The sequence below is a fragment of the Nonomuraea sp. NPDC050394 genome (assembly GCF_044459065.1).
Classification (GTDB): domain Bacteria; phylum Actinomycetota; class Actinomycetes; order Streptosporangiales; family Streptosporangiaceae; genus Nonomuraea.
The window spans coordinates 57672-113224 of the sequence record NZ_JBITIO010000016.1; the positions used below are offsets into that span (position 1 = coordinate 57672).

Sequence of the window (55553 nt, forward strand, 5' to 3'; positions counted from 1 at the left end):
TAAGTTAAGTCACACAAGAAAGTGGGGTCGGGATGCCCAGGACCGGAGCGCGAGGCGGACCACAGACGCGCGCGAGGATCTCGGAGGTCGCGACCCGGCTGTTCCTGGACCGCGGGTTCGACACGGTCACGGTCACGGAGGTCGCGCGGGAGGCCGGGGTCTCGGCCGTGACGGTCTTCAAGCACTTTCCGCGCAAGGAGGACCTCCTGCTGGACCGCGAGGTCGACGCCGTCGAGTTCCTGCGCTCGGCGGTACGCGAGCGTGACCCGGGCACCGAGGTGCTCCACTCCCTGCGCGACATGACGTTCCGTCTCCTGGAAGAGCGGCACGCCCTGTCCGGCCTCAAGGACGGATCCGTTCCCTTCTTCCGGACCGTCGTGGCCTCGCCGGCCTTGGTCGCCCGCGCCAGGGAGATCGGTTTCGATCTCCAGCAGACTCTCGCCGGCGAGCTCGAACGGGACCCGGCCTTCGATGGCGACGCTCCGCTGCTCGCCGCCTTCTTCGTCGCCGGCTACGCCACGGTGCTGACGGAGACCGCCCGGCGCCTGATCGCCGGAGAAGCGGCCGGCGCCGTCGCGGACGGCCACCGCGCCCGGCTGGAGCGCCTGTTCGACGCCCTCGGCGGCGGAGTCGCGCCCCGGCCCTGACGCTCACCGCCGCGCGAGGCGGGGACCGGGCCCGTCAGGGATCTAGCCTTGCCGATGTGGATGAGCATCTGTTGCTGGAACGGGCCCGCGCCGGTGACGAGAAGGCCTTCGAACGGCTGGTCCTGGCCTATCGGGGCGAGCTGGCCGCGCACTGCTACCGGATGCTCGGCTCGCCGCACGACGCCGAGGACGCGGTGCAGGAGTCGCTGCTCAGCGCCTGGCGTGGGCTGGCCGGGTTCGAGGGGCGGAGCTCGCTGCGTACCTGGCTGTATCGGATCAGCACCAACACCTGTCTGCGGCTGAACGGCAGGCGGGCGCCGAGGGTCATGTCACCGGACCGGGAGGCGGCGCGCGGCCGTACCGACGATCTCGGGGAGTTCGTGGGCGGGCCGGTGTGGATGGAGCCGTGGCCGGACGACCTGGCGGCGGACGAGCCCGGACCGGCGGGCAGCTATCTGCGGCGGGAGGGCGTCGAGCTGGCGTTCGTGGCGGCGCTGCAGCAGTTGCCCGGTACGCAGCGTGCGGTGCTGATTTTGCGGGAGGTGCTGGGGTTTTCCGCCGCCGAGGTGGCCGGTCTTCTGGACACCTCGGTGGCCTCGGTGAACAGCGCGCTGCAGCGGGCGGGCAAGACCATGCGCAAGCGGGTGCCCCCGGTCAGCCAGCGCGACGAACTGGCCGCGCTCGGTGCGGATGGACGGCGTGAGCTGGTGGCGTCGTTCGTGAACGCGTGGGAGCGAGCGGACGTGGACGGGCTCGTGGCGCTGCTCGCGCGCGAGGCCCGGTTCACCATGCCGCCGCTTCCCGCCTGGTTCGACGGGCGGGAGAACGTCCGCCGCTTCCTGGTGGAGCGTGTGTTCGCGTTCGACTGGCTGCTGCGCCCGATCGCGGCGAACGGCCAGCTCGGCTTCGCCTGCTACCAGCGGACTCCCGGCCACCCGCGGTTCGTCCTGGCCGCGCTCCTGGTGCTGAGCGTGCGGGGCGGGAAGATCGTCGAGCTCACTGGGTTCCTGGACCCGCAGCTTCATCAAGTTTTCAGACTTTCTCAGGAAATATCGCCCGAGGAGCGATGAGTTCACGGCGGCCTTTGTCTCTGCACTCCTGACAACCCCGAAAAAGGAGAGCAGTATGCGCAAGGTCGTCGTGACCAACATCGTCACCCCGGACGGCTACTTCGAAGGGCCCGGCAAGGACTTCATGGCGATGCCGGAAGAGGATGCCTTCGACGAGTACAACGCCGAACGGCTGCGTGCCGCCGACACCCTTGTGCTGGGACGCCTGACCTACGAAGGGGCAAGGGCCTACTGGCCGGGAGTCGCCGGCGACCCCGGGGCCCGTCCCGTTCTGCGGGAGATGTCACGACTCATCAACGCCATGGACAAGACGGTCGTCTCCGACAGCCTGCCGCCGGAGCGGACCGCGCCCTGGCGCGGCACGCGAATCGTCAACCGCGGCGCCGCCCATGAGGCGGTGGCCGGGCTCAAGCGCTCGCCCGGCCGGGACATCCTGATCTTCGGCAGCCACGTGCTCTGGAACGACCTGCTCACGCACGGCCTCGTCGACGAGTTGCACCTGATGGTCGGCCCCAGGATCCTCGGCGGCGGCACCCCGGCCTTCGAGTTGCCCGCCCCGCTGTCCCTGCAGCTCCTGGAGGCCCGCCAGCTGCCGTCCTCCCAGCTCGTCCTGATCCGGTACGGCGTCTGAGACCGGATCGGCCGGGGAGATCGCCGCGCACGCTCAGGAGGGGCGCCTCGGCGAGTGCGCCGGATCCGCCTCTGCACCTGTCTCCAGGACAAGCCCGGAGCCGAAGCGGAAGAGGGCCTTCTAGGGGTCCGGCTCCGCGGACGCCGTGCGCGAGGGCTTCCGGGCTGTCCGTCTCAGCCGTAGCGACAGGGGCAGCACGATCGCGGCGACAGCGGTGAGCAGCAGAGCCAGCGAAACCGGGCGTTCCACCAGGATGGACAGGCTGCCCTGGGACATCTGCAGCGACTGCCGCAACGACCGTTCGGCCAGCGGTCCGAGGACGAGGGCGAGCACCAGCGGGGCGGCCGGGTAGCCGAACCGCCGGAGCAGATAGCCCACGGCGCCGATGATGATCACCAGCGCGACGTCGAACAGGCTGTTGCGGATGCTGTAGGTGCCGGCCAGCGCGATGCCCACCACGATCGGCACCAGCGTCGCCGGCCGTACCTGCACGACCTTCACGAACAGCGGCAGAGCCGGCAGGTTGATCAGCAGAAGGAGCACGTTGCCGATGTACATGCTGGCCACCAGGCCCCAGAAGATGTCCGGGTGGTCGTTGATCAGCAGGGGGCCGGGCTGGATGCCGTAGAGCAGCAGGCCACCCAGCATGACCGCGGTGGTACCCGATCCGGGGATTCCGAGCGTCAGCATCGGGACCATCGCCCCGGTGGCGGATGCGTTGTTGGCGGACTCAGGAGCGGCGACGCCCTCGATGATGCCGGTGCCGAGTCTGTCCCGGCGCTTTCCGACGCGGGCCTCCAGAGAGTAGGACAGCAGCGAGGCCAGCGTGCCCCCGGACCCGGGCAGTATCCCGGCGATGAAGCCGACCACGCTGCCGCGCGCGATCGGTGCCCCGGCGTGGCGCCAGTCCTCCCGGTCAGGGAGGAGACCGCCGAGCTTCTCCTTGATCGGCGGGGTGTGCAACCGGTGGGCGAGCAGGTCGGCGACCTCGGCCAGGCCGAACAAGCCGATGATCACCACCAGGAAGTCGATGCCGTTGAGCAGGTTGATGTCGCCGAAGGCGAATCGCGGCAGGCCCACGATCGGATCGATCCCGACGCTGCCGATCAGCAGGCCGAGCACGCCCATGAACGCGGCCTTGACCTGCGACCCGCCGCTGAGCGCGGTGAGCAACGTCAGCCCGAGCAGGGTGAGCGCGAAGAACTCCGGTGGCCCGAAGCGGACGGCCCAGTCGGCCAGCGGCGGTCCGGCGATCATCAGCGCCACCACCGACGTGGTGCCGGCGATGAACGAGCCGATCGCCGCGATCCCCAGTGCCTTGCCCGCCTGACCTCTGCGGGCCATCGCGTGGCCGTCCAGGGTGGTGACCACGTTGGCGGAGTCGCCGGGAATGTTCACCATCACCGCGGTCAGCGTGCCGCCGTACATCGCGCCGTAGTACGTGGCGGCGAGCATGATGATCGCGGTCGCGGGTTCCAGCGCGGCGCCGATCGGCAGCAGTAGGGCGACCCCGCCGGAGGGATTGATTCCGGGCAAGGCGCCGACGACCATGCCGAGCATGACGCCGATGAGGGCGAACAGCAGGTTGGTCCACGTGAACGCGATGGCGAATCCGTGTGCCAGGTTTCCGATCAGGTCCATGTCAGATCCCCAGCAGGCCGGTGGGGAAGGGCACCCCGAGAAGCACGGCGAAGACGAGATGAATCGTGGCCGCGGTGCCCAGACTGATCGCGATGGCGCCGATCACCCGCATCCGTATGATCACCACGCACAGATAGGCCAGGTAGACGGCGAGCCCCGTGACGAAGCCGAGCAGCGGCATCAGCACCAGCAGGGCGACGCCGCCCAGCAGGGCGCCTCCCAGCCGTACGGCTCCCGCCCGGCCGGACTCCGGTCCCACGCCGTCCGGTTCCGCGCCATGCTGCCCGGGGTCCGGTTCCAGGCTGGCCCGCTCGCGCGGCGCCCGGATGCCGGCCACCTGAATGGCGACCCCCAGCACCAGCCCGATCGCCGAGAGCCAGACGGGGAAGAAGCCCGGGCCCGGCCGGCCGTCCACGGTGTAGGGCAGCAGCCACGCCTGCCAGAGCCAGAGCAACATCAGGACGTTGAGGATGCCGGTCACCAGGTGCCCGGCGAGGCGGTTGCTCGTCATGACATTTCTCCCGTCCCGGCCTACTTCGGCCGGAGCCCTAACTCTTGGAAGAGCGAGACGTACTTCTGCCACTCCCGATCCAGATAGCGTTGGGCGTCGGCCCCGATGTGAACGGCCGGCTGCAGGAAGTTGGCGCGGAGGTAGGCCCGCCACTGCTCGGTCTTGGTCATCTGGGTGAGGGCGGCCTCCCAGTACGCGCGTTGCGCCGCCGTCACCTGCGGCGGGCCGATGAAGCCCCGCGCCTGTGTGCTCACGAGGTCGACGCCCTGTGCCCGGAACGTGGGGATGTCGAGGCCGGCGATCCGGTCCGCGCTGGACACCGCCAGGGGGCGGATCCGGCCGCCGTCGATCAGGCTTTTGATCTCGCTGGGGTTGGAGCTGATCACATCCACGTTGTCGCCCAACAGCGCCGCGCTCGCCTCGCTGCCGCCGTCGAACGGGACGTAGGCCAGCTTCGTCCCGGTCTTCAGCTGCAGGAGGTGGTGGACGATGGAGTCGGCGCCGCCGGTCTGGGTGCCGCCGTAGCGGATCGCGCCGGGCCGCGCCTTCGCCGCCCGTACCAGCTCCTGAAGGGTCCGGTACGGCGAGGCCGCGGACACCACGAGCACGCTCGCGTCTTCGGCGACAACCGAGTAGTTCGAGTAGCTGGTGTAGTGGTAGTCGGCCTGCCGGCCGGCCGGGGTGGACATGTAGGTGCCGGAGTAGGCGGCGATGTAGTGGGCGTTGCCGGACTGGCCTCGCAGGTAGGTGTAGGCCACGGCGCCGCTGCCGCCCTCCCGGTTCTCGGCGAGGATCGAGCGGGCGACGATCTTCTGTTCCGTGAGGGCCTTCGCGGCGGTCCGTGCCATCAGGTCGGTGGCGCCGCCGGCCGAGGCGTGGATGATCAGGTGGACGTCCTGGCGGGGTTGCCATGAGCCGCCCTGGTCGGATGCCGGCCGGCTCGCGCAGGCCGCGGTCGTGACGACGAGGGCTGTGATGATCATGCAGAGCCGGATGGCGGGCATCGGCTTCGGGGGGTGGGTGCCCATGAGAGTGCCTCAGAACTCGGCGAGTGGCTGGAGGACGGTGCGGTACAGTTCCGACTTCGTCTCCAGGGCCAGTCCGGGCTCGTCGGGAAGCTTGACGAGCGAAGACTCGACGGGAATGTGGTCGGCGAAGCCGTTGAAGGGTTCGAACACGTCGGGATAGGACTCGTTGCCGCCGAGACCGAGCCCGGCGGCGATGTTCAGCGCGAACTGGTGGCCGCCATGCGGGATGCAGCGGCGCCGGGACCAGCCGTGCATGTCGAGCATGTCGAGCGTGCGCAGATATTCGGTCAGGCCGTACGACAGGGCCGGGTCGAACTGCAGGACATCGCGGTCGCCGCGCATGCCGCCATGGCGGATGAGATTGCGCGCGTCGAGGTGGCTGAAGAGGTTCTCTCCGGTCGCGAGCGATCCCCGGTACCGCTCGGAGAGAACGCTGTGGAGCCGGAAGTCCAGGGGGTCGCCGGGTTCCTCGTACCATCGCACGCCCAGCGGCGCCAGCGCGTCCGCGTACGCGAGGGCCGATCGCAGGTCGAAGCGGCCGTTGGCATCGACCGCGAGCCGGTCGGCCTCGCCGTTCAGCACGCCGTCGACCACGGTCTCGATGCGGCGCAGGTCCTCGTCCAGGTCGGCGCCGCCGATCTTCATCTTGACCACGGAGTAGCCGCGGTCGAGGTAGGAGCGCATCTCGTCCCGCAACCCGGCCATTCCCTTGTCCGGGTCGTAGTAGCCGCCCGCGGCGTAGACGAACACCTGGGAGTCCGCCGCACCGCTGTTGAAGCGATCAGCGAGCAGCCGCCACAGCGGAACCCCGGCGATCTTGGCGGTCGCGTCCCAGAGCGCCATGTCCAGGACGCCGACGGCGACCGATCGCTCGCCGTGCCCGCCCGGCTTCTCGTTGCGCATGAGGATCGCCCAGATCTCCCGGGGGTCCAGGTTCGTGCCGGACGGGTCCAGCAGCGCGGCGGGCTCCTCGCGGGCCGCTCGCAGCAGCCTGGGAATGAAACGGTTCCTGAGCAGGCCCTGGGCGTCGTAGCGGCCGTTGGAGTTGAAGCCGAAGCCGACCACTGGCCGGCCGTCGCGGATCACGTCGGTGAGCACCGCGACCACCGAGACGGTCATGGTCTGGAAGTCGATGTAGGCATTGCGGATGCGCGACCGGATCGGCACGACCGTGTCGCGGACGCCGACGATGTTCATCATGATTGTCCCTTCGCCCGGTCATCCGGAGACTTTGGTGTCTCTTAAGGCGTCCCGGTCGACGTCGAGCCCGAGGCCGGGCCGTTCGGGGATGGTGATCGTGCCGTTCTCCGCCTGGGGAGAGCCGGGGAACAACTGCTGACCGACCTGGACCATGCCGATGTGCCATTCGAGGATCCAGCCGTTCATCAGGCCGGCCAGGGCGTGCATCGCGAACAGCGGCCATCCGCCGCCGTGCGCGATCGGCAGATTGTAGACCTGGGCCAGATGGGCGGCCTTGCGGACTTCGGTGAAGCCGCCGCAGTAGCAGGGGTTGGGGTGCAGGATGTCCACGGCCTGGTGCTCGACCAGTTCCCGCAGCCGCCAGCGGTGACCTTCCATCTGCCCGGCCGCCAGCGGGATGCGGGTGGTGCGTCGCAGGTCGGCCAGGGCGCGGGCGTCGTTCTGGTGCAGCGGCTCCTCGAACCAGGTGAGCCCGCAGTCCTCCACCGCGCGGCAGAGGTACTTGGCGTCGGTCGGCGTGAAGAGATAGTTGGCGTCGATCATCAGGTCGATGTCATCGCCCACGGCCTGGCGTACGGCGCGGATGCGGCGCGCGTCCTCGCGCCAGCCGCCCTTGTCCACCCCGACGACCATCTTCAGCGCGGTGAAGCCCGCGGCGACCTGCAGTTTGGCGGCCTCGGCCAGTTGGTCGACGTCGTACTGGGGCACGCCGAAGGTCACGTACACGGGCAACTTGGTACGGGCACCGCCGAGCAGGCTGGCCACGGTGCGGCCCTCATGCTTTCCGGCGATGTCCCACAGGGCGATGTCCAGCAGCGACAGCGCGCTGGAGACGACACCGGTCATCGTGCGCGGGTTGAGCGCCTGCCAGACCCGCTGATGGATGGCCTCGATCTCGCGGGCGTCCATGCCGGAGACGACCGGCAAGAAGTGCTGTTCCAGGGCGGTGACGACGGAGCGCGCCAGGAAGTGTCCCGTGATGGCCACTCCGGTGAGCCCTTCGTCGGTCTCGACCTCACAGAAGACGAACTCCTTCTGCTCGGCCCTGCCGTACCCCTCGACGCGTCCTTCCAGGAGGGGGACCTTGATCGACGTGGTGTGAACGCTGGCGCGGATGTCCCTGATCTTCATTGCGCTCCTTGAGGTGGATTGGGTTGAGAATGAGCCCAGAATTGCAAACTGTCAACGATTTGCAATTTCTGGATCGCTCGCGTATGAAGGGCGGGTGGCTGATCACACCCAGGCGTCGCGGCGGCGGGTGGTGGAACGGCGGCCAGGTTCGCTGCCGGCGATGATCGTCGAGGATCTCGAAAACCTGATCATCAGTGGCGCGCTCAAGGGCGGCGACAGGATCAACGAATCCGCCCTGGCCGAACGGCTCGGCGTCAGCAGGGGGCCGGTCCGCGAGGCCTGCCGCCGGCTTGAGCGCGGCCGGCTGGCCGAGTTTCGCGTCAACCGGGGCATGTTCGTCAGAGAGATCTCCGCGGAGCAGGCGGCCCAGCTCTACGACATCCGGGCCGGCCTGTTCACGCTCGCGGGACGGCTGGCCGCCGAGAACGCCGCCCCCGCCGTACTCGAGGCGCTCACCCGGCAGGTGGCCGAGCTGGGCAGGTGCCCTGACATCGGCCACTACTATCCGCGCAACGTCGACCTCCATCGCGCCCTGGTCGCATTGTCCGGCAATCCACGTCTTGGTGAGCTCTACGACGACACCTCGAAGGAACTGCATCTCTACCGGCGTCAAGGACTGGACAGCCCGGAGGCTCGCGCCGTATCCAACGCCCAGCACGAGCGGATCGTCGCCGCCATCGCGGCCAGAGACCCGACCATGGCCGCGAAGCTGATGGAGGAGCACATCCTCACCGGGAAACAACGCCTCCTGGCCGCCCGTCCACACGCTTGAACCCGTTCCGTTTCCCCGCCCGCCTGTGCCGGGCGGTTCATCGCGGGCCTGGACGGCGCGTACATCGGTTGACGCGCGGCTATGGGATCACCTTTGCGCTTGGTGAAGGGGGCGCTGGCGAGCCGGTAGATGACCTTGCGGGGGGTGAGCCAGCGGACGTGTGCGCCGTTCGTGGCCTTGGTCAGTGCCTGTGTGGCCAGCCAGGGCGCGACCGTCTCCACCCGGTCGGCCAGGATGTCGTACATCTTCCTGGCGCGCGGGGTCAACTCGTGCAGCAGCAGGTCCGTGGTGACCATACCCGGGCTGAGCAGGCCGACCGAGATGCCTTGGGGCACCTCCTTGACCAGGGCTTTGGTCAGGTAGGTCAGCGCCCGCTTGGTCGCGCCGTAGACGGCCAGTCCCGGTACGGCGCGGCCGTCGCTGCCGAGTCCTTCCATGTTCCACACGTGGCCGTGGCCCTGCTCGGCCATTCCCGCCAGCGCGATCGCACTACCGTTGATCACACCGGTGAGATTGACGTCCACGACGTCGCGCGCCTGCTGTTCCGGCAGTTCCCACAGCGGGAGCCGGGATTGGGTGATCCCGGCGTTGTTGATCCACATGTCGACTCTGCCGTGGCGTTCGATGGCGGTGCGCCACATCGCCTGGAGTCGGGCCCGATCGCGGACGTCGGCGTCCTGCGAACCGCCGGTGATGACCTGGTGGCCATGCTTGGTGAACTGCTCGGCGAGCCCGCGGCCGATGCCGCGGGTGCCGCCGGTCACGACGATGACCATGGGAGCGTCCTTCGAATCGTGGTGGTCGTGATGCCGGGAGCGCCGGTCGATCGCCCCGGGCCCTCATCGGCGCTTGGGCGGGAGAGGAACGAATCCGCTGGTGCGGCGGATGTAGTCGGCATAGCCGGGCCGGGTGGACGACAACTGCCGCTCCAGCATGGGCTTGCCGGTCTTGGCGAGCAGGAAGTACGTCATGACGACCGGAGACAGGATGGTCAGGACGCCGGGCCAGCGTTCGGCGGCGATGAGGAAGAGTCCCCACCAGACGGCTGCGTCGCCGAAGTAGTTGGGGTGGCGGGTGTAGCGCCACAGGCCGGTGTCCAGGACGCGCCCCTTGTTCGCGGGGTCGGCGCGGAAGCGGGCCAGTTGCCGGTCGCCGACAGTCTCGAAGACGAACCCGACCAGCCAGAGCGTCACGCCGGCCCAGCCCAGCCAGCCGACCGGCCCGGTCGTGGTCATGCCGACCTGGATGGGGAGCGAGACGAACAGCATGATCAGGCCCTGGGTCAGGTAGATTATCCGGAACGCGTAGGCGTCGCGGTTGCCCGGGGCCTTGGCCAGAAGCGCCATGTAGCGGGGGTCTTCGCCGCCGGCTGCGACCCGCCGGCCCAGGTGGAGCGCCAGCCGTACCCCCCACAGGCAGGTCAGAAGGGCCAGGAGGACACGACGCGGCAGGTCGCCGTCGGCGCTCTGCAGGAAGGCCGTCAGCGCGATGAGGGTGAAGCCGAGGCCCCAGGCCACGTCGATGACGGCATGCTTACCCGCCTTGATCGCCACTCCGAAAGTGATCACCAGGAGGAAGGCCACCCCTGTGGAGCAGGACAGGAAGACGATCATCGGTCTCTCCTCAGCACGATCTGATGGACGTCCATGCGGCCCTGCTCGAAGGCGAGCATGCCGCCGGCCAGGTAGAGCTCCCAGACGCGGGCGCGTTCCGGGCCGATCAGCGCTCTGACCTCGTCGAGGCGGGCCTTGAAGCGGTCCTGCCAGGCTTGGACGGTCCGTACGTAATGGTGGCCGAGGGAGTGGGTGGCCTCCACCGCGAATCCCGCCGCCGACAACATCGCCGTGGTCTGACGGAGGGGTCTCATGTGCATGTCGGGGGCGATGTAGCGCTCGATGAACGGGCCGCCGCCGGGGCGGCTTTCGCGTGACATCTGCTGGATGAACGCCCGGCGGCCGGGACGTAGCAGCCGGCGGAGCGTGGCCGCGTAGCCGGGGTAGCCTGCCTGGCCCACGTGCTCACCCATCTCGATGGAGCAGATCGCGTCGTAGGGGCCGTCGGTGATGTCGCGGTAGTCCTGTGATCTGATCTCGACAGGCAGTCCGGCGGACCGGTCGAGGGCGAACTGCCTCTGCCGGTGCGACAGGGTGACGCCGACGACGGCTACACCGCGTTCTCTGGCCGCGTGCAGCGCGAGTGATCCCCAGCCGCAGCCGACGTCGAGGATCCGCATGCCGGGCCGTAGCTCCAGGTGGTCGCAGATACGGTCGAGCTTGCGCCGCTGCGCCTGCTCCAGGGTGTCGCCGGAGGCGAAGACGGCGCACGAGTAGGCCATCGAGTCGTCGAGGATGAGCTGGTAGAACTCGTTCGACAGGTCGTAGTGGTGGGCGATGGCCGCGCGGTCGCGTCGGCGGGTGTGCGACCGGCCGCGCAGCCTCGCTTCGCAGGCCGGGGGAGAGGGGCGCGGGCCGAGCACGCCGGGCAGCCGGATCAGCGACAGCAGGGCTCGGGGGTGAGGGCGGAAGGTGGCCGAGGCGCGCACGCGGCGCAGCGTCTCGGTGAGGTCACCGTCGAAGCGGAGGTGGCCGCTGACGTAGGCCCTGGCCAGGCCGAGCTCGCCCGGGCTCCAGAGCAGGTGCCGGGCGGCGTGGGGGCTGCGCAGTTCGACCGCCGGGCCGTCGCCGTGAATGCTGTCGTCCCAGAAGCGAATCGCCACCGGTGGACTTCCGCCGAAGAGCGTGTCGATCGAGTGTCCCGCTCGGGCCGCGATCGTCGTCAAGAACGTCTCCTTTCCAGGGTGAGCTGCCAGACGTCGAGGTAGCCGGACCGGAATCCCGCTTCCGAGTAGGCGAGATAGAGGGTCCACATGCGGTGGAAGGTCTCGTCGAAGCCGAAGTCGCTGATGGCCTCGCGCTGCTCGAGGTAGCGCTCGCGCCACAGCCGCAGGGTGCGGGCGTAGTGCTCACGCAGCGACAGCCGGTCCACGATGCGCAGCCCACCCAGCAGGTTCTCGATCGCCGGGATCGAGGGCAGCATGCCGCCGGGGAAGATGTGCTTCTGCACCCAGGTGTGGGTGCCGAGCGTGGCGAGCATACGATCGTGCGGCATCGTGATGGCCTGCAGCGCGATGCGGCCGTCCGGGGCCAGGCGGCGCTGGAGCACCGCGAAGTACTCCGGCCAGTGCCGGGCGCCGACGGCCTCGATCATTTCGGCGCTGATGATCGCGTCGTAGCGGCCGTCGACCTCCCGGTAGTCGCACAGGCGGAACTCGACTCGTCCCGGACCCCGCAGTTCCCGCGCTCGTTCCCATGCCAGCTCCGCCTGCTCCTTGGACAGGGTGATCGAGACCACCTCGGCGCCTCGCCCGGCGGCGCGGATGGCCAGTTCGCCCCAGCCGCCGCCGATCTCCAGCAGGCGCGTGCCCGGACCGACGCCCGCCTGTGTCAGCAGACGGTCGATCTTGCGGTGCTGCGCGGGCGCCAGATCCGCCCAGGTGGCGGCGCCCGGGTCGGCGAACCAGGCGGAGGAGTAGGTCATGGTCTCATCGAGGAAGGAAGCGAACAGGTCGTTGGACAGGTCGTAGTGCCGGGGGATGTTGCGGCGTGCTCCGGCCGGGCTGCCGCGCTCGTTCGGCGGCGTTCTCGGCAGCGCCAGGCGTCGCAGCCGCTGCAAGGGCGGCGGCACGAGGGTGTCGACCTCGCCGGCCAGCGCGGTCAGCAGGCCGGCGAGGTCGTCGGCGTCCCAGTCTCCTGCCGTGTAGGACTCGCCGAACCCGATCAGTCCGTCGGTGCCCACCCGGCGGAAGAACTCGTCCGGCCGATGGAGCCGGAATCCGGTCCATGCGGGGCCCATGCGGCGGGCGACGCGCAGGAAGAGCTGCCGGGCCAGTTGGGCGCGCACCCAGGTGCTGACGTCGTTCATCGCCGCGCTTCTCGCGGCTGGACGGTGAGCCCGCGCAGATACAAGCCGATTCCCTGGCGGTGGATGCGGGCGATGGTGAGGATCGGCGTCAGGAGGTGGCGCGTGTTCATCGCCGGTACGGCACGTCCGCGGACACTGGCGGCGAAGGGGGGCCGGCCCGTCCGGTGCAGGGTGACGGTGAGCGCGAGCCGTTCACCGGGGACCGGAAGATCGATCCGGTACGAGCCGTCGACCGCGTTGAAGGGTGAGACGTAGAGGTCTTTGGCGATGTCCCGGACGCCGGGCCGCAGGAGGTAGCGGTGACGCCCGCCGTAGGTGTTGCGCACCTCCGCGACGGTGGCGGCGAGCCGTCCGGCCGAAAAGCACCAGTGCACCCGCAGGGGGTCGAAGGCCCAGCCCAGCAGCCTGTGGTGGGCCAGGGTCAGGACCCGGTCGGCGGTCAGTTCGTGGCGGGCGAGGAACGCGTCGAGGTCACCGCGTCCCGCGGGCGGCGCGATCAGCGACCTGCGCGCTGGTTCGTCGGCGTCGACCAGGCACAATGCCGTGCGGTAGCGGAAGGTGTTCCGCACGGGCTCCGTCCGGGCGTGGGTGACGACGCAGTCGTAGACGATCACCAGCGGCCGCCCAGGGCCTGGGCGGCCAGCAGCCCGGAGCGGCAGCCGTCCTCGTGAAATCCCCATCCGTGGTAGGCGCCGGCGAAGACGATGCGCTCATCGTTGAGCCGGGGCAGGCGCCGCCGGGCGGCGACCGAGACGGGCGTATAGACCGGATGGTGGTAGACCATCCGGGCGACCACGTGCCGCTCGTCGATCCGCTCGCCCAGACTGACCAGGTACGGCTGGCCCTGCAGCCGGTCCATGTCGTAACTCACCCGCACGCTCCCCGCGTCGGCGCGACGGCAGTCCATGCGCAGGTTCCAGGACGCGCGGGCCTTCGCGGCGGTGGGAAGGATCGTGGTGTCGGTGTGCAGGACGGCTTCGTTGCGCGAGTAGCCGATGGCGCCGAGCACCTCACGCTCGGCCGTCGTGGGCGCGGCCAGAAGCCGCAGCGCCTGATCGGGGTGGGTGGCCACGACCGCGGCCGAGAAGGTATGCCTGCCGTCGGCGACCAGGTCCACGTTGCCGCCCGACCGGCGCAGCTCGCGCACCGCGCAGTTCGTGTACACGGCCGACAGTCCCTTGGCGATGCGCTCCACGTAGGCGCGCGAGCCGCCGGCGACGGTACGCCAGCGCGGGGAACCGCCGACCGACAGCATGCCGTGGTTTCGCAGGAACGAGAACCAGTAGCGGGCGGGATACCGCCGGGCCGTATCCGGTGCGCACGACCAGACCGCCGAGATCAGCGGCGTCAGGAAGTGGGCGTCGAAGTAGGGCGAGAAGCCGGTCGCGAACGCGCCGACCGTGCGCTCGTCCCCCGTCGCCAGCGTACGGCGCGCCGCGCGGTGAAATCGCGGCACCTCGGTCAGCATGCGCAGGTAGGCGGGCCGCAGGCGGCGCTGGGCGAACAGGCCGGACGCCCCCTTGCCGCCCGCGTACTGCAGCCCGCAGCCGGCGCACGAGACGGACATGCTCATCTCCGTTTCGCGCGTTCGCACGCCGAGCTCGCGAAACAGCCTCGTCAGGAGCGGATAGGTCCGCTGGTTGTGCACGATGAAGCCGCTGTCCACCGTCCCCGTCGGCACGTCGTGGGTGTGGGCGTGGCCGCCGAGCCGTTCGTCGGCCTCGAACAGCGTCACGTCGTGGTCGCGTTGCAGCACGTAGGCCGCGGTCAGACCGGCGATACCACTGCCGATCACCGCGATCCTGCGTCGTTTCATGATCACGTCCTCAGAAAAGGGGCCGGCAGTCCCGGGTGAGACGCCGCGCGGTGATCGCCAGGGTTCGTGGACAAAGGCGGAGTCACGCCTGCACCGCAGGCATCGTCGCCGGGTGCGGCGCTGGGCGCCGGATGATCGTGAACGCGCGGGTCCCGGTTGTACGGCACGGCAATGGTCTCCACACAGGCGTATTCGGAGCCGGTACGCCGCGCGGTTGCCCTCACCCGGAAATTTGTTCAGCAGACTGATCATATGAACGATGGTCAGCAGGTGGGGCTGAGTGCGTGGATCCTGGTCAGGGGCGTTCCACCTGGCGGCAGGCCGTGTCGAGCGCGTCGTCGGAGCTGCGGTTCAGGAGGTGGGGAGCGTGCCCGCGGGGATCATGTAGCCGAGGTGCCAGTGGGTGTCCTGGTCGAGGACGGCCAGCAGGGCGGGTTCAGGTGTGGGTGATCAGCTTGATCAGCTGCCGGCGGAAGGCGTCGTAGTCGTCGACGGCACCGAGCAGGCGCTCGGACTGGCGTTCTTGCTTCCGCACGCTCTCCAGCGCGGTGCGGCCGGTGTCGCTGATCGTTATCAGGGCGCGCCGGCGGTCGCGGGCGTCGGTGTCCTTGCTGACGTAGCCCACCTTGCGCAGATGCTCGATCGTCTTGCTGATGGTCTGATCGGTCACCCGGCTGAGGCGAGCCAGCTCGCGCTGTGTCAGCGGGGAGCTCGTCAGGTGATGCAACGCGATCATTCCGGCGTGGGTCAGGCGGTACTCGGCCAGCACATCGTGAAAGCGGGCCTCCACCAGCCGTGCCGCAACGGAGAGCAGCCGGCCCGTCGGCCAGGAGCTGATGTCCTTGTCGTCTTCGCGCACACGCTGATTGTCCCAGCCCGGCGCGCGATCACGGCCGTGTCATCACCCGCGGACCGGGCGTGCATCGCTGATGGCGGCATCGCCGTCACCCGGCTGGTCGCCGAGGTGGGCGTGCATCGCGCCGGCGATGTCCGCGGGCGCGCAGGCCCAGCCAGGTGAGCAGGGCCAGCAGTGCCACGAGCACGTAGTCGATGGCCGGGATCAGCGGGACCTTCGCGATGGCGGCTGGGTCGGCCCGCAGGCCGTACACGATCAGCGCCGCCGCGGCGTAGCCGAGGCCGAACGTCCACAGCCAGGGGCGGGACAGGCCGAGCCCGTGCATCTGGGTGAGGACGAAGACGCCGAGAAAGCCGAACAGGAACATCGGCCAGGCGCCGCCGGGGCCACTGGTCATGACGGCCACGAGAGTGCCGTGGACGGCCACGCACAGTTCCAGGGTCAGGGTCCACCAGCGGTTGGTGTGGGCGCGGGTGAGGAACAGGCTGCCCTGCACCAGGAGCAGGAACATGTAGAAGAAGCCGATCAGGTGGCCGCTGGTGCCCTCCATCGGGTGGTACCAGAAGGTGTAGACGGCCGCCCAGCTGAACAGGTAGCCGTGGTAGCGGCGGGCGAAGGCGACCACTTCGGCGGCGATCGGCGCCGGGCGGCCGAAGAACATGCCACGGCGCCGGTTCTCCATGATCAGGACGGCGACCAGGAGCAGGATCACCGACCCCTGCGAGCTGAAGATCGACACGTCCTGGGCCAGGCCGTCGTAGAACAGGCGGGTCTGGAGCATGTGCGCGAGCACGAAGGCGGCGTTGACCGCGAGCGCCACCACGTTGACGCGGTGCAGGCCGCCGGTGTAGGCGCGCACGCGGGTCTGGGCGTAGAAGATCAGTCCCCAGAGGGCCAGCTGGTGGGCGGCGTACATGCTCCAGGCGGACAGCCGGGTCCACACGGTCGGCTCGGGCAGCTTCCAGTAGTACCAGGACGCGCCGCGGTCGGGCAGCAAGGCCACCTCCAGCCCGCGTGAGAGGAGCCACACCGCGCCAGTGAGCAGCGCGGCGGCCAGGACGCCGAGACCGAGCAGGGTGCCGGGCCGCACATTGTTCAGCATGCTGAGCATTATGGGCAATGCTCAGTGGACTGAACAACGTGCGGCCCGATTTTGGTCACGCATGACGTCGCCTTGGCGGCACCGCCGCGAAGACCTCTACGAGAGGAGGCAAGCCATGGACATGTGGTTCATCATCACGATGATCTTCATTGGCGCGGTCGTCGCGACCGGTATGTCGGTCATGCTGGTCGCCATCGTCCGCAGGCAGCTCAGGGAGACGCCGGAACGCTGGCTCCGGCGCTGACTCAGGCGCGCGCCTGTCCCTCCCGGAGGGAGGGACGCGCGCTTACCTGTCGATGGTCCGCTCCGTGCCGGGCTCCAACGCCTTGGGCTCGTGATGCCGCGCACCGTCCCTGCCCGGCGGGTGCGCTCGCCATGCGTCTGACCGGTCCGTGGGAGGACGGCTCGGCACCGCCGACCGGGCGGGTGGACCGGCGCCCGCCCTGTCGTAAGGCTCCTGTCAGCCCGGTGGGATGAGGTCGTTCTTGGCAACCGGGACGGCGAGGTGCTCGGGGAGGTTGAACGTGGCCCGCTCCCTGGGCAGCCGGCTCAGCACGGGGTTGAGGTGGGTGAGCGTCAGCCGCTGGACCGCTGGCAGCTTGGGCGCCACGATCTCGTACTTCTCCAGGTCGACCCACTGCACGATCTCCCGCACGTCGCCGGGGATCTCGTCGCCCTCCTTCTGCACGGGGACGCAGAGCTGGCGGCTGAACGTGACCTTGGCGGGGGCGTCGGGCAGGTGGGCCAGGCGCGGGTTGAGCTGCCCCAGCCTGAGTTCCACGTTGAGCGCCTCCTCGGTCTTCACCAGGTAGCACGCCAGGTCGAGGTGCTGGACGACGTGCTGGATCTCCTTGGGCGGGAAGAACTCGTCCTTCGCCACCGGCACGCACAACTGCTGGAGCTCGACCATGGTCACCACGTGCCTGGGGGCGCCGAGCTTCTGCAGCACCGGGTTGAGGTGGCTGAGCCGCAGGTCCTCGCCGATCCGGTTGTCACTGGAGACCTTGTAGCACGAAAGGTCCACGTACTTGAGGTAGGCCAGCACGTCGTCGGGCGGGATGACGCCGTTCTTGGTGACCGGGACGCACAACTGCTGTCTCTCTCCCAGGGTGACCTTCTCCGGCGGCAGCTTCTCCAGGACCGGATTGAGGTGGCGTAACAGGAGCGTCACGGGCTGCGCGGGGACGTACGGGTCGGTCCTGAAGCATTCCAGGTCCAGGTTCTCGGCGAAGGCCAGCGGCCTCGGCAGGGCCATGGCCGAGGCCTGGCCGCCCAGGCCGGCGACGCCGACGAGCAGCAGAAGGGTAGCGGCGAAACGCGCTCCACGGGTGCGTGGCACGATCATGCCTTTCTGCCGGGGGGAAGCGGTTGCCCGCAGCATCCCGCCGGGCGCCGGGCAGGGCAACAGATGTGGCCACAAGTGGTCAGATCGGGAGTTGCTCCGTTCGGCACCTCGATCAAGGCCAGTCCTTCGACCTCCAGGAGAGTCCGGGGTTCTCGGTCGATGACACGCGGTCGACGTCGGCGGGCTGACATCATCGCCGATCTCGGCCGCGAGCTCCTCGCCTGACCAGTGCCTCACCCAGCGGGGTCCGCTCGTACAGCACCTGGTAGCCGTCGCGGCGCGAATCGAGCAGCCCGGCATCGCGCAGCACGGACAGGTGCGCGGAGACCGTCGAGGGCGCCAGCCCGTGCCGGTGCGCGAGGGCGGTCGTCGAGGCGGGGCCGTCGAGCCCGGCCAGGATCGCCGCCCTGTTCGCGCCGAGCAGCCCCACCAGCTCCCGGCGCGCCGCCATCGGCTCCCACAGCCCGGCCATCCCGCGCGCCGGATAGATCAGCGCCGGCTGCCACGGCGGCGCGAACCCGCTCACCACGTCCGGCCAGACGAACACGCTCGGCATCAGCAACACGCCCCTGCCGCGCAGGTCGCGGTCGGGGCCACGCGAGTTGCGCAGCGTCAGCGAGCCTTCCGACCAGCGCACCGAGGTGTGCAGGTCGGCCAGCGCGCGCTCCAGGCCGCCCTCGGCGAGCTTGCGCGAACGATAGGCGATGTCGGCCTCGAGCAGCGCCGACAGCCTCGGCCAGGCCGGGGCGACCAACTCCGTCCAGACCCGCTCCGTCAGATCGGCGAGCCGCCGCACCGCCCACTCGGGATCGTCCAGCATCCTGCGGGCCCGCGACGAGCGCGCCCTGCCGAGCGAGCGGGCCATCTCCTCGCGCGCCAGCCCCGGATCGGTGGCCCGCAGCCGCGCCAGCTCCTGCTCGAACGAGGTGTCCGAGGTGGCCGGCGGCGGGCCGAGGAAGTCGGGGATGTAGCCGCCGTCCGGCATGAACAGCCACAGCTCCGACAGGTCCAGCCCCGCCACCGCGGCCCGCGTCCGCCACAGCCACGGCCGGTGGTAGCCGTGGCGGCTGCCGCGCCGCAGCATCCGCACCGCCTCGTGCGTCTCGCACAGCGGCGAGATCGCGAACCGGCAGCGCAGCAGGTCGTCGGCGCCGAACTCCAGCCGCACGGTCCCCCTATCCGGTGATTCGCCTGTGCACGAAAGAGTAGAAGACGGTCTGTGCCCGCTCGCAGCCTGTCGGGATGGGATATCGAGCCGTCTTCGCGGTCCGCGAGTTCCGCGCCGTCTTCGCCGCGCACGCGCTGTCGACGCTCGGCGTCGTCGTCGCCGAGATCGCGCTGTCGGTCCTGGTCTACGGAATCACCGGGTCGCCGCTGCTCAGCGCGCTCACCTACGCCCTCGGCCTGCTTCCGTACGCGCTGGGCGGCACGTTGCTCTCCTCCGTCGCCGACCGCTACCCCGCCCGCCGGGTGCTGGTCGTCTGCGACCTGATCTGCGCGGCCTGCGCGCTCGCGATGGCCGCGCCAGGGGTGCCGGTCGTGGCGCTGCTGACGCTACGGGTGGTGACCGCCGCCGTCGCGCCCGTCTTCCAGGGGACCAGGGCGGCGACACTCGGCGACATCCTGGGTGAGGGCGAGCTGTTCGTGCTCGGGCGTTCCGTCATCCGGATCGTCGGGCAGAGCGGGCAACTCGTGGGGTTCGGGATGGGCGGGCTGCTGCTCGGGATCGCGTCCGCGCGGGCCGTACTCGTGGTGACGGTCGTGACCTTCCTCGGCTCAGCGCTCCTGCTGCGCCTCGGCACGCTCGCGCGCCCGGCCGGGCCCGGCTCGGGCGGGACGCTGCTCCGCTCCTCGCTGTCGGGGCTGCGGCTGCTGTTCGCCGACCGGCGGATCCGGGCGCTGCTGCTGCTGAGCTGGGTGCCGCCGACGTTCGTCGTCGTCTCCGAAGCCCTCATGACGCCGTACGCCAAGGGCCTCGCACCCGGCTGGCTCGGCCTGCTGATGTGCGGGATGCCGATCGGGGCGATCCTGAGCCAGAGCCTGGCGGGTTCGCTGCTCGGGCCGCGTGGCCGGGCCCGGCTGACGTTGCCCGTGGCGCTGCTTTCCTCGGTGCCCGCGCTGGGCTACTTCTTCGAGCCGGGGCCCGGGTGGGCGCTGCTGCTGCAGGTCATGACCGGGTTCGGGATCGCCTACACGCTCGGGCTCGACCAGTGGTTCGTGGCGGCCGTGCCGGAGGAACTGCGGGGCAGGGCGATGACGGTCATGACGGCCGGGCTGATGACGGCCCAGGGACTCGGCATGGCGCTGGCCGGGCTGGCCGCCGAGTTCTTCCCCGTCCACCAGGTCATCTCCGGGGGAGGGGCGGTGGGGCTGGTGTGCGTCCTCGCGGTGCTCCACCTCGTCAGACGATCCGAAGGTAGAGCGCTCTCGCCTCCCGCCGCACGCTGACGAAGCGGCCCTGTCTCCTCACGGACGGCTCCCGCCGCTCGATCGGCTCCCGACACCGCCATGGCCAGACCGGGCCGCGCTTCAGGGGCCCGGCCGCTGGTCAGGCCGGCGGCCGGGCCCATCCACCTGGCCGCCGACGCGCTCCCGCTGCTACCGATCCTCGCCGGCATCGCGTTGCCGCCGACGGCCGGTCGCTCATCGACGGCCAGGTGGTCGAGCCCGGCGCCACCGGCCGAGACCTGCCGATCAGTCCTGCGGTGCCGGTGCGCGGATCGTCAGGCGTCGGGTACCTCCTGAAGGGCACGCACCTCGACCCTGCTGCGCAACGCCCGCGAGGCCTGCTTGGCCCATTCGATCGCGACGTCGTCGTTCTCGGCCTCGATGATCCAGAAGCCACCAAGGTACTCATCGGCCTTGACGAACGGGCCCGGTGTGAGCACGGGGCTGTCTCCGGAGTAGTCCACCGTGGTCGCGCTCGACGGTGGCTCCAGGCCTCCCGCGGTCACGAACGCGCCCGCCTCCTGAATGGCGGTGTTGAACGCACCGACCGCGGCCATGACCTCCTGCAGTTCCGCGGGGTCCATGTCCGCCATCGTCGGCTCCTCGGCGGAGTCGTGCGGGAGGCTCAGGAAATACTTCGTCATTGTCGTCTCCTCGTCGTACGGCCGGCGGCCGCTGTCTGGATGCCCGCAACGCTAGGCGGGGGCTCACCGCCGAGGCATCAGTCATCGTGACTGGTGTCCGGCAAACCGACGACCGGCGCCGGCCACTAGACGAGCTGGGCCAGCTCGGCGCGCCCGGTGACGCCGAGCTTCGGGTACGCCTTGTAGAGGTGGTGGCCGACGGTGCGTGGGCTGAGGAAGAGCTGGGCGGCGATCTCCTTGTTGGTGTGGCCGGTGGCGGCCAGCCGTACGACCTGCAGTTCTTGCGGCGTCAGCAGGGTGAGCGGACCGCTGCGCTGAGGCTCGTCGGACCGCTCGCCGAAGGCGGCCAGCTCGCCGCGCGCACGCGTGGCCCAGAGCCGCGCGCCGAGGCGCTCGAACGCGGACACCGCCGCCGCGAGATGGCCGCGGGCCTCGGCACGGCGGCGGCGGCGCCGCAGCCATTCGCCGTAGACCAGCTGGGTGCGGGCGCGCTCGTAGGGGCCGCCGTGCCGCTCGTGGAGCCGCAGCGCCTCGGCGTACAGCGCGTCGGCGTCGCCGTCGCCGGCCAGCAGGGCCCGGCACCGCAGGAGGAGCCCGGTGGCGACCGGGCGGTCGACGTGCTCGGCCCAGTGCCGGAACGCCGCCAGTGGTTCGTGGGCGCGATCCGGCAGGCCGGCGCGCACGGCCGCTTCCACCAGATCGGGCACCGCCCGCACCAGGAGGTCGCGGCTCGCGGGGCCCTGGGACACGTGCTCGAGCCGGTCGGACGCGTCCCCGAACCGTCGGGCGGAAAGGTCGAGCATTCCGAGACCCCAAGCCGCGATCTCGGCATTGACCCGGTGCCGTGCCCGTGCTCGCGGGAGCACCTCCTCGGCGAGAGCCCGGCAGCGTGCCTCGTCACCCGCCACGGCGTGCAACCACACCTCCACCGACCGGTGGGCCAGGCTCTCGGTCGTGTTCCCGAGTTCGTCGCTCACGGAAACGCCTTCCGCCACACACGCGCGGGCGTCCGCGAACTCGCCGCGCAACAGCCGCGCCACGGCCAGCACGTTCAGGGTGTACGGGACCCACCCCAACGCCCCGCTGGCCCGCACCACGGCCAGCATGTCCTCGGTCCCGGCGATGACGCCGTCGTCGTCGGCGATCATGAGCCCGCCGAACCCGGCGGTGATGCGATGCATCAGGTCGTGCCCGCCACCAGGGGTGGCGGTGTGGAGATCGCGCATCGGGCCGACGGCCAGCTCCGGACGTCCGGCGAAAAGCTCCGCCCACCCGAGAAGGGCGGCGACGACGGGTGCCCATTGCTCCGGCGGGGTGAACCCGCGCATCAGATCCGCCGCACGCCGCAGCAGGTCGTGCGCGGCGCCGTGCCGGGCGGCGTGCGCGGCCTCGTAGAGCGTGAGCGCGGCGCGCTCCGGATCGATGTCGCGCACCAGCGCGGCGGCCTCAAGCGTCAGCTCCGCGTCGGCCCGCGGCGAGGTGCGTTCGTACTCCACGGCGCCACGGGTGTAGATGGCATCGGCCCGGACGCCGGTGTCGGTGGTGAGCGCGAGCGCTTCGGCCGCCAGCCGGGCGGCGCGGTCGGCCTTGCCCGCGTCGAACGCGGCCTGGCTGGCACGGGCGACACGCCGGGCCTTCAGCTCCCGGTCGGCACTGAGCCGACCGGCGCGTTCGTAGGCGGCGCACACCGCCATCGCGCCGCCCCGGTGCCAGGCCCGCTCCGCCACGCCTTCGAGTTCGGCGGCCACCGCCTCGTCGGGTTTGGTGGCGGCGGCGGCGAGGTGCCAGGCCCGGCGGTCGGCATCGGCGTCCGCGCGCAGCGCCTCGGCGTACGCGCGGTGTACCTCGATCCGCCGGTGCAGTGGCGCGTCCTGGTAGGCGGCTGCCCGTACCAGGGGGTGGCGGAACGTGATCCGGCTGTCGATCCGGAGCAGCCGGTCACGTTCGGCGGGCGCCAGGTCGCCGGCGGCGCCGCCGAGGGATTCGATCACGTGCAGGATCGTCGCGAGGGGCGCCGCCGTGTCGGCCGCCGCCACCAGAAGCGCGCGCTGGGTGGGGCCGGGAAGCTCCACGATCTGGTGACGGAACGACTCCTGTACGCGGCGGGTCACCGGCAGCGGGCCGACCTGCTCGGCCGGGTCGGACTCGTCGACTTCGCGGGCCGCGAGCCGCGACAACCCGAGCTCGATGATCGCCAGGGGATTGCCGCCGGACTCCGCGAGAACCCTGGTCCGCAGCCGTTCGGCGAGTTCCGGCGCGTGGTCGTCGAGCAGCCGGGCGGCATCGGGCGCGGCGAGGCCGGGCAGATCCACGACCTCGACGCCCGCGGTCACGAGCGGCACCGCCGTCTCGCGCACCGCGAACAGCACCGCGATCGGGTCGGCCACGAAGCGGCGGGCCGCGAACAACAACGCCTCCAGAGAACCCTGGTCGAGCCATTGCAGGTCATCGACCACGCACAGCAGCGGGGCGTCCTCGGCCAGGTCGGCGAGCAACGACAGGGTGCCGGCGGAGACCAGGAACCGGTTGACGTCGTCTCCCTCGGCCAGGCCGAAAGCGCAACGCAGCGCCGTCGCCTGGGGAACGGGCAGGGCGTCCAGCCGATCCAGGTGCGGAAACAAGAGCTGGTGCAGGCCGCCGTACGCCAGCTCGTGGTCGGACTCGATCCCGGCCCCGCGGACCACCCGCATGCCCTCGGCTTCGGCGATCGACACAGCGTGGTCGAGCAGGACCGACTTCCCGATCCCCGGCGCGCCCCGCAGCCCCAGCGCCCCACTGCGCTCGTCGCGCGCATCCGCCAGCAGGCGCTGAACCCGCGCCTGCTCGACCTCCCTGCCCACCAGTGACATACGGGCACCCTAGTCCGCGGCCGCGAACTCGGTTAACGCGCCGAGTCCAGGATGACCCGGCAACCAACGCCGGAGACCGCCGGCCAGGACGTCCAGGAGTTCCAGATTCATGACCGGAACCCCACGTGATCAACTGACGCGGCGGCCGCCGAGGTACACGGCGACCGGCACGCACGCGTCCCGTCCGGCCAGGAGGGCGACGTCCGCCCAGCGGCCGGGTGCGATGCTGCCGACCTCATGGTCGACCCCGAACGCCATCGCCGGGTTCAGGGTGGCCAGCTGGACCGCCCGGGGAAGCGGAACTCCGGCCTCGATCGCGGACGTGACGGACCCGGCGAGGGTGCCGCCGCCGGCGGGGCCGAGGCAGACGTTGCGGTGGTCGAGTCCGATCAGCATCGTCGCCGACGACACCAGGACGACGTGCCCGTCGCGCAATTTCGCCCGCGCCGGTCCCGCCCCGTCGCCGGCACCCGGAGGGAGCACGGCCAGCGGCGGGGAACCGGCTGCGGCGCGCAGCGTTCTGGGCAGGTCGCTCCCGCCGCCGCGCCCGGCCGTAGCCACCTCGACGACCGACGTCGTTCCGTGCCCCAGGTGGTCGTCGGCGCTCGCGAGAACCTGCACGAGCCCCGGCACCGCGAGTCGTCCGGCGCAGTCGACGACTTCGCCGGCGTCTCCGGCGTAGCCGTCCCGCACGGCGACGACTCTGCCGTCCAGGACGACGATGTCGGCGCGATGCGTACGCTCCAGGTGCACGTTGACGACCGAGCAGTTCTTCAGCACCAGGTCCGCGGGTTCGAGTCCCTGGGCGCAGCGGACCCTGCGTCGCAGCTGTGCGGCCAGCGCCGTCGTGACGTCGTTCCTCGTCATCGCATCACTTCCATGATCGCCGGTACGAAGGTGCCGGCCGCGACGTCGACGACGCCCCGGTCCGTCATGCCCAGATCCGGCGCGGTGTGCAGGACCATGGCGCTCAGCGCGAAGAAGGGGACGGCCAGCGGGCAGCCCAGCACCTCCCGGGCCACGCGATCGACGTTCTCCAGCCGCGCGACGACGCGCTCGTACGGCTCGTCGGACATGATGCCGCCGATGGGGAGGCTGACGTCGGCCAGCACGCTCCCGTCCGCGACGATCGCACTGCCGCCACCGATCGTGACGACGTGGTGGAGCGCCGCCCAGATGTCGGCGTCGTTGGTGCCGACGGCGACGAGGTTGTTCGACGGCAGGGAGATCGACGTGGCCATCGCCCCGCGCCGGAGCCCGAATCCGCGGGCGAAGCCCACCGCCACGTTGCCGTTGCGGCCATACCTCTCGATCATGCACAGTTTGAGCACGTCGTCGGTGTCGCCGGTGGTGACCGCGCCGTCGATGACCGGCAGGATCGCGCTCTCGGCCGCGTTGCCGGCGCGGTTCGGGTCGGCGATGCTCGCCACGCGGGCCCGCACGCGGGTCACCCCGGGCCCGACGGTGATCGCGAGCCGTTCCGGCGAGACCGAATCGTGCAGCGTGATGCTGTCGAGCAGGTCTTCCGGCGGACGGCGCTTCACCGGCGGGCCGGTGAGCGCGCCGTCGCGGGCGACGAGGCGGCCGTCGACGAGGACCATCGCCGGCGGGAATCGATCGAGTTCGTCGAGCAGGACGATGTTCGCCCGCCGTCCGGGCGAGACACTGCCGATGTCCCGCTCCAGGCGGTAGTAGCGTGCCGGATTGAGCGTTCCCATGCGTACGGCCTCCACCGGTGGAATCCCGGCCTGAATCGCCAGGCGCAGCGATCTGTCGAGGTATCCGTGGTCGCCGGCCAGAATGCTCTGCGCGGTGATGTTGTCGACGCAGTAGTGCAGCGACCGCAAGGGCGTCCCCTCGCGTACCAGATGATCGAGGATGCGTGCGGACAGGTTGTATCGGCCGGGGGATTCGACGACGAACGCGGCGATTCCGCGGCCGATCCGGCCCAGAACGTCGGCCGGGGTGCGGGCGCCGTGGTCGTCGCCGATCCCCGCCGCCGCGTACGCGTCGAGAGCCGCGTCGTTCTCGGGCGGCAGGTCGTTGCCGTGACCGCTGGCCCGCAGCCCGCGCGAGAGCGCCAGGGCGACGCGGGAGAGGAAGCCGGGGTCGCCACCGACGATCTTCGTGGATACGGCCTCGCCGACGCTGACGGATTCCGGCCAGGCGAGCATGTCTTCGAGGTCGTCGAATCGCAGTTCGTACGCGGTCGTCTCCCGGCCCGGCTCGACGGGGGCGTACGAGGGGATCGAGAAGTGCGCCTGGAGCGGCAGGTCCCGGAAGGCGTCGACCAGGGCGCGCACCGCTCGCGGCCCCCCGGTGTGCAGGACGTTGGTGGTGTCGACGACGACGGTCGTCGTGCCGAGCGGCACCAGGACCCGCGCGAGCTCGTCGGGCCACAGGCAGGTCGAGTCGACGTGCATGTGCGGTTCGATGAGGCCGGGAATCGCGTACCGGCCGGCGCAGTCGATCACGTCCCGGCCGGACCGGGGCTGGCCGGGGGCGATGGAGACCACCCGGCCGTCTTCGATCAGGACGTCGGCCGGGTGGATCTCGCCGGAGTAGACGTTGACGAGACGGCAGTCTTTCAGCAGCAGCGGGTTCATGACGTTCCTCACGGGCGGCGGGTGCGGTCGACGGCCACGGCGGCGATGAGGACGAAGCCCGAGGCCGTGCCCTGCCAGAAGGAGCTGACCCCGGCGATGGACAGCAGGTTCTCGAGGACGCCGAGATAGACCACGCCGAACAACGTCCTCGTGATGCTGCCGTACCCGCCGAACAGGCCGGTTCCGCCGAGCAGGACGGCGGTGATCGAGGTCAGCTCCGTGGCCGAGCCGGTGGGCTGCGCGGAGCCGAGCTGCCCGACGGTGAGGATCCCGGCGAGCGCCGCGAACAGGCCGCACAGGCCGTAGGCGATGATCGTCACCCGGTCCACCGGCACCCCGGCGAGCCGGGCCGCGTCCGGGTTCGACCCGACGGCGAACAGAGACCGTCCGTACACGGTCCGGCGCAGGATCATCACGCCGGCCAGATACAGCGCACCCGCGAGGAGCACGATGTTCGGCACGCCCCAGAGCCGCCCGTTGGCCAGCGTGTCCAGAAACGACGAGTCGACGGTGACGCTCTGTCCGTTGAGGATCACCTGTGTCTGGCTCGACAGCAGGGCGAGCGTACCCAAGGTGACGATCATGAATGACATGCGGAGCTTGGTGATCAGCAGGCCGTGCACGACGCCGCCGACCGTGACGCCGAGCGCCAGCGAGGCGAGGATCGCCACCGGGGTGGACCACCCGCTCACCACGAGCGTGGCGAACACCGCGCCGGACAGGCCGAGCATGGATCCGACGGAGAGGTCGACTCCGCGGCCGATGACGACGAACGTCTGCCCCACGGCGACGATGAACAGGATCGCCGAGAACGTCAGGATGTTGAGGAAGTTCTCTGCCGTGCGGAAGCCGGGGTAGCCGATGAAGCCGATGGCGAGGAGCACCACCAGCGACAGCGGGAAGGCGAGGCGCGTCAGCTCGGCGCGCCACGAGCGGGTTCTTCCACGTTCGGGAACGGCTGCCGCCGAGGTCACCGGCTCGTGCGCGGTGGCAAGGTCATCGTTCATGGGTTCGCACCTCGGATGAGTTCTCCGCGCCGGTCGCCAGTGCGACGAGCCGGCGGTACTCGGTGGTGGCGGGGAGTTCGGCCACGATCCGGCCGTCCCGCATGACGGCGATCCGTGAGGACAGCTCCTGAAGTTCCTCGAACTCGGAGCTGACCAGCAGCACCGCGCCGCCGGCTCCGGCGAACCGCCGGAGCAGGTCGTGGATGGCCCTGCGCCCGGAGCGGTCGACGCCCTGCGTCGGCTCGTCCGCGATGAGCAGCCGGGGGCGGTTGGCCAGGACGCGCGCCAGCACGACCCGCTGCTGGTTGCCGCCGCTGAGCGAGGTCATGGCCGAGGTCGGCGCGGCCGTCTTGATCCCGAAGTCGGCGATCAGTCGCCGGGTTCGCGCTCCCGCCGGTCGCCACGGCATCGGGCGGGCGAGGCGGCGATGGATCAGATCGCCGACCTCCAGGTTCCGCTCGACGGACAGCGTCGAGAAGGCCGACTCACGAGCGCGATCTTCTGGTACGTACGCGATGCCCGCGTGCCGGCTGCCGGCCGGGGTGGAGGGGAGCGGCCGTCCGTCGACCTCGATCCGCCCGGTGTAGCGCTCGCACCCGGCTGCCACCCGGCACAACCGCGACCGGCCGCTACCACCGAGGCCGGCCAGCCCGAGTATCTGCCCCGGGCGCACCTCCAGCCCGGTGACGTCCAGTCCGTTGGAGGTGGTCAGCCCGTTGATGCGCAGCCGCGGCGGGTCCGTCGCCGTCGCCGTCGTCGGCGCCGTCGTGCCGCCGGCCGGTCTCGGGTCCGGTGCGGCCGAACGCCCCGTCGTCAACCGGTCGACGAGATCTTCGAGCGACACGTCGCCGACCGGGCTGTCCTGCACCAGGCGGCCGTCGATGAGGACGACGACCCGGGTGGCCAGCCGCACGATGTCGCGTAACCGGTGGCTCACGAGCACCACGGCCCCGCCTCTGTCGCGCACCCGCGCCGCGGCCGAGGCGACGACCTGCACGCCGTTCTCCCCGAGAACCGCGGTCGGCTCGTCCAGCGCGAGCACCCGTGGCTCGCGGACCAGGGCCCGCAGCAGCGCGAGCACGGCACGGTCGGCCTTGCGCAGTTCCCCCGCGGGCAGGTCGGGGTCGAGATGGGGCAGCGCCGTGCGGACGGCCCGCCGCGCCTCGGCGCGGACGCCGCGCGCGGGTGCGGCGCCGAGCAGCGAGCCGCGCCCGACCACGAGGTTCTCCCACAGCGGCAGGGTTTCGGCCACCTGAGGCTCCTGCGGGACCAGGGCCACGCCCATCCCGAGTGCCTCCGCGGGCCGGCGGAAGCGCACCGGCCCATTCCCGTCGACCAGGGTGCCGCCGCTCGGCGCGAGCAGGCCGCACATCGTGGACAGCATCGTCGTCTTGCCGGAGCCGTTCGCGCCGACCACGGCGAGGACGTCGCCGGCGTTCACCTCGACGCTGACGCCGTCCAGCGCCAAGGTTCCCGGGTAGGCCACCGAGACCTCGCGTAGGCCGATCAGCCGAGCCATCGCCGATCAGCCGATCTTGATCGGCTGGTACGGGACGCGCTGGTCCCACGGGACGAAGCCGGCGACGTTCTCCTTGGTGACGAGGCACTTGCTGCTGTCGGTGGGTGGCAGCTCGGCGTTGTCCTTGTAGGTCTTCTTGCCGCCGAGCTGCGCGACGATGGCGTCCCCCACCTCCGCGCCCAGCGCGATGGGATCGGTGTCGCAGGTCGCGAGCAGGTGGCCTTCGCGCACCGCCGCGACCGCCTCGGCCGAGCCGTTGCGGCTGGTGAACAGGATGTCCTTGCCCGGTGTCCTGCCTGCCGCCTTGGCCGCCGCGATCGCTCCCAGCGCCGTGGAGTCGTTGTAGGCCACGACGCCCTGGACGTCGGGGAAGCGGTGCAGGATGCTCTCCATGACCTTCTGCCCGCCGGCCGGGCTGTCGCGCAGGTTGCGCTGCTGCTCGATGTCGCCCACCACGGTGAGGCCGGCGGCTTCGAGTCCCGCTCGCACGCCCCGCATCTCCTCCTGGACGTTCGGGGTGGGCGCTCCGGTGATCTCGGCGACCTTCGCGCCCTTCGGCAGATGGGCGGCGAGGTGAGCGGCCATCAGCTTGCCCTGCTGGAAGTCGCCGGCGCCGGTGTAGGCGTTGACCGTGAAGCCCTCGGGCTTGCCGGCGATCGCGAAGACCGGGACGCCGGCCCGCTGGGCCCGCGTGACCTGAGGCTTCAACGACCTCGGGTCCACCACGAAGTACGCGACGGCGGCGGGCCTGGAGGCCAGGGCGCGGCTGAAGCCCTGAGCCTGCAGGCCGAGGTCCACCGACCCCGTGGAGTTGTCGACCGCGAAGGTCCTGACCAGCGTGATGCCGGCGGCCTTGAGCCTGTTGTTGAGGCCCTGGGCGATCGCCTTGATCGTGGGATTGGCGTCGGTGAGATCCATGTACCAGACGACCTTGCCGTCCGTGGAGTCTCCGGGACTTCCGCTCGTCTCGTCCGCGGACGTCCCGCAGGCGGACACCGCCAGACTCAGCGCTGCCAGGCAGTGGGCAGCGGTTCGCAGTCGACGCATGGCGAATACCTCTCTGAGCGAGCACCGCGCCGATGCGGCGCGGTCGTGCTGGGTGATCACATCAGGCCAGCAAGGGGCCGACTGCCTTGACCTGCAGTCGCGCGCAGTTGCCTGGGACGTAGGACATCGGGATCTCGGTGACGGTGGTGATACGGATCCGGCTCGGATCGGCGCCCGCGTGGATCGCGGCGTCGATGGCTTGGACCTTGGCCTCGGCCAGGCAGGCCTCACGGCTGCTTGAGTCGTAGCGGAAGACACGGTCGACGGCGCCGGACGCCTCGGCGATCGCTGCACCGATCGCGTTGGCCACGCCCGCGTGGCGGTGGCGGACGACCTCGTCCACGTCGGCGACCCTGTTCGGGATCAAGCCGGCGCCGCCGCCCACCGCGATCAGCGGCAACGTGACGCGGGCCGCCTTGATCCGATCCGCGAGCGTCGCCACCCGCTCGTCGATCCAGGCGATCGCCGCCGACACGGTCGAGGCGTCCAGCCGGGCGCGGGCGAGGTCGCGGTCGCCGAAGCCCATCCGCCCGGCGGCCGCCGCCGCGTCGCTGAGCGTCGGCGTGTCACCGCCGAAGATCAGCGCGCGCTCGGGAAGCAGATATCCGACGCTGTCCGGGCCCACGGCCAGTTCCGGCTCGGTTCGCAGGATCGTGCCGCCGCCCAGGCCGATCGAGATGAGGTCCGGCATCCGGTAGTTGGTGCGGACCCCGCCGATCTCCACCGCGTGGGCGGACTCCCGGGGGAACCCGTCGACGAGCAGCCCGACGTCGGTGGACGTCCCGCCGACGTCCATGACGATCGCGTCGGACAAGCCGGACAGGTACGCGGCTCCGCGCATCGAGTTGGTCGGCCCGGAACCGATCGTCAGGATCGGCCGGCGTGCCGCCTCGGCGGCGGACAGCAGGGTCCCGTCGTTCTGCGTGAGATAGACGTCGGCCTTCAGCCGATGCGCCCGCAGCGCCTGTTCGAGACCGCGGACCACGTTGGCGCCCACGAAGGTCAGCGCCGCGTTGAGCACCGCGGCGTTCTCCCGCTCCAGCAGCCCGGACCCGCCCATCTCATACCCCAGCGACACCGGGAACCGATCGCCGAGCGTCTCGGCGACGATCGCGCCCGCCCGCAGCTCATGGTCGGGATTGGCCGGCGAGCTCACTCCGGTGATCGCGATCGCGTCCACCTTGTTCGCGCAGGCCCGCGCGAAATCGCGTACCGCCTGCTCGTCCAGCGGATTGATCTCGCTGCCGTCGTACTCGTGCCCGCCCCGGATGATCTGGGTGTGTCCCCGCGTCAGCTCGGCCAGGTCCTTCGGCCATCCGGCCAGCGGGGCGATCGACAGCGTCGCGGGAGCCGCGAGGCGCAGCACGCCCACACGGGCCAGCCCGCTGCGCCGGATGATCGCGTTGACGGGATGCGTGGTGCCGAGCATGACCTGGCCGACGCTCGCCGCGCCGGTCTCGGCCAGCACGACGCTCAGCGCGGCGCTGATCCCGTCGAACACCCGGGGTGTCGTGGGCGTCTTGTGCCAGCTGACGACGGTGCCGTTCGCGTCGACGACCACGGCGTCGGTGTTCGTTCCACCGACGTCGATGCCCAGCCGCAGGCCGTTCACCGCGCCACCTCGAACGGCACGTAGTCGACGTCGTACCCGAACGCCCGCGGACCCGCGAGCGCGACCCCTTCCTCGGTACGCCACCGCTCGTGCGCCGGCATCGCGACCAGATGCAGGCGCTGACCGTAGGCCAGCCCCTCCGTGGTCATCGGCACGCCCGTCTCGATGTCGAGGAAGGTGAGCAGGTCGGGAACGGTGGCCTTGGCCTCGCCGTCCTCGAACGCGGCCAGGTTCTCGTTCTGGATCTCGACCCGCATCACCCGCGCCGGTTCGTCGAGGTGCTCCAGGGACACCGTCCCGCGAGCCCACCCGGCGGTGGTCCGCCGGTCCAGGTCGACCACCTTCCCGGTGAAGAGGATCCGCGCGTCGCAGTAGCTCAGGAACGCCTCGTACGCGCCGGCCCGCCCCTCCTGGATCGCACGGATCCGGCGGCCGATCTCCAGGCAGTAGGTGAGCGACCCGGTGACCGCCGACTCCACGCACTGCCGGGCCGTGATCGGGTAGGCGCTCATCACCGCGGTCATGCCCATCTCCGTGGTGCACGCCCGGACGAGACGCTCGCACATGACGTTGTCGACCGCGTCGAACAGCACGTAGTTGCCCTTCGCGTCACACAGCGTGATCGGCGACGCGGAGATCCCGGCCAGCGTCAGCAGGGTCATCTCGATCTGCGGGAACGCCCGCCGCATCGCGTCCGCGTCGACGCACGGCAGTCCGAGCTCGGCGGCCACGGCCACGGGGAACAGCGTGTTCATGCCGCCGATCTCGATGGGCAGCACGGCGATCCCCCGCCGGCCGAGATGCGCCTCCAGGGCGCCGAGCACACGGGAGGCTTCCCCGCCGTTGGGGAACTTCTCCACCGTGGGCGCGCCCACCATCGCGACCGGGAGCAGCAGCCCTTCAGGGTCCAGGTCGGCCGCGTCGACGAGCGGCACCGGCCCATGGCGTTCCAGCGCCTGGGCCAGCATGACCTTGGCCAGGTAGGGATCGCCGCCACCCCCCGTACCCAGGACCACTGCCCCTAAGGCGAGGTCCTCGAGGTCCCCCAACGTGATCGCGCGCATCTCCCCGCCTCCTGTGGTCGGCCGCTTGCTTGACGGCAAAGTTAAGCGCAACCGACAATCGGAATCACTAGACGAATTGCCCACAGATGCGCCCATGGGTGTGCATCTTGCCCATCCGAGAGGCCCTGTGAGCGACGCACGCGAGGCTCCTGTCACCGTCGGCCAAGTGCTCGCCATGGGCCTTCTTCCCGTGCACGAGACGCTCGGCGGGCAGAACGCGCTACTGCGCCAGGTCGAGGTCGTCGTGCCCGGTACGACCCCCCGCGCCATCGGCACGCTGCGAGCGGGCTCCCTGGTCGTCTTCGACCGCAGCCAGCTGGCCGCCGAGGACGTCACCATCGACCTGGCCATCCGCAGCGGCTACGGCGCCCGGATCGCCGGCATCGTCGCCCAGCGGGCGCAACGGTCGATACCGCTGGTCACCCGCCGGCTCGCGGAGCGGTTCGAGATGCCCGTCGTGCTGCTCGACCACGTCGAGGTCGGCGATGTGGTGGCGATGCTCGAGCGTCACGTCCGCGCACCGGCGGCGCTCGGCGCCGAACTGCTCGGCACGGCGATCACCGCGATGTCGTCGCCGCCCCGGGACACCGCGGAACTGATTCGCCGGCTGGGCGACGCGCTGCGGTGCCCCACGGCATTGATCGACGCCGAGGGCCATGTCATCACCGGCGACCTGGGCCGGATCACGGACGAGCTGCGTACCCGGGTCAAGGATCTCGCCGCGTCACCCACGGCGAGCACCGCCAGCACCGCGCGAGACAGCGGGGAGGTCGACCTGATCCAGCTCGCGACGCTGTCGGCGAGCGCGTCGCGCAACCTGTGGCTCGTCGCCCGGCTGCCCGCCGTCTCCTCGGCCCATCTCGTCGAGGCGTCCGGCCGGGCGCTGGCCGTGGCCGCCATGGCCTTCACCGCCTACCTCGCCGAGCGGTCGCTGCACGTCGAGCGGGAGAGCCGGCAGCGCACCCTGCTGCTCACCGAGATCCTCGAACAACCCGAAGCGCCCCGGCGGCTCACCGTCGAGCGGGCCACGGCACTGGGCTGGCGGCTGTCCGGCTGGCACACCGCCGTACACGTGAGCCTGCGGACTCCGACCCCCGCCACACGCGGCCTCGGCGGCATCGCGGCGCTGATCGAGGACGCCCTGGCCGCCCAGTCGATCACGACCGCGCTGGTCGAACGGCCCACCGGCTGGGCCCTGTGGACCACGGGCGAGGCCCCTCCCACGACGGACGAGACCGCAGCTCTGGCGCGGCTCGTACGGCGCGCGCTGCTCGTCGTCGAGCGCGAGGAGCCGCAGCTGCGACCCTGCGCCGGCGTCGGCGGCGCCTACCAGGGCACGGATGGCATCGGACGCTCACTGCAGGAGGCGGAGCAGGCCTGCCTGCTCGCGCGCACCCACGACACCTCCGCCCCGGTGGAACACGTGGCCACCGCCAGCGCGAAGCGGCTGCTGCTCGCCTGGTACTCCTCCGGCCGGCTCGCCGACATCATCTCCGGGCTGCTGGGACCGCTGCGCGAGGTGGATCCCGACGGGGAGCTGATCCATACGCTCCGGGTCTACCTTGACCACGAATCCTCGGCGACCACCACCGCCGCGGTGCTCGGCGTCCACCGGAACACGGTGATCAACCGGCTGGACAGAATCCGCCAGATCCTGCCCGTCGACCTGACCGAGCCGCACGAGCGACTCGCGGTCCACCTGGCCGCCCACACCATGAACCGATGACGATGGCCGATCCGATGGGAGGGTTGCGCGACATCGTCGACGAGGGCACGTGGTTGGGGAGCGCCGGCTGGTGGGCTGACGGTGAGCGGATCACCGTTCGCGGGCCCGCCGGCTGCCGCGGGCGCTGAGAAACCTGATGGGAGCGATGAACAGCCGGTAGAGGGGGCGCACCATCCAGAGAGGTAGGTAATGACGCTCCTCCTGCCAGACCCTGGCTCTCGGGTGCGTGGGGACCAGCAGCCGTTCGAGGAAGGACCCCCGCTCTTCCGGCTCGGCGGTGAGGACGTCGATCCGGCACAGATGCTTGGTGTTGACGTAGCCGTACTGCCGCGGGCTCACCAGCCTGGCCGGCGCTCCATGGTCACCGTCGAGGGGGCGTCCATCGAGGTGCTCCGCGATCAGCACGTCGTCGGCCAGGGCGTCCTCGAGAGTGACCACCGACCGCCAGCCGTCCAGGCCGCCGAATTCGAGATGAGTGACGGACGCGCCGGGCCGCAGCGCCGGTTCGATGCAGGTGCGATAGACCGTCCGGAACGACACCCCCTCCCAGCGAAGGTCGGTGGCCGACCAGCCGGCGACGCAATGGAAGTCGGCGGTGAGTTCCCGCCGGGCGAGCGTGGCCAGGGAGGCGATGGTCAGGTCGAACTCTTCGCGCACCGCTCCGCCGATCGTGATGGCGGGGTCGGCGGGAACGGCCGGGGCGGGCCGGGAGAGGTGGTGGCCGAAGCGCGGGAATCCGTTGACGCGGCGCTGGCCGGGTGGAAGCGGTCTGCTCGTCTGCATCTGCCGATGGTCCTTTGGCCGGTTGCGGTCATGGTCGCGTCATCGCCGGGTGAGGGGGGTCGTGGATTCGAGGCGGGTGAGTTTGTCGGGGTTGCGGACGTAGTAGAGGCCGGTGATGCGGGCGTGGCCGACCTCGATTGCCAGGGCGCCGTCGATCTCGCCGTCCACACGGATGACGAGTGCGGGGTTGCCGTTGACCACGGCTGATTCGACGCCGAGGGTGCCCGCGGCCTTGCCGAGACCGCCCAGGAACCAGCGGAGTACCTTGGCGGCGCCGGTGATCGGCCGCAGCGCCGCCTGTTTGACGCCGCCGCCGTCGCTGACCAGGACGACCTCGGGGGCCAGCAGATCGAGCAGGCCCTGGACGTCTCCGGTTTCGAACGCGCGCCGCAACGACTCCAGAACCGCCCGGGTCTCGTCGGTGGAAACGATGGCGCGTGGGCGGCGGGCCTCGACGTGCCGGCGGGCGCGGTAGGCGATCTGGCGGACGGCCGCGGGGCTCTTGCCGACGGCGGCCGCGATCTCGTCGTAGCCGAAGGCGAAGACCTCGCGCAGGACGAACACCGCGCGCTCGGTCGGCGCCAGCGTCTCCAGGACGAGCATCAGCGCCATCGACACACTGTCGGCGAGTTCGACGTCCTCGGCCACGTCCGACGTCGTCAGCAGCGGCTCGGGCAGCCAGGGGCCGATGTAGGTCTCCTTGCGGCGCTTCATGGTACGCAGCCGGTTGAGCGACTGCCGGGTGGTGATCCGGACCAGGTACGCCCGCTGGTCGCGCACCTGACCCAGGTCGACTCCGGCCCAGCGCAGCCAGGTTTCCTGCAGGACGTCTTCGGCGTCGGCCGCTGATCCGAGTATCTCGTAGGCGACGGTGAACAGCAGGTCAGCGTGGACGAGAAACGCTTCGGTCGCCCGGCCGCTCATATCCCGGCACTCTCTTGGGCGCGCACAGCTGCCGGGCGCGTGTCGTCCCTGGCCCAGGTAAGCGATCCAGGCTTGCGCGCCTCCCGCGCCAGGTGCTTGACGGACAGCTCGCAGACGTACTCCTTGAGTCTCGCCCCGACGCCGCCGCCCACGAAGAACCCGACCGCGGCGTCATTCCTGGAGGCGAACTGAAAGACGCCGGCGCGACGGCCCAGGCTGAGGCACAGGCCGGCGAATCCCACATTGACGGCGGCGGCAGGTGTGCCCGCGATCCGGCTGAGCACCGTGTCGGCGGCATGCGCGCCGACCCTCGTGGAGGCCTGGCAGCTCATCCGCAACGGCAGGTCTGACGGTGCCGCCGCGTCTCCGGCAGCGACGATGCGCTCGTCGTCCACACTCGTCAACGTCTCGTCGGTGAGCAGGCGCCCCACGGCGTCGACGCTCAGCCCGCTGCGGGCGGCCAGGTCCGGCACCGCGAAACCGGCGGCCCAGATGGTCACCGCGCTCGGCAGCTCACGGCCGCCGCTGAGGTGCACGGCCTCACGCGTCACCGCCGTCACCTTGCTGCCGGAGCCGTCCAGAACGCTCACACCGAGTCTGTCCAGCCGCCGGGCGAGCGCGCGCCGCGTCCGCGGATGCAGATACGGGCCGAGCACACCTCCGCAGGCCAGGGTCACCCTGCGGCCCCGCTCCGCCATCTCGGCCGCGATCTCGATCCCGGTCGCACCGCCCCCGGCCACCGTCAACGCGGCCGTCGCGGGCGCGCGGTCAAGGACCCGCCGCAACCGCCGCGCCTCCTCCAACGTGGCGACCCGATACGCGAACTCAGCCACCCCGGGCACACCTGGTACGGCGCCGCCACTGCCCACCGCGTAGATCAGATAGTCGTAGCCGAGGGCGCCGCCGGACGCCAACCTCACAAGGCGCTCGGCCGCGTCGATCCGCGTCACACTGTCGACCACCAGCTGGACGCCCCCGCCCAGGATCTTTCGGTACGCGACGACCGCGTCGTGGGACCCGCCGGCCAGCTGATGCAGCCGGATCCGCTCGACGAAGAACGGGCGCGGGTTGATCAACGTCACCTTCACCTCGTCGTACCGCGTCAGCCGATTGGCCGCCAGCACGCCGGCGTAGCCACCACCGGCCACCACCACCTCGCTCACGTTGGCCTCCTTCGCTCAGGTTTCACACCTAAGACACCGCGCGCCCCATCGACATAACACCCGCGGAATCGCCCGCCCGGTCTTGCGTAACCGAGGTGTGCGCGAGCCGGAACGCGGTGGCGCCGGGCACCAGGAGGAACACTTCGATGGGCACGGCGGCCCAGCGTTCGCTGAGTCGCTTCACCGGCGTCCCGGCACGCTGACGCCGAGCGATGTTCCGCAGGCGGGGGTTCAGGTGGTCGCCGCGGCAAGGGCGACCGGGTTGCCGTCAGGATCCGTGACGTAGGCCACGCGTTCGCCCCAAGGCATGTCTTCCGGCTGCCGCAAGACGGTGCCACCGTGCCGGCCCAGGTTCTCCACCGCGGCGTCCACGTCAGGCACGTAGACGAACATTTCAAACCGGACCCCGTCAGCGATCGCCGCGCCGTAACGCTCCTGGGGCCAGTCCGCGCTCACCACGGCGATCTCGGCGGTCTCTCGGCGTAGTCCGACGTAGCCGGGTTCACCTTGCTCGGGGAGCTGGAAATGCCGTTGGAACCCCAGCCACTCGTAGAACTGCGCTGTGGTGTTCACGTGCTTGGCGAAGACGACGGGGAACGCGCGTGTCACCATGGGTCTGAGCCTACGCCGGGTCCGGCTACCCCTCCGGGGGAGTCCGGTCCGGCGGTTCTTGAGACGCCACCATCCCGTGGCCCGGCGGTGGCTAACCGGACGGTAGCTCGGAAACAACGTGCAGGTCGCAGGCAGTGAGAACCGGCCTACTGGTTGGTCGCTTTTCCTGGTGTCGGGCCCTCCCGACGATGGATCGGTTCCGCGGGCCGGTGCGCGCCGCCACGAAGTGACCCCGGGCCGGGTTCCCTTGTGATTGGCCCGAGATCTTGGTCTGTGAAGATGCCCCGCAGATCTGGGGTCAACGGCGCCAACGGGAGGGGCATCCATGATCAGGCCATGGATAACGGTTCTGTCGTCTGTGGCGACCCTGACTTTCGGGCTTGAGACGAGCGCCTTGGCGCAGATCGACCCGGCTACCGCTCTGAAGCGTCAACTCGTGGACGGCCGCGGGGCGAAGATCTCACGGTTTCACATGTACGAGCCCGGCTCCAAGACCAGCAAGATGATCAACCGATCCACCGGCATCGTCGAGTTCGGCAAGGGAAGAGTCGTGGCGACTGACGTGGTCCACCACGATCCCAAGACCGGCCCGACGCTCCGGGTCGTCAGCTTCCCGGACCGCTGGTACACGCGGGACTACCCGCCTGACGAGATGCTTCCTGCGGGCAAGAGCTGGTTCCTGCACCCCGCTCCGAGTGATCTCGCGGTGCGGTGCGGGCCGATCGAGCTGAGCCATCCGGCCTCGCTGAAGGCCGTTCTGGCAACCGCCACGGTCAAGCGCCCGGCAGGAACGTACGACAGGGTACGCACCACCCTGTACCAGGGCCGAGTCACTCTGGGCGAGCTCTACAGGGCCAACCCCGACATCCGGATCTCGCTCACCACCAAACCCACCGGCAAGTACGCGAAGATTCCGGTGACCTGGCGGCTGTGGCTCGGCGAGGACCAGCTCGTACGCCGATGCCGAACCTCGTACAACGAGCCGATCATCGTTCCGGGCGTGGTGGACGACGAGCGATTCTCCACCATCGATGACATCCGGCTCTCCCGATGGGGGATCAAGACAGACATTCAGCCACCCCCTGAGGATCAAGTGGCGTCCTACGACGACTTCGACCCATCGGATCTGCCGGAGAACAAGTAGATCTCTCCGCCCCTGAACGGGACCCCTGGCCGCTGTTCGGGGGGTTGGTCGCCCTGTGTTCACCGCTACGAAGGCAGTCGGCTCGACGACGGCCGAATCCGGCTCAGCAGTCTCGGGCCCGGTTCGGCGAAGACACCACAGCCGAACTCGCACTCCCACACGGTAGGTCTCGGTTACGCGCGAGTCCGCAGATCGGGCCCATCAGATCGCTGCGGGGCGTCCGAGGCAGGCGATCAGCTCAAGCAGAATCCAACGCAACCTTGGAGGCGGCCGTGGAAAGTCCAGACCTTGACAATCTCGTCACCTACGAAGAATTGGTATCGCGAACACGTGAGATCGTGTTGACCTCGATTCCCGTCGCGCACGAGGCCATTCTGAGGATGGAAGAATCAATGCTTGCCGACGAGAAAACTCCCACCACTGCCGACTACATCTACGAGGTTGCCGCCAACCTCTTCGAGAGCTTCGTCGATAACGGAGACGATGAATCGCTCGCGGCATTCCTCAGAATGAGTGAGCGCCTTCTTGCGCTGGGCAGTGGACTCGTTACCGAGACCGTGGAGGTCTATATCGCGAAGAACCTGCGCAGGAATCATCCGTACCTCATTAGACAAGCCGGACCTCTCTTGCAAGCGCTTGCTGCAGATCGCTGACGGCGACCGCACCGTACGGCCCGATCGCGGACGGGAACGCCATCGAACGAACACGACTTCGAGGCATGCAACTCGGCTGTAGCAAGGGGATGCCACTCCGGGCAATGGTGTGTCCGCCGTGGCGTTCCAGGTCGAGCTGGTCTTGGAGGACCTGGTTGATCGACTCGATGCGTTTGGCGCAGGGGTTTGAACAGGTGTGCTCCGGCTCTCGGTATTCGCCCTTGCCGGCTTTGGGCAGCAGCCGTATCCCGGCATTGGTCGGGGTGGCTTCGAAGTCGCGGTGTTCGAGGCGCGCTTGCGGGTCGCCACGCACACCGCAGTCCTAGCCACCCAGCTTAACCAAGCTGGTTACGCGACCGGGAGAGAGCTCCGGGCAATCCGAGGGTGGCGAATGAGACCCACTGCCGATTTCCTGAGGAATAAAGATGGAAGATTTCGATCTCGACAGCGTTATCCCGTTGGAGGAGCTGGTAGCGCGCACGCGCCACGACATATGGGCAGCTATGCCTGCCGCCCATGAAGCGATCTCGGTCCTGGAGATTCGCTGTCGCGAGGACCGGGACACTCCGGGGCAGCACGAGTACATTTTGGAGGTTAGTTCGGAGGTCTTCGAGGATGCGGTGGCGCGTGCTCGAAATGCGCAGCCGGTTGATATGTGTCAATGTGGATGACTATCTTGCTAAAGAAGCTCCTCCGACACCATCCGCAACTCATCGAGAGGGCGGGCCCTCACCTGCGAGGACTCACCGAGAGCCGCTGACTGAGCACAGGCGCTCACGCAGTTCGGACGCCCCTGGTAGGTGGCATGGTTTCCGCTAATCTGCAGGATGTGTCCACTGCGGGCCGTGATGTCCCACCTACAGCGTTTCCTCGGGCTCGCTTGTTCCCAGCGCCGAAAACGTGCTCCTGCATTGCTGAAGGGAACCTACTGTGTTATATGACTTCGGCGCCGAGTTGCCGTGCTGCTTCTTCCTCGTCGGAATGGTCGGTCCACGTTGGTGAAGTAGTCTTATAGCCCTTTGGTTTGGGCCATGTCTCAAATGTTTCAGGACACACTTCTCCTGTTTTTCGGATGGAGTGAGTGGTGTGGGCTCGAATACGCGGTTAACGGAGCGGGGTGGAAATCGTCCTGTGCGGCGAATCGGCAGGTCAGGCGATGTGGCCGCGTATTCGGGCCTCACGCGATGAGCTTGTGGTGGCTCAGATTCTTTGATGTCCGACCGATATCGGCCATGAGGTGCTGCTGCATCGGGCGTTTGATTTGACGGAATTAGCGACCCAGGGGCCGTACACCGTGGCGTAGCTGCCGCTGCTGTTCTGACAGAAGAGCACGACCCGTGTCTGAGTCACTCCGCTGCCGCTGCACATCGCCCAGCCAGTGCCGCCGATAGTGCCAATCTGCGCGGAAGTGCTGCAGGTCGGCAACGCGGCGGAAGCGGAAGCGGTCGGTGACATGAGAGTTGTCGCGGCGGCGATTGCGGCCACCAAAAAGCCTAACTTCTTGACACGGTCCATTAGTTACCTCCTTCGGCGTCGATGTTTACTGCTTGATGGTAGCCACAGCTTTGGTGGATATCCATAGGGGATGGTGCGCAATTTGAGCGGGCGGTTTGCGGGCTGGCCGCAGGGTCGTCAATTGAAGTCCGGAATGATAAACGGGTTGTCAGTGAGTGATTGAAAGATCAATTTTATGGGTGGAGCGGAGGTTCCGGCATTGACGGCAACAGGCCATTCGCAAAGCCTCTCCTCGCCACGCAGGCCCAGCGCTCCGACACAACCGCCACCCGTGACCGGGCCAGGAGGAGTCAGGCGCGTTCCTTCGGTAACGGATGGACGCCCCAGTAAGGCGCTCACGCGGGTATGGGGCATGCGTCAGTTACATCGCCGGAGCGCCGTCCTGCGCCGAGTGCCGCCAGGGCCTACTTCCCTTGCGTGGACACCTTCAGACCTCGAAGCCTCGCCGAGCCGGGGGGTGGCTGAGTGGCATGCCGACGATCTGATCCACACCGAGATCACCTCGTGATCGCCGATCGGCAGAATCGGCCCGTATCGCTTCGACGTCAAAGGACCCCCTCCATGAAGCAGCTCGTCGCCGGTTTGCTGGCCGGTGTTCTCATTGCCGCACCCGCGCCTGCCGCCGCGGCCCCATCCGACCCCGTGTCCGCGCTCAAGAGCCGGATCGGCGCGGGCAAGGGTGTGTCGTTCACCGACGTCACCTCCTTCATTGAGCTGTCCGGCCAGACCAAGATCATGACGCGGACGGGAACGCTCCAGTACGGCCGGCGCGGCTTCGCGGCCTCGGATGTTTCCGTCAAGATGGCCAAGCAGGACAATCTGAGCACCTTGTTTGAGCACGATGAACGATTTGTCACCATCGGAAAGGCGACCTACAGAAAGGGCGCCATCTTGGGGGAGAAGCTGCCCAAGGGCAAGAGCTGGGTGAGGACTCGCGCGACGTTGCCTGTCGGGATCAGCGGCATGTTCAGCCAGCCCGTCAACGCGGCCGAGCCGGAGACGCTCAAGGCGCTGATCACCGCGAGCGAGCCCAAGGGTCGCACCTACAGCGGGACCATCACCTTCAGGCAGCTCGCGAAGGCCTCGCCGTGGACCCGGCTGACCCAGTTCGGCAAGCCGGATGACACGGTGATCCGCTTCACGCTCACACTCGGCTCGGGCAATCTTCCGGTGAGGTTGGAGACGGTCCACATGGCCGAGGGGCACTGGCTCGGCCGGCAGCAGGAGGGCGACGAGGTTCGCCACCGGACCGTCTACAAGGGCTGGGGAGCCCGCACCACGATCACCGCTCCGCCCGCGAAGCAGGTCTACACCGGTAAGAAGTAACGGCCCCCGTGGTCGGCCGGTATCGATCCGACGCCTCGCCGGGCCGAGCTGGTGGCGATTCCTGGCCGGTCAAGCTCATGCGATCATCGCGTGTGACGATCCTGCTCAAGAGACGGCGCGCCGCATGGATTCAGCTCCATGATCGCGACGTGCTGGCCGGCCTCCGTGGGGCGATCGACGATCCGGTGTTTCGTTCCTCAGCGCCGGCTCACCGGACGGTGGGCTGCTCTCCATGAACGAAGCTCCCGACAGTGGAATTCTGCACGATACGTGCACACCGGCTCGGCGGAATCGCCACCGGCGAAAGTTACGATCACGCGGTGGACCCAACGAGCGATCTTCCTGGTGCGCCTCGCCGGCGCGCTCCCATGAACGTCGGCGGCGGGACCTGGGGGATGTTCGCCGTATGGCTGGGGCTCGGGGCGATGTACGCGACGAGTGTTCCCGGGTGGCATTTCCTGTGGCTCATGCTGGTCGGCGTCGGCTGGCTGTTGTTCGGCGTCGGCTGGCTGATCGTGCTCGGTGTCCTCCTGGTCAGGCGGGGGAGGCTGGCCGCGTTGCGTCGTAACTGGCCGTTCTGGGCTGTGCCGCCCCTGGTGGTGGTGTTGGTCGGCTCACTGATCTACGTCGGTGCGCCGGTCAGGATACGTTTCGAGTTGTCGCGCAGCAGCCTCGACCACTTAGCGAAGACGGTGGCAGAGGGGACGCCGCCGGGGAAGCGGCGCTGGGTCGGTCTGTATCCCGTCGAATACCTTGAAGGATCCCGCAAGGCTTTCGGCTTCATGATCGAGGACACGGGCTTCTTCGGAAGCTACGGCCTCGCCTGGAGCCCGGACGGCGAGCCGGACATCGACGCCCCGGGCCACTACAGCCACTTCGACGGCCCCTGGTACATCTGGATCGACGATTGAGAGATGATGCGTCCCGTCCAGCGCGCATCACACCGCCATGGGGCGAAGATTCGCATATGCGGCATCAGTGACAGTTGTGAGGCGTGGGCGCTGTTCCGGTCTCCGTGGCTCCGAGGTCGTCGGAGCGTCCGGCGTGGATGCGCGGCCATTGGGCGGTGGGGCGGCCGTCGGTTCGCATGTGTGCCGAATCCCGGTCAACCTGCGGTTGCGGCCAGCCGGAAGGCGAGTCCTCCCAGGGCTCCTGGCGCCCGTACACGGTGAGGTCCATGAGCGAGTAGCTGAAGTCCATCGCCTCCACGCCGCGGCGCGACGTCCAGTAGGTCTCGAAGACGCGGTCGCCGTCCCGCACGTAGCACACGAGGTGCATCAGGCCGAGCTCGCGACCGACGAGGAGCGCGTCAAGGGAGGGTTGTGCCGAGTACCACGGCAGGTCCCAGGCCATGAAGTCGCGATAGCGGACGCTTTCTTCGTAGGACGTCTGGGCGTCGACCGGGCCGAACGCGGTGTTGCGGCCCTGGCTGAACACCGCGTAGGTGATGTCACGGGAGTGCAGGTAGGACAGCTCGCCGACCTGGCTGAGGAACAACGTGCAGCCCTCGCACTGATCGGGCGCGGGACGGCCTGGCCACCACATGAAGTAGTAGGCGATGAGCTGCCGACGTCCTTCGAACGCCTTCAGCAGGGTCACCGGCCCGTTCGGTCCGATCAGCTCAAGGCCGGCGTCCACCTCCACCATGGGCAGGCGCCGGCGGGCAGCCGCGATCGCGTCACCTTCGCGGGTATGGGCCTTCTCCCGGACTCGCAGCGCGTCTACGCCGGCCTGCCAGGTGTCCCGGTCGACGATCGGCGGCAGCGCGGAGGTGTCATTGTTCTTCTGATCATCGTTCATGATCGTCTCCTGGATTCAGTCGTGACCGGGCGTGGTGCCACCCCCGAGAGCACGCCGGTCGTCGCGGCTCCCAGCCGGGCCCGGTGGGCCCTCATCCTCCTCGCGCCGCAGGATGACCACCGGTGTCCTGTTCCATATCTACCGCCGTGCCGACGGATCGCACCGACCGTCGGCGGCGCGTCCTGCTCGTCGACCGTGAGCGGGGCTCGCGCTGCGCCCACCCCGCCGAGAAGGAGAAATACAGGTGAGCGGCGCCACGCTTCCGCACGCCCCGGCCCTGACGGGCCGGGGCGGAGATCGAGCTGAGGCCTCAGTCCATCGTCCTCCAGAGTCCGCAGTTGTGGGTGCGGGCCAGGTTCACCGGTCCGGTCCGCTCCATGGCGATCGACAGTGCCTTCGATGTGCCGCTCCGGTATGCCGGCCATCGCGGACCTGGATCGCCGGTCCTGGCGAACGCCGTCCAGTAGCCGATCAGCTGCTCGGCGAAGGCATGTTCCTCCGGTGTGGCCGGCGGCGGGCCCTCCTGCTCGTTGTCGAGGAAGAACCGGAGGTCGGCGCCGTGGGAAGCCCCGAACGGGAAACCTTGGAGCGGCTCGCGCGGGTGGGCGTACTCGTAGGCGTACACGGGCGCGCGCCGCGCTGCCGCGTCGATCGCCGGTAGCTGGCTGCACGTGCCGGCCACGCCGCCGTGGTCGGTGAGCAGGGTGGCCAGCGCCAGGCTCGGGGTGGGGTAACCGCCGGCGGGGTAGTGGGCGAGGATGCGTGTCGCGTTCTCCGGACCGAACAGCCGCGTCACGATCTGCGGGTACTCAGCCTCGGTCACCGGCTTGCCTTGGCGGTCGTACACCAGCCAGACGAGGCTGCGCGTCTCGTGCTTCGTGCCGCCGTGGATCAGCGGGACGTCGGCGGCCATCCCCAGCCGCATCGCGGTGAGCGGCTGCAGGGGCAGTGCCGGCGTGCCCGCGACGGGGAACCAGGAGACGTCCGCCCGGTGCCGGGCCACCCGGCCGAAGAGCTCTTCGGCGTCGGACCGCCGTACCAGTTCGCCGACCGGCTTGCCGCGCAGGCATTCTTCGGCCGTCGTGGCATCCGCGCAGCCCAGCTCGGCCGCGAACGCGCGGCCATCCCGGTCCGCGGCCTGCTCGGTCTTCATCGGATTGCCGCACGGCGCGCTCTGCACGATGGCCTTGTCGAACAGGCCGCGAGCGGCGGGCGCGGCCAGCTGGGCGCACACGCTGTAGCCGCCGCCCGACTGGCCCCACAAGGTCACGTTGCGGTTGTCGCCGCCGAACGCCCCGGCGTTCTGCCGCACCCAGCGCAGCGCGGCCTGCTGGTCGGCGAGCCCGAAGTTTCCGGCGTACGGATCACGCAGCGACGGATGGCGCAGGAATCCCAGCGCCCCGAGCCGGTAGTTGAACGTGACCACGATCACGTCCTGGCCGACCATCCGTTTCGGATCATAGGCGGCGCCGAAGCCGCTGATCAGGCCGCCGCCGTACACGAAGACGAGCACCGGAAGCTTCCCCGTCCCTTCACGCGGGGTCGTCACGTTCACGTAGAGGCAGTCCTCGCTGCCCGCGGGCTCCGGCGAACGGGAGAGCTGCGGACACTGCGGCCCCGGCCGGGTCGCCTCGCGTACGCCCGCCCACGGCTTCGCGGCACGTGGCATCGCCCAGCGCAACGGACCGATGGGAGGAGTGGCGTACGGCATGCCGAGGAAGCTGCGATGGGTCCCGGTCACCTCGCCCTTCACCCAGCCGCCGGTGGTGAGTACCCGATCGGCCGGGCCGCCACCGTCGTCCGCCGCCACCGTCGTTGACGGCACGACGGTGCTCACCGCCGCGGTCGCCAGGAGCGCGGCGAACACACCCCATCGTTTCACCATGGCCCGCACGATGGGCCGGCGCTGACGGGCCGGTCGTCCCTCGCCGAGGGTCCGCACAGGTGGGGCTCCCGACGGGCTGAGATCTCGTGTGCGTCCCGAGCCTTCCGGTCCGTTGTCTCGCTCGGCTCGTCCTGAAGGCCCACGCAGGACGAGCGCCCAGATGAGAGAGCAGAAGGCCGCCGTCGCGGTAAGAGTCCTGACGATGTCCCAGGTGACCCAGTGAGTCACGAAGTCGTCGCGCACTGCCGCCAGGTTCTGGATACGGGAGGGGTCACCCGCATCCCTCAGCTCGTAGTTGAGCGGAACGTGGACGATGAAGGTGATCAGGAGCGTCACCGCATAGAAGGCGAGTCCGGTGACGATCCAGCGTGCGGCCTTGGCCGAGGCGGCGCGACATGCCTGCGCCAAGGCGACCGCGGCGAACACCGGGGCACCGAGAAAGATGAGGAAGAAGGCCGGATTCTCGATCTTGACGATCGTGTGTTGCATCGCATCGACGAGGGTCCGGTCATCGGCCGCGGTCAGACCCGGCATGACGGCGATCGTGAACGCGCACAGGAGGCCCGCGGACAGCCCCATGGCGAGCACGGCAGCACCCAGCACCTTCCGTCCTCGGTGTCCGTCGGCGGGTTTGCGGGTAGTGTCGTCGGCCATCGCGGCCTCCTTTCGACCCCCTGTGGGGCCGCTGTGGGTGTATGGATCGGGGGCGCGACACGACAGATCGTTACCGCGTGACTCTTCGCGTCTCGGTGTCGCCCGGATCGGATCTGCGCAGCACTCCCGGCAGCGCAAGAGCGACAAGAACGGTGGTCAGCAGGCCACCGCCACCCGCGATGAGAAGTGTTGCCGGTGCGGAAGTGGCGTCCAGCAGGAACCCGCCCGCCAGGTACGACAGCGCGGCGGCCACTCCGATCGCTCCGTAGAGGTTGCCGAAGACTCTGCCGAGCATTCCTTGAGGGACCAGGCGCTGCAGCATGGTGTTGGTGGCCACGTCCATCGCGGCGATACCGAATCCGCGGATGAACTGGGTCATGAACGCGGCGGCGACGGCCCAGGCCAGCCCGGTGAGGAGGTTGCCGGCGCTGTTCACCGCGAAGCCGGCGAGCAGCAGGGTCACCAGGGATACTCGAGCGCTGTAACGGGCCGTCAGGGCGTATCCGAAGAGCAGGCCGATGCCGACGGCGCCGAGAAGCAGGCCGACTGCCGACTGGCCGGCCGCGAAGGATTCGGTGGCCAGGAGAACCAGAGCGACATCGTCCACTCCGTTGAAGGCCACGATGGCGCAGAATCCCAGGGCGATGACCCGGACTACCTTGGCTGACCTGATGTAACCGAGCCCGGACTTCGCGTCCCCCAGGAGCGAGGTCTTCGTTCCTTCGGGGGAGGACGCCGGGGGAAGCGACCGCAGCGTGAGCAGTACCGTGCCGGCAAGCAGGAAGGAGACGGCATCGACCAGGAGCACGCCTCGTATTCCGACGAAGGGGAAGAGCGCGGCGGCGGCCAGCGGTCCGAGAGCCTCGGCCGCGTTGGTGCCGAACCCCAGCGTGGCGTTGGCGGTCTCCAGATCCTTGTCCCGGACCAGCCCGGGTATCGCCGCGCGTGAGGCGGGCAGGAACACCTGTCCCGCGATCGCGCGCAGCCCGACCAGCACCAGCAGCAGGGGGAGCGGCGGCAACGACAGAGCGATGAGCAGGAGCACCGTGCCCTGCGCCAGCTCACACGCGATCATCACCCGCTTGAGATCGAAGCGGTCGCTGATCGCGCCGGCGATCGGACTGAGCAGCGAGGGAACGAAGTCGCCGACGAGCAGCAGAAGTGACACCGCGATCGCCTGCCCCGTGGTCTCGGCGACGTGGAGCATCAGCGCGACGAGGCTGAGCGCGTCACCGCCTACCGAGAGGACCCGTGCCGACCAGAGCGAGCGAAATCCCGCACTGTCGCGTAACAGCTGTAACCCGCTCGCCTTACGTAATTCGGTTTCCGTGGTTCCGCCGGAGACTGACATGGTCTCTTTCTCCTCGGCGAGTGAACGGTCTGGTCATCAGTCCTGTGGCGGTTGGGCCGATGACAGGGCAACGATGTGCTCGGCGAGCACGGTGGGGGCGTCGAGGTGCACGAAGGTCCGTACACCGGGGATCTCGACGAAGGAGGCGTCGCGAAACGCGCGTTGCAGACGCCGGCCGAGTGCGGGTTTGAAGGCGCGGTCGGCGGTGCCCCACACGATCCGCACCGGTCCCGTGAAGTCCTTCAGGCGGGTGGAGACGTCGAGCAGGTCCTTCGGATCGACGGCTCGCAGGAATCGCACCGCGTCCAGGCGGATCTTCTTGCTCCGTAGGCTCGGCTCGATCCATGCCCTGGTTGCGACCGGATCCAGCTTGTTGGCGAGCAGACCGAGTCCGAGGGGTGAGTGGCGGAAGGCCCGTAACCGCATGGGCTGCATGTTGAGGCGCATCCGGAGTTCGCCGCGGAGGAGGCGGAAGATGATGTTGTAGGGGAAGGGCGGGAAGGTGTCGAAGGCGTCGCAGTTCGTGAGCAGGAGCCTGCCGATCCGGCCGGCGTCGATGTCGAGCAGGAACTGACTCAGCGCGCCGCCCGTGTCGTTGCCCACCAGCGTGACGTCGCGCAGGTCGAGGGCCTCGAGGAAGGCCAGGATCTGCCGGGCGACGCCGCGCGGAGACTGGTCGGCGCCGTCTCGCAGTGGTGTGCGATGGGCCCCGAGCGGCCAGTCGGGTGCGTAGGAACGGATGCCTTGCTCGGCGAGGTGGTCGGCGACGCCGGACCAGACCGAGCCGTCGACGAGGAACGCGTGGACGAAGACCACCGGAGGCGCGGCCGAGTTCGCCGGGCCTGCGGCGCGATAGCTGACGGTGCCCTGTGGCAGGTCGATGGTTGTCATGCGGCTATCCTCAGATAGATACAACCTGTATGTAAACTTAGGAACAGACTGTATGCAAGTTTCCCGCCGCACGCAAGCAGAACGCACGGCCGCGACCCGGACCGCCCTGATCGCCGCTGGTAGGAGGCTGTTCGCCGAACATGGATTCGCCGGAGTCGGGACGGAGACGATCGTCAGCGAGGCGGGCGTGAGCCGAGGCGCGCTCTATCACCAGTTCGGCGACAAGACCGAGCTGTTCGCCGAGGTACTCGCGGATGTCGAGGGTGAGATCACCAAGCGGCTCGCCGCCGAGATGTTCGCCGACGCCGACGCTGCCGGCGACTTCGTTTCGTTGATGATGCGCAGCGCCGAAGGCTGGCTCGAAGCCTGCCAGCAGCCCGACGTGCAGCGGATCGTGCTGCTCGACGGGCCGTCGGTGCTGGGCTGGGCGCGTTGGCGCGGCATCTGCCAGGCCAATGTGCTGGGGTTGATCGAGGGAGTCCTCGCCCGAGGGGTGCGCGACGGCGTGCTTCTGCCGCTCCCGGTCCGGCCCCTCGCGCACCTTTTGCTGGCGGTGGCGGATGAAGCGGCGCTCTACGTCGGTGCCGCCCTCGAACCGAACGTTGCCCGGCGTGACATGGTGGCCATCATCCGCCCACTGATCGAGGCGCTCACCCAAGCGGAGCGATCGATCATTACGCCTCCAGAAGGGGCCTAACTGCTGGAGAGAGCCTTGGCCCCTCCGGCAAGCGGCTTTGACCGGCTCGCGGTCAGGCCGCTAGCGCTTCTTCCTGGCCATGGCCAGTTCGGCCAGTCGTTCTCGTCGTGCGCTTGTGATGCGCCGGAGCCCGTACCAGCCGACGGCCACCACCGCGATCACGAAGAACGGCCAGGAGATGAGGTCGTGGGTGCCGGGTGTGAACATCTTGTGGGCATGTCCGGTGTCCAGTGCGGCCACCTGGTCGCCGGCCTGCAGTTCCTCGACGGCCGTGCCGTACAACCAGGCGTCACTCTTGACCACCGTGCCGTCATGAGAGCGGAAGGAGCCGTTCCACGAGCAGGTGACATCACCGCAGTCGCGGTCGATCGCGGTGAACGTCCCGGGCCGGCCCAAGCCCTGGACGGCACGGATCTCTGACGGCAGTCCCTGGGCGAAGAACCCCGCGCCCGTCAGCGCCACCGCGATGAGCACCCAGCCGACCACGTCGTCAAGACTCCCGCCCAGCCAGAGGAAACGCGTCCTCCTCGGCCAGTTCCGTGCCAGGGCCGCGAGATGCCGTTTCTTGGCCGCGCTCGTCTGGTGGCGGGCGACCCAGTCCTGCAGCCGCTGCTCCGCCTGGACGTTGTGTTCCTCGATGCTGCTTGGTGTGCGGGCAAGCGTGACGAATGCGATGACGGGCGTGCGGCGGAGACGGCCTGTCGCATCCAGCCACAGCAGGCGGCCCGACAGGAGGTCACCGACATCGGCCACGTCCTGGATCGGGATGGTGCGGTTGCGCAGCCAGCCCCGCACCGTGACGGTGGCGGGCGTGCAGAGGATCGCCATCCGGAAACCGCGGATTGCCAGGTACGGCATCGCCGGCGCGGCTACGACGATCAGGCTGTAGGCGACCGGGTCGGGGACGACCAGATCCTCGGTGAAGAAGATGACGGTCGCCAGCACGACGTACGGAGCGACAAAACCGGCAAAGGCATTCCCGCAGCGGATGATCAGATCCGGGCGTAAGTGCATGATGGTGTCCTGTTCGGCCGCAAATCTCGGCTCAGTGTCCACATGGCCGCCTCCGTTCGGCAAGCCACAGTGGCGAGCCCGGCGGATGGCGCCGAAGCTTCGGCTGGGCCGGCCCGTGAACGTCACCCCGGTGAGGAGGGCTGGGCGGGGCGGGGGCCCCAGATGTCGGCTGCGCGGTTGGCCAGTACGTAGACAAGGTTCACGGTCAGGATGGCCGGGGCGACCACCGCCACGAAGCCGGGGAATTCCCGTTCAAAGGCCAGGGCCAGGATCACCGCCGTGATCCCGTTCTGTTGCGCCAGCCCCAGATGGATCCGGTCGATCATGGGCAGGCCGTGGGTGAGTACGAGCGCGGCGAGCATCTGGGCGGTGAACGCGGCCAAGCCAAGGAGCAGGCCCATCGCCAGGTTGGTGCCACCGACCAGCAGCAGTCCCATCAGGAACGCCGAGAGGGCGAAGGCGGCGGTCACCGCCCGGGCGAGCCAGCGGGAATCGGGCAGGCGCAGGTACAGTCCGGCGGTGGCGATGCCCAGCATGAGCGAACTCCAGGCCGCGGAGGCGATCGCGGAGACCACGGCCAGATAGGTCAGTACGGGCGGCGCTTTGCGAACGAGCCGCCACAGTCCGTAGGCGGCCGCGGCGAACAACGCGTTCAGTCCCAGATCCATCAGGTAGGACGTCGACAGGCCGTCGGTGGGCCGGCTGAGTGACACGGCGTAGAAGGCCAGGATGATCGTCACCGGATCGTCGAAGGACGACCATGCGCCCAGGATCGTCCTGGCTCGATCGGACAGTCGGTTGTCGGCCATGACCGAGGCGACCGACAGCGGGTCGATTTGCGCCATCGCCACCGCCAGGATCACCGCGCGCGGATCGCCGGAGACGAGGTAGACGACTCCCGCGATGAAGGCCGCCTTCAGCAGGACGCCGACGGTGACCGCGAGCAGGATCAGCTTGCCATGCTGGCGGGCCTCGGCCCGGTCGATGCCGTGCGTGCTGCCGTACAGGCCGACTGCCAGCAGCAGGCTGCTGAGCAGCAGATAGGTCCCCGAGTGCGTCAACCCGCGAATGTCGGCCAAGTCAGCAGTAAGCCATCCGAAGCCGACAATGAGGATTAAGAACCCGATTCGGACCAACGTTCACCCCCTGAGATCGGTCGCAAGTGCCCTCGCGATGGGGGCTCGCGCTGGTTGATCGGCGGCAGCGTGAAGTGCCCGCGGATGATGTCCACGAGCCGGGCCATCTTGTCGTCGACCACGTCGACCTTGCGCTGGTCCAGCGTGACGCCGACCAGATAGAGGCCGGCATCGACCCAGTGAAAGTACAGCGCGCCACGCTCGACGTCGAGCACAGTCCTGATCAGGATGCCGCTCTCGATCCTGGACAGTTGCCGGTCCAGCCGGGCGGTCAGCCACAGCATCTGCCGCCCGGCCTGTAAGTAGAGTTCCCGGCGCTGCTCGGGGTCGGTGTCGTGGAAGAAGTGGGCCAGGTCGGCGTCCTCCAGCACGTCGGTGTAGAACAGGCATTGCTCACCGAGGAAGTAGCCGACGAAGTGCAGGTCGTCCTGGTTCAGCATGGCCACGCAACTGGTGAGCGCCTTCTCCACCGAGCCGCTCGGGTTGGGCACGGTCCGGATCAGGATTTCCGATTCGCCGATCACCCTGCGCTTGGTGGCCGTCGGTGCCGGACCCGTTGGCGCCGACAAATGCGGAAGGTAGAGGCCCCGGCGGTACAGGGTCATCAGGTAGACGCCGGTGGCAATGGTGAACGCGCTGACTCCCGCGGTGACCAGTCCCAGCAACTCGCTCGCGATTCCGCCCCGCCACCACACCGGACCGAACGCGGCGACGAAACCCATGACGCCTTCTGCCACCGCTGTCACCGTCATCGCGGCCACCAGGAGTATCGGCAGCCGGGCCCGCAGCCGGCCGAGCACCAGCGCCGTCACGGCCAGCGAGACGATAACCAGGAGCACGGTGATGGCGCGGGAGACGCTGTAGTCCTCCCGTTCGATGTACCAGGAGATGAGCTCAAGGACCAGCGGGAGAAGGACCAGTGAGGCGATGACGATGGCGAACCTGGCGTAGCGATCCCTGTCCACGCGTGTACCGGCCTTTCGAGGGGGTGACTCCAGGCTCCAGGACATCGGGCGATCATGTCAATTCCCATGGATTCAACTCGCGGGAGGGTTCCTTTACGGATACCGCGTAAGTCATCCAGAGAATGCAAGGCCGCCTTTCTTTCGGCACCGACCCCGGAAATGGCGGGGGCCTATTCCAGGCCGCTGACACCGGTACCGCGACAACCCACGGGTAGACCCAGACAGGTTGCTCCGGGACATGAACACCCGTGTCTGCCGGCCACCGGTTCAGATTTCTCTGCGATACGCGTACCGGGTGGCCAGGGTCAGACAGATCGTGGTGGCGATCGCCGCCACTGCGGCGGCGGGTGTGAAGTCGGTGAGGCCGGCCGTTCCGAGCAGGGTGTGCTGCGCGGTGAGCAGTCTCGACGGCATCCACGCGCCGAGCCCGGGTACAAGCCCCGCCACGGGCAGTGCCAGCAACGCCATGGCCGCGACACCGGCGATGAGCAGCATGCCGCGAAGAAGTGCGGACAGCAGGGCGACCACCGCGACGGCGAACGCCAGGTAGAGGGCCACGAGGAGATTGCCGAGCACCATCGCCGCCGCGGAGGGCATCGCGATGAGGACCGCCGTCTCGTACCAGGTGATCCACGCACCCACCGAGTAGGCCGCGATCATGGCGAGCGTCACCACGACATAGCGTGGAATGATCAGGGCGGCGGCCGAACGCGCCCGGCTGCGATAGTAGATCGACACGGCCGGCCGGTGGTCGATGGCCAGGGTCGCCGCGGCGATCACGATGACGAGCAGGAGGCCCAGGCCGATGCTGTTGTCGACGAAGGAGGCGACGCCGGCCGCGGGCGTCACCGCGACGGGCGGAACAGACAGCGAGGCACCGGCTCGCGCGATGATCGCACCGGAGTACAGGGCCATGAACGGCCCTGACATGCCGAAGGTGATGAAGAGCGCCGCCGCGGCCAGGAAGCGGTGGGTGCGGCACAGGCGCAGCCACTCCAGGCGCCATGCCCATCCGTTCATCGGGTGCCTTCCGAGGTCAGCGCCGCGAAGGCGTCTTCCAGTCTGGCTTCCTGCGGGTACATGCCGGTGATCGCGTGGCCCGCGGCGCTCAGCACCGCGGGGATGCCGCGCTCGCCCGAGGCGATCGAGCCGGCCTCGACATGGACGGTGTCGTCGTTCACGGCACGGGACGTCGTGACCCAGGGCTGCGCGGCCAGCAGGTCCGCGATGTCGTGGGCGGTGCCGCGCACGCCGATGCGCCAGGCCGGGGACAGGCGTTCGGTCAGCAACTGCCGGACGGGTCCTTGGTGGACCAGGCGTCCGTCCCGCAGGACGCCGACCTCGTCGCAGACTCGCTCGATGTCGCCGAGCTGGTGGCTGGAGAAGATGACGGTGGTCTGTCCCGCCAGGGATTCGATCAGGGTGAGCACGTCGGCTCGTCCTTGCGGGTCGAGGCCGGCGGCGGGCTCGTCCAGGATGAGCAGGCGTGGCCGCCCGATCAGGGCGGCGGCCAGGCCGAGGCGCTGGCTCATGCCGCGCGAGAATCCCTTGGTACGGCGGTGCGCCACCGCACCGAGCCCCACCTGCTCCAGAACGTGCCGGGCCCGGCCAGGCTCATGGTCGTGCCCGGCCAGCCGGGCGGCCCATTCGACGACTTCGGCGGCGCTCAGCCAGGGCTCGAACTCCGGCACGTCCGGGCAGATCGCGATCTCGGAGGGGGCCGGTCCGGCGCTGATCCGCCCCGAGTCGGGATGCCTGAGCCCGGCAAGGAGCATCAGCAGCGTGGTTTTGCCGGCGCCGTTGAGTCCGACGAGCCCGTAGACGATGCCCTGGCCCACCGACAGATCGATGTCGAACACCCCGGCGCCGCTCCCATAGTCGCGCGTCAGCCCGTGGGTGATCACGGCATGCTCGCTCACCGATCTCTCCCCACGGCCAGATAGACGATGCCGCCCAAGGGCATGGCCAGCAGGCAGGCCAGCGCCCAGCCCCACTTGGGCAGGTGCTTGACCCTGGGGACGCGGGAGAGGTCGATCAGGCAGTAGATCGCGAAGGCGATCATGATCGCCATGTAGGGGATGAGGGTGAGCAGGACGATCGTCGTCTTGTCGGGTGTCATCAGCGGGACCTGGCCATGGCGAGAAGGACCATCAGAACGTAGATCGGCGCGATCAGCAGGGCCGCGGCCACGACCACGATGGTCGGCGGCAGGAAGAAGACTCCGATGGCGCAGGCGATCCCCAGGATCACCATGGCCGCGCCGCCGGCGCGCTGTGAGTGCTGCCAGGCCAGCGCGAAGCGGCCGGAGACCCGCGCCGGGCTGATCTTGGGGAGCACGTTGCCGAGCGAGGCCAGCAGGACGCCGAAGGCCACCCCCACCGCCTGCTCCAACGGGAAGTGCCGGTCGGTGGTCTTGAACAGCAGGCCGGTGTGCAGGACGAGGAGGAACAACGGGAGGATGACGAACAGGACGTTCATCGACCTGGTCTGCGAGCGCGGGCTGGCGACGAGTCGCGGGTCGACATGATGGCGCAGGCGGCCGCCGAGCGTGGTGGAGACGGTCATGATCGCGGCGATCAGCATCAGTACGCCCGGCAGCGCGGTGACGACGACGATGCGCGGCACCTGGACGCCGGCGCGGATGGGCGTGGCCTCGCGGGTGTTCACGAGTGCGGGAAGGGAGTCCCATACCCGCCAGGCCACGACGGCCATGGCGAGCAGGCTCAGGGCGGACACGATGATGCCGATCCACGGTGGACGGGCGGTCTGGAGGTTCGATGGCGCGTTGCTCATACAGCCTTCCTCATCCTCACGTGGTGGTTGTCGGTGAGATCCGCGAGTACGGCC

54 protein-coding genes and 1 pseudogene (1 of these 55 only partly in view) are annotated in these 55553 nt (G+C 69.4%); 13 read left to right on the plus strand and 42 right to left on the minus strand.

All coding sequences use genetic code 11. The features are described from left to right. Positions 1–32: 32 nt before the first annotated feature. The 3 genes from ACIBKY_RS43665 to ACIBKY_RS43675 are packed head-to-tail and all read left to right on the plus strand — an operon-like array spanning position 33 to position 2348. On the plus strand, positions 33–647 hold the full coding sequence (locus tag ACIBKY_RS43665) for a TetR/AcrR family transcriptional regulator (RefSeq protein WP_397106602.1): 615 nt from the start codon (positions 33–35) through the stop codon (positions 645–647). Positions 648–703: 56 nt separating this feature from the next. Then, entirely contained in the window at positions 704–1717 is a 1014-nt protein-coding gene (locus ACIBKY_RS43670; RefSeq protein ID WP_397106604.1) for an RNA polymerase subunit sigma-70, read from the plus strand. Between the two features lie 55 nt (positions 1718–1772). Then, entirely contained in the window at positions 1773–2348 is a 576-nt protein-coding gene (locus ACIBKY_RS43675) for a dihydrofolate reductase family protein (RefSeq protein ID WP_397106606.1), read from the plus strand. A gap of 120 nt (positions 2349–2468) precedes the next feature. Here the strand turns inward: ACIBKY_RS43675 and ACIBKY_RS43680 are convergent, their stop codons facing one another. Genes ACIBKY_RS43680 through ACIBKY_RS43700 form a run of 5 tightly spaced genes read right to left on the minus strand, consistent with a single transcriptional unit; the run spans position 2469 to position 7859 of the window. Beyond that, positions 2469–3989: a tripartite tricarboxylate transporter permease gene (locus tag ACIBKY_RS43680; protein ID WP_397106608.1), complete on the minus strand. Its 1521-nt coding sequence runs from the start codon at positions 3987–3989 to the stop codon at positions 2469–2471. A 1-nt stretch (position 3990) separates the two neighbouring features. Then, positions 3991–4500: a tripartite tricarboxylate transporter TctB family protein gene (locus ACIBKY_RS43685; RefSeq protein WP_397106609.1), complete on the minus strand. Its 510-nt coding sequence runs from the start codon at positions 4498–4500 to the stop codon at positions 3991–3993. 20 nt (positions 4501–4520) lie between these two features. Further along, entirely contained in the window at positions 4521–5483 is a 963-nt protein-coding gene (locus tag ACIBKY_RS43690; protein ID WP_397106611.1) for a tripartite tricarboxylate transporter substrate binding protein, read from the minus strand. Between the two features lie 54 nt (positions 5484–5537). After that, on the minus strand, positions 5538–6725 hold the full coding sequence (locus ACIBKY_RS43695) for a mandelate racemase/muconate lactonizing enzyme family protein (protein WP_397106947.1): 1188 nt from the start codon (positions 6723–6725) through the stop codon (positions 5538–5540). Positions 6726–6746: 21 nt separating this feature from the next. Further along, positions 6747–7859, minus strand: a complete 1113-nt coding sequence (locus ACIBKY_RS43700; RefSeq protein ID WP_397106613.1) for a mandelate racemase/muconate lactonizing enzyme family protein — start codon at positions 7857–7859, stop codon at positions 6747–6749. A gap of 94 nt (positions 7860–7953) precedes the next feature. Here ACIBKY_RS43700 and ACIBKY_RS43705 point away from each other — a divergent pair, with 94 nt between their 5' ends. Then, positions 7954–8631 carry a GntR family transcriptional regulator gene (locus ACIBKY_RS43705; protein ID WP_397106615.1) on the plus strand — a complete coding sequence of 226 codons (678 nt, stop codon included), beginning with the start codon at positions 7954–7956 and terminating at the stop codon, positions 8629–8631. A gap of 290 nt (positions 8632–8921) precedes the next feature. On the opposite strand, the pseudogene ACIBKY_RS43710 reads toward ACIBKY_RS43705, so the two are convergent. The 8 genes and pseudogenes from ACIBKY_RS43710 to ACIBKY_RS43745 form a co-directional block, all read right to left on the minus strand. After that, positions 8922–9407: pseudogene (locus tag ACIBKY_RS43710) on the minus strand (SDR family NAD(P)-dependent oxidoreductase); the annotation flags it as partial. Positions 9408–9470: 63 nt separating this feature from the next. Continuing rightward, a complete protein-coding gene (locus ACIBKY_RS43715) occupies positions 9471–10244 on the minus strand; it encodes a DUF1295 domain-containing protein (RefSeq protein ID WP_397106617.1) in 774 nt (257 codons plus the stop codon). Further along, on the minus strand, positions 10241–11410 hold the full coding sequence (locus ACIBKY_RS43720) for a class I SAM-dependent methyltransferase (RefSeq protein ID WP_397106619.1): 1170 nt from the start codon (positions 11408–11410) through the stop codon (positions 10241–10243). Before ACIBKY_RS43720 ends, ACIBKY_RS43715 begins: the two co-directional genes overlap by 4 nt. Further along, a complete protein-coding gene (locus ACIBKY_RS43725) occupies positions 11407–12552 on the minus strand; it encodes a class I SAM-dependent methyltransferase (RefSeq protein ID WP_397106621.1) in 1146 nt (381 codons plus the stop codon). The genes ACIBKY_RS43720 and ACIBKY_RS43725 overlap by 4 nt, the downstream gene beginning before the upstream one ends. Continuing rightward, on the minus strand, positions 12549–13166 hold the full coding sequence (locus tag ACIBKY_RS43730; protein WP_397106623.1) for a DUF1365 domain-containing protein: 618 nt from the start codon (positions 13164–13166) through the stop codon (positions 12549–12551). The genes ACIBKY_RS43725 and ACIBKY_RS43730 overlap by 4 nt, the downstream gene beginning before the upstream one ends. Next, positions 13163–14368, minus strand: coding sequence for an NAD(P)/FAD-dependent oxidoreductase (locus ACIBKY_RS43735; RefSeq protein ID WP_397106625.1), 1206 nt, complete (start codon positions 14366–14368; stop codon positions 13163–13165). Before ACIBKY_RS43735 ends, ACIBKY_RS43730 begins: the two co-directional genes overlap by 4 nt. 436 nt (positions 14369–14804) lie before the next feature. Then, on the minus strand, positions 14805–15227 hold the full coding sequence (locus tag ACIBKY_RS43740; RefSeq protein WP_397106627.1) for a MarR family winged helix-turn-helix transcriptional regulator: 423 nt from the start codon (positions 15225–15227) through the stop codon (positions 14805–14807). Between the two features lie 85 nt (positions 15228–15312). Then, positions 15313–16326: a hypothetical protein gene (locus tag ACIBKY_RS43745; protein ID WP_397106629.1), complete on the minus strand. Its 1014-nt coding sequence runs from the start codon at positions 16324–16326 to the stop codon at positions 15313–15315. A gap of 115 nt (positions 16327–16441) precedes the next feature. Here ACIBKY_RS43745 and ACIBKY_RS43750 point away from each other — a divergent pair, with 115 nt between their 5' ends. After that, positions 16442–16570, plus strand: coding sequence for a hypothetical protein (locus ACIBKY_RS43750; protein ID WP_397106631.1), 129 nt, complete (start codon positions 16442–16444; stop codon positions 16568–16570). A 216-nt stretch (positions 16571–16786) separates the two neighbouring features. Here ACIBKY_RS43750 and ACIBKY_RS43755 read toward each other — a convergent pair whose 3' ends face one another. Both ACIBKY_RS43755 and ACIBKY_RS43760 read right to left on the minus strand, forming a co-directional pair. Continuing rightward, complete coding sequence (locus ACIBKY_RS43755; RefSeq protein ID WP_397106633.1) at positions 16787–17671, minus strand: hypothetical protein; 885 nt, start codon at positions 17669–17671, stop codon at positions 16787–16789. Between the two features lie 190 nt (positions 17672–17861). Further along, positions 17862–18839 (minus strand): DUF5937 family protein, encoded by a 978-nt coding sequence (locus ACIBKY_RS43760; protein ID WP_397106635.1) that lies wholly within the window; start codon positions 18837–18839, stop codon positions 17862–17864. Between the two features lie 74 nt (positions 18840–18913). Here ACIBKY_RS43760 and ACIBKY_RS43765 point away from each other — a divergent pair, with 74 nt between their 5' ends. Then, on the plus strand, positions 18914–20119 hold the full coding sequence (locus ACIBKY_RS43765) for an MFS transporter (protein ID WP_397106637.1): 1206 nt from the start codon (positions 18914–18916) through the stop codon (positions 20117–20119). 275 nt (positions 20120–20394) lie between these two features. Here ACIBKY_RS43765 and ACIBKY_RS43770 read toward each other — a convergent pair whose 3' ends face one another. The 9 genes from ACIBKY_RS43770 to ACIBKY_RS43810 all read right to left on the minus strand — a co-directional run bounded on the left by ACIBKY_RS43770 (position 20395) and on the right by ACIBKY_RS43810 (position 32467). Further along, positions 20395–20763, minus strand: a complete 369-nt coding sequence (locus ACIBKY_RS43770; protein ID WP_397106639.1) for a YciI family protein — start codon at positions 20761–20763, stop codon at positions 20395–20397. A gap of 125 nt (positions 20764–20888) precedes the next feature. Then, positions 20889–23612 carry an AAA family ATPase gene (locus ACIBKY_RS43775; RefSeq protein ID WP_397106641.1) on the minus strand — a complete coding sequence of 908 codons (2724 nt, stop codon included), beginning with the start codon at positions 23610–23612 and terminating at the stop codon, positions 20889–20891. Between the two features lie 129 nt (positions 23613–23741). Beyond that, positions 23742–24479, minus strand: a complete 738-nt coding sequence (locus ACIBKY_RS43780) for an amidohydrolase family protein (RefSeq protein ID WP_397106643.1) — start codon at positions 24477–24479, stop codon at positions 23742–23744. Next, a complete protein-coding gene (locus ACIBKY_RS43785; protein ID WP_397106645.1) occupies positions 24476–26218 on the minus strand; it encodes an adenine deaminase C-terminal domain-containing protein in 1743 nt (580 codons plus the stop codon). The genes ACIBKY_RS43780 and ACIBKY_RS43785 overlap by 4 nt, the downstream gene beginning before the upstream one ends. Before the next feature lie 8 nt (positions 26219–26226). After that, complete coding sequence (locus tag ACIBKY_RS43790) at positions 26227–27225, minus strand: ABC transporter permease (protein WP_397106647.1); 999 nt, start codon at positions 27223–27225, stop codon at positions 26227–26229. Then, positions 27215–28744, minus strand: a complete 1530-nt coding sequence (locus tag ACIBKY_RS43795) for an ATP-binding cassette domain-containing protein (protein WP_397106649.1) — start codon at positions 28742–28744, stop codon at positions 27215–27217. The genes ACIBKY_RS43790 and ACIBKY_RS43795 overlap by 11 nt, the downstream gene beginning before the upstream one ends. 6 nt (positions 28745–28750) lie before the next feature. Then, positions 28751–29791 (minus strand): sugar ABC transporter substrate-binding protein, encoded by a 1041-nt coding sequence (locus ACIBKY_RS43800; RefSeq protein ID WP_397106651.1) that lies wholly within the window; start codon positions 29789–29791, stop codon positions 28751–28753. A gap of 61 nt (positions 29792–29852) precedes the next feature. Continuing rightward, entirely contained in the window at positions 29853–31403 is a 1551-nt protein-coding gene (locus ACIBKY_RS43805) for a hydantoinase/oxoprolinase N-terminal domain-containing protein (protein WP_397106653.1), read from the minus strand. Continuing rightward, positions 31400–32467: a DUF917 domain-containing protein gene (locus ACIBKY_RS43810; RefSeq protein ID WP_397106655.1), complete on the minus strand. Its 1068-nt coding sequence runs from the start codon at positions 32465–32467 to the stop codon at positions 31400–31402. The genes ACIBKY_RS43805 and ACIBKY_RS43810 overlap by 4 nt, the downstream gene beginning before the upstream one ends. A gap of 127 nt (positions 32468–32594) precedes the next feature. Here ACIBKY_RS43810 and ACIBKY_RS43815 point away from each other — a divergent pair, with 127 nt between their 5' ends. Further along, positions 32595–34193 carry a PucR family transcriptional regulator gene (locus ACIBKY_RS43815; RefSeq protein ID WP_397106657.1) on the plus strand — a complete coding sequence of 533 codons (1599 nt, stop codon included), beginning with the start codon at positions 32595–32597 and terminating at the stop codon, positions 34191–34193. Between the two features lie 90 nt (positions 34194–34283). Here ACIBKY_RS43815 and ACIBKY_RS43820 read toward each other — a convergent pair whose 3' ends face one another. The 4 genes from ACIBKY_RS43820 to ACIBKY_RS43835 all read right to left on the minus strand — a co-directional run bounded on the left by ACIBKY_RS43820 (position 34284) and on the right by ACIBKY_RS43835 (position 37675). Then, the gene (locus ACIBKY_RS43820) at positions 34284–34976 is read right to left on the minus strand and encodes a molybdopterin-dependent oxidoreductase (protein ID WP_397106659.1); all 693 of its coding nucleotides are present in this window, start codon (positions 34974–34976) and stop codon (positions 34284–34286) included. Between the two features lie 39 nt (positions 34977–35015). Then, on the minus strand, positions 35016–35900 hold the full coding sequence (locus tag ACIBKY_RS43825; RefSeq protein WP_397106661.1) for an RNA polymerase sigma-70 factor: 885 nt from the start codon (positions 35898–35900) through the stop codon (positions 35016–35018). Then, positions 35897–37063, minus strand: coding sequence for an NAD(P)/FAD-dependent oxidoreductase (locus ACIBKY_RS43830; RefSeq protein ID WP_397106663.1), 1167 nt, complete (start codon positions 37061–37063; stop codon positions 35897–35899). The genes ACIBKY_RS43825 and ACIBKY_RS43830 overlap by 4 nt, the downstream gene beginning before the upstream one ends. A gap of 231 nt (positions 37064–37294) precedes the next feature. Then, positions 37295–37675, minus strand: a complete 381-nt coding sequence (locus ACIBKY_RS43835; protein ID WP_397106665.1) for a VOC family protein — start codon at positions 37673–37675, stop codon at positions 37295–37297. 358 nt (positions 37676–38033) lie between these two features. On the opposite strand from ACIBKY_RS43835, the gene ACIBKY_RS43840 reads away from it, so the two are divergent. Both ACIBKY_RS43840 and ACIBKY_RS43845 read left to right on the plus strand, forming a co-directional pair. Next, positions 38034–38819 carry a hypothetical protein gene (locus tag ACIBKY_RS43840; protein WP_397106667.1) on the plus strand — a complete coding sequence of 262 codons (786 nt, stop codon included), beginning with the start codon at positions 38034–38036 and terminating at the stop codon, positions 38817–38819. A gap of 272 nt (positions 38820–39091) precedes the next feature. Continuing rightward, positions 39092–39472: a hypothetical protein gene (locus ACIBKY_RS43845; protein ID WP_397106669.1), complete on the plus strand. Its 381-nt coding sequence runs from the start codon at positions 39092–39094 to the stop codon at positions 39470–39472. Here the strand turns inward: ACIBKY_RS43845 and ACIBKY_RS43850 are convergent. Next, on the minus strand, positions 39426–39785 hold the full coding sequence (locus tag ACIBKY_RS43850; RefSeq protein WP_397106671.1) for a hypothetical protein: 360 nt from the start codon (positions 39783–39785) through the stop codon (positions 39426–39428). The two genes, ACIBKY_RS43845 and ACIBKY_RS43850, sit on opposite strands and share 47 nt — an antisense overlap. A gap of 112 nt (positions 39786–39897) precedes the next feature. Between ACIBKY_RS43850 and ACIBKY_RS43855 the strand changes: the two genes are divergently transcribed. Then, entirely contained in the window at positions 39898–40143 is a 246-nt protein-coding gene (locus ACIBKY_RS43855) for a hypothetical protein (protein ID WP_397106672.1), read from the plus strand. 529 nt (positions 40144–40672) lie between these two features. Here the strand turns inward: ACIBKY_RS43855 and ACIBKY_RS43860 are convergent. Then, on the minus strand, positions 40673–40987 hold the full coding sequence (locus ACIBKY_RS43860; protein WP_397106674.1) for a hypothetical protein: 315 nt from the start codon (positions 40985–40987) through the stop codon (positions 40673–40675). Between the two features lie 561 nt (positions 40988–41548). Between ACIBKY_RS43860 and ACIBKY_RS43865 the strand changes: the two genes are divergently transcribed. Together ACIBKY_RS43865 and ACIBKY_RS43870 are read left to right on the plus strand one after the other, a co-directional pair. Beyond that, positions 41549–42313, plus strand: a complete 765-nt coding sequence (locus tag ACIBKY_RS43865; RefSeq protein WP_397106675.1) for a hypothetical protein — start codon at positions 41549–41551, stop codon at positions 42311–42313. A 251-nt stretch (positions 42314–42564) separates the two neighbouring features. After that, on the plus strand, positions 42565–43224 hold the full coding sequence (locus ACIBKY_RS43870; RefSeq protein ID WP_397106677.1) for a hypothetical protein: 660 nt from the start codon (positions 42565–42567) through the stop codon (positions 43222–43224). 64 nt (positions 43225–43288) lie between these two features. Here the strand turns inward: ACIBKY_RS43870 and ACIBKY_RS43875 are convergent, their stop codons facing one another. The 4 genes from ACIBKY_RS43875 to ACIBKY_RS43890 all read right to left on the minus strand — a co-directional run bounded on the left by ACIBKY_RS43875 (position 43289) and on the right by ACIBKY_RS43890 (position 48894). Then, positions 43289–44113: a DUF899 family protein gene (locus tag ACIBKY_RS43875; protein ID WP_397106678.1), complete on the minus strand. Its 825-nt coding sequence runs from the start codon at positions 44111–44113 to the stop codon at positions 43289–43291. Between the two features lie 310 nt (positions 44114–44423). Next, on the minus strand, positions 44424–46652 hold the full coding sequence (locus ACIBKY_RS43880; protein ID WP_397106680.1) for a carboxylesterase family protein: 2229 nt from the start codon (positions 46650–46652) through the stop codon (positions 44424–44426). Positions 46653–46722: 70 nt separating this feature from the next. Continuing rightward, on the minus strand, positions 46723–48003 hold the full coding sequence (locus ACIBKY_RS43885; RefSeq protein WP_397106682.1) for an MFS transporter: 1281 nt from the start codon (positions 48001–48003) through the stop codon (positions 46723–46725). A 36-nt stretch (positions 48004–48039) separates the two neighbouring features. Beyond that, on the minus strand, positions 48040–48894 hold the full coding sequence (locus ACIBKY_RS43890; RefSeq protein ID WP_397106683.1) for an alpha/beta fold hydrolase: 855 nt from the start codon (positions 48892–48894) through the stop codon (positions 48040–48042). Between the two features lie 52 nt (positions 48895–48946). Here ACIBKY_RS43890 and ACIBKY_RS43895 point away from each other — a divergent pair, with 52 nt between their 5' ends. Beyond that, complete coding sequence (locus tag ACIBKY_RS43895; RefSeq protein WP_397106685.1) at positions 48947–49591, plus strand: TetR/AcrR family transcriptional regulator; 645 nt, start codon at positions 48947–48949, stop codon at positions 49589–49591. 60 nt (positions 49592–49651) lie between these two features. On the opposite strand, the gene ACIBKY_RS43900 is transcribed toward ACIBKY_RS43895, so the two are convergent. The 8 genes from ACIBKY_RS43900 to ACIBKY_RS43935 form a co-directional block, all read right to left on the minus strand. Beyond that, positions 49652–50731: a hypothetical protein gene (locus ACIBKY_RS43900; RefSeq protein WP_397106687.1), complete on the minus strand. Its 1080-nt coding sequence runs from the start codon at positions 50729–50731 to the stop codon at positions 49652–49654. Continuing rightward, positions 50728–51684: a hypothetical protein gene (locus tag ACIBKY_RS43905; protein ID WP_397106688.1), complete on the minus strand. Its 957-nt coding sequence runs from the start codon at positions 51682–51684 to the stop codon at positions 50728–50730. The genes ACIBKY_RS43900 and ACIBKY_RS43905 overlap by 4 nt, the downstream gene beginning before the upstream one ends. Before the next feature lie 35 nt (positions 51685–51719). Beyond that, positions 51720–52706 carry a hypothetical protein gene (locus tag ACIBKY_RS43910; RefSeq protein WP_397106690.1) on the minus strand — a complete coding sequence of 329 codons (987 nt, stop codon included), beginning with the start codon at positions 52704–52706 and terminating at the stop codon, positions 51720–51722. A gap of 267 nt (positions 52707–52973) precedes the next feature. Next, positions 52974–53726, minus strand: coding sequence for a hypothetical protein (locus ACIBKY_RS43915; RefSeq protein WP_397106691.1), 753 nt, complete (start codon positions 53724–53726; stop codon positions 52974–52976). After that, entirely contained in the window at positions 53723–54625 is a 903-nt protein-coding gene (locus tag ACIBKY_RS43920) for an ABC transporter ATP-binding protein (RefSeq protein ID WP_397106693.1), read from the minus strand. The genes ACIBKY_RS43915 and ACIBKY_RS43920 overlap by 4 nt, the downstream gene beginning before the upstream one ends. Next, a complete protein-coding gene (locus ACIBKY_RS43925; protein ID WP_397106695.1) occupies positions 54622–54825 on the minus strand; it encodes a PLDc N-terminal domain-containing protein in 204 nt (67 codons plus the stop codon). The genes ACIBKY_RS43920 and ACIBKY_RS43925 overlap by 4 nt, the downstream gene beginning before the upstream one ends. Then, entirely contained in the window at positions 54825–55499 is a 675-nt protein-coding gene (locus ACIBKY_RS43930; RefSeq protein ID WP_397106697.1) for a hypothetical protein, read from the minus strand. Before ACIBKY_RS43930 ends, ACIBKY_RS43925 begins: the two co-directional genes overlap by 1 nt. Continuing rightward, on the minus strand, positions 55496–55553 hold the 3' end of the coding sequence (locus ACIBKY_RS43935; protein WP_397106699.1) for a metalloregulator ArsR/SmtB family transcription factor. It continues 290 nt past the right edge of the window; the window shows 58 of its 348 coding nt (coding positions 291–348); its start codon lies beyond the right edge, outside the window — the gene reads right to left on this strand; the stop codon is at positions 55496–55498. The genes ACIBKY_RS43930 and ACIBKY_RS43935 overlap by 4 nt, the downstream gene beginning before the upstream one ends.

Excerpts from the sequence above, each read along its gene's own strand:
- ACIBKY_RS43665 (WP_397106602.1), top strand. The coding sequence starts at position 33 with ATGCCCAGGACCGGAGCGCGAGGCGGACCACAGACGCGCGCGAGGATC.
- ACIBKY_RS43675 (WP_397106606.1), top strand. The coding sequence starts at position 1,773 with ATGCGCAAGGTCGTCGTGACCAACATCGTCACCCCGGACGGCTACTTC.
- ACIBKY_RS43680 (WP_397106608.1), bottom strand. The coding sequence starts at position 3,989 with ATGGACCTGATCGGAAACCTGGCACACGGATTCGCCATCGCGTTCACG.
- ACIBKY_RS43685 (WP_397106609.1), bottom strand. The coding sequence starts at position 4,500 with ATGACGAGCAACCGCCTCGCCGGGCACCTGGTGACCGGCATCCTCAAC.
- ACIBKY_RS43690 (WP_397106611.1), bottom strand. The coding sequence starts at position 5,483 with ATGATCATCACAGCCCTCGTCGTCACGACCGCGGCCTGCGCGAGCCGG.
- ACIBKY_RS43695 (WP_397106947.1), bottom strand. The coding sequence starts at position 6,725 with ATGAACATCGTCGGCGTCCGCGACACGGTCGTGCCGATCCGGTCGCGC.
- ACIBKY_RS43700 (WP_397106613.1), bottom strand. The coding sequence starts at position 7,859 with ATGAAGATCAGGGACATCCGCGCCAGCGTTCACACCACGTCGATCAAG.
- ACIBKY_RS43715 (WP_397106617.1), bottom strand. The coding sequence starts at position 10,244 with ATGATCGTCTTCCTGTCCTGCTCCACAGGGGTGGCCTTCCTCCTGGTG.
- ACIBKY_RS43725 (WP_397106621.1), bottom strand. The coding sequence starts at position 12,552 with ATGAACGACGTCAGCACCTGGGTGCGCGCCCAACTGGCCCGGCAGCTC.
- ACIBKY_RS43735 (WP_397106625.1), bottom strand. The coding sequence starts at position 14,368 with ATGAAACGACGCAGGATCGCGGTGATCGGCAGTGGTATCGCCGGTCTG.
- ACIBKY_RS43745 (WP_397106629.1), bottom strand. The coding sequence starts at position 16,326 with ATGCTGAACAATGTGCGGCCCGGCACCCTGCTCGGTCTCGGCGTCCTG.
- ACIBKY_RS43750 (WP_397106631.1), top strand. The coding sequence starts at position 16,442 with ATGGACATGTGGTTCATCATCACGATGATCTTCATTGGCGCGGTCGTC.
- ACIBKY_RS43755 (WP_397106633.1), bottom strand. The coding sequence starts at position 17,671 with ATGATCGTGCCACGCACCCGTGGAGCGCGTTTCGCCGCTACCCTTCTG.
- ACIBKY_RS43765 (WP_397106637.1), top strand. The coding sequence starts at position 18,914 with ATGGGATATCGAGCCGTCTTCGCGGTCCGCGAGTTCCGCGCCGTCTTC.
- ACIBKY_RS43770 (WP_397106639.1), bottom strand. The coding sequence starts at position 20,763 with ATGACGAAGTATTTCCTGAGCCTCCCGCACGACTCCGCCGAGGAGCCG.
- ACIBKY_RS43775 (WP_397106641.1), bottom strand. The coding sequence starts at position 23,612 with ATGTCACTGGTGGGCAGGGAGGTCGAGCAGGCGCGGGTTCAGCGCCTG.
- ACIBKY_RS43780 (WP_397106643.1), bottom strand. The coding sequence starts at position 24,479 with ATGACGAGGAACGACGTCACGACGGCGCTGGCCGCACAGCTGCGACGC.
- ACIBKY_RS43785 (WP_397106645.1), bottom strand. The coding sequence starts at position 26,218 with ATGAACCCGCTGCTGCTGAAAGACTGCCGTCTCGTCAACGTCTACTCC.
- ACIBKY_RS43790 (WP_397106647.1), bottom strand. The coding sequence starts at position 27,225 with ATGAACGATGACCTTGCCACCGCGCACGAGCCGGTGACCTCGGCGGCA.
- ACIBKY_RS43795 (WP_397106649.1), bottom strand. The coding sequence starts at position 28,744 with ATGGCTCGGCTGATCGGCCTACGCGAGGTCTCGGTGGCCTACCCGGGA.
- ACIBKY_RS43800 (WP_397106651.1), bottom strand. The coding sequence starts at position 29,791 with ATGCGTCGACTGCGAACCGCTGCCCACTGCCTGGCAGCGCTGAGTCTG.
- ACIBKY_RS43810 (WP_397106655.1), bottom strand. The coding sequence starts at position 32,467 with ATGCGCGCGATCACGTTGGGGGACCTCGAGGACCTCGCCTTAGGGGCA.
- ACIBKY_RS43820 (WP_397106659.1), bottom strand. The coding sequence starts at position 34,976 with ATGCAGACGAGCAGACCGCTTCCACCCGGCCAGCGCCGCGTCAACGGA.
- ACIBKY_RS43825 (WP_397106661.1), bottom strand. The coding sequence starts at position 35,900 with ATGAGCGGCCGGGCGACCGAAGCGTTTCTCGTCCACGCTGACCTGCTG.
- ACIBKY_RS43835 (WP_397106665.1), bottom strand. The coding sequence starts at position 37,675 with ATGGTGACACGCGCGTTCCCCGTCGTCTTCGCCAAGCACGTGAACACC.
- ACIBKY_RS43855 (WP_397106672.1), top strand. The coding sequence starts at position 39,898 with ATGGAAGATTTCGATCTCGACAGCGTTATCCCGTTGGAGGAGCTGGTA.
- ACIBKY_RS43860 (WP_397106674.1), bottom strand. The coding sequence starts at position 40,987 with ATGGACCGTGTCAAGAAGTTAGGCTTTTTGGTGGCCGCAATCGCCGCC.
- ACIBKY_RS43865 (WP_397106675.1), top strand. The coding sequence starts at position 41,549 with ATGAAGCAGCTCGTCGCCGGTTTGCTGGCCGGTGTTCTCATTGCCGCA.
- ACIBKY_RS43875 (WP_397106678.1), bottom strand. The coding sequence starts at position 44,113 with ATGAACGATGATCAGAAGAACAATGACACCTCCGCGCTGCCGCCGATC.
- ACIBKY_RS43880 (WP_397106680.1), bottom strand. The coding sequence starts at position 46,652 with ATGGCCGACGACACTACCCGCAAACCCGCCGACGGACACCGAGGACGG.
- ACIBKY_RS43885 (WP_397106682.1), bottom strand. The coding sequence starts at position 48,003 with ATGTCAGTCTCCGGCGGAACCACGGAAACCGAATTACGTAAGGCGAGC.
- ACIBKY_RS43890 (WP_397106683.1), bottom strand. The coding sequence starts at position 48,894 with ATGACAACCATCGACCTGCCACAGGGCACCGTCAGCTATCGCGCCGCA.
- ACIBKY_RS43895 (WP_397106685.1), top strand. The coding sequence starts at position 48,947 with ATGCAAGTTTCCCGCCGCACGCAAGCAGAACGCACGGCCGCGACCCGG.
- ACIBKY_RS43915 (WP_397106691.1), bottom strand. The coding sequence starts at position 53,726 with ATGAACGGATGGGCATGGCGCCTGGAGTGGCTGCGCCTGTGCCGCACC.
- ACIBKY_RS43925 (WP_397106695.1), bottom strand. The coding sequence starts at position 54,825 with ATGACACCCGACAAGACGACGATCGTCCTGCTCACCCTCATCCCCTAC.
- ACIBKY_RS43930 (WP_397106697.1), bottom strand. The coding sequence starts at position 55,499 with ATGAGCAACGCGCCATCGAACCTCCAGACCGCCCGTCCACCGTGGATC.